At 65.3% G+C, this 57671-nt stretch carries 56 protein-coding genes (1 of these 56 running past the window's edge); 43 read left to right on the top strand and 13 right to left on the bottom strand.

Translation table 11 applies throughout. From position 1 onward, the window contains the following. Positions 1–7: the 5' end (the start) of a transcriptional repressor LexA gene (gene lexA, locus FJ887_RS17100; RefSeq protein ID WP_009378532.1), read on the bottom strand. The gene continues 749 nt to the left of window position 1, outside the view; 7 of the gene's 756 nt are visible here — the first part of the coding sequence; the start codon lies at positions 5–7; the stop codon falls past the left edge of the window. A 242-nt stretch (positions 8–249) separates the two neighbouring features. Between lexA and FJ887_RS17095 the strand changes: the two genes are divergently transcribed. The 9 genes from FJ887_RS17095 to FJ887_RS17055 all read left to right on the top strand — a co-directional run bounded on the left by FJ887_RS17095 (position 250) and on the right by FJ887_RS17055 (position 8336). Beyond that, positions 250–573 (top strand): LysM peptidoglycan-binding domain-containing protein, encoded by a 324-nt coding sequence (locus tag FJ887_RS17095; RefSeq protein ID WP_063250553.1) that lies wholly within the window; start codon positions 250–252, stop codon positions 571–573. Between the two features lie 9 nt (positions 574–582). Then, positions 583–1716, top strand: a complete 1134-nt coding sequence (locus FJ887_RS17090) for a histidinol-phosphate transaminase (protein ID WP_095376501.1) — start codon at positions 583–585, stop codon at positions 1714–1716. A gap of 107 nt (positions 1717–1823) precedes the next feature. After that, positions 1824–2420: an imidazoleglycerol-phosphate dehydratase HisB gene (hisB, locus tag FJ887_RS17085; RefSeq protein WP_140955771.1), complete on the top strand. Its 597-nt coding sequence runs from the start codon at positions 1824–1826 to the stop codon at positions 2418–2420. Then, positions 2417–3019, top strand: a complete 603-nt coding sequence (locus FJ887_RS17080) for a hypothetical protein (RefSeq protein WP_063250550.1) — start codon at positions 2417–2419, stop codon at positions 3017–3019. The genes hisB and FJ887_RS17080 overlap by 4 nt, the downstream gene beginning before the upstream one ends. Next, a complete protein-coding gene (gene hisH / locus FJ887_RS17075) occupies positions 3016–3669 on the top strand; it encodes an imidazole glycerol phosphate synthase subunit HisH (protein WP_101624770.1) in 654 nt (217 codons plus the stop codon). The genes FJ887_RS17080 and hisH overlap by 4 nt, the downstream gene beginning before the upstream one ends. Before the next feature lie 86 nt (positions 3670–3755). Beyond that, positions 3756–4484 (top strand): bifunctional 1-(5-phosphoribosyl)-5-((5-phosphoribosylamino)methylideneamino)imidazole-4-carboxamide isomerase/phosphoribosylanthranilate isomerase PriA, encoded by a 729-nt coding sequence (gene priA / locus FJ887_RS17070; protein WP_140955772.1) that lies wholly within the window; start codon positions 3756–3758, stop codon positions 4482–4484. A 5-nt stretch (positions 4485–4489) separates the two neighbouring features. Beyond that, on the top strand, positions 4490–5236 hold the full coding sequence (locus FJ887_RS17065; protein ID WP_063250547.1) for an SseB family protein: 747 nt from the start codon (positions 4490–4492) through the stop codon (positions 5234–5236). Between the two features lie 89 nt (positions 5237–5325). Continuing rightward, positions 5326–6672 (top strand): amidohydrolase, encoded by a 1347-nt coding sequence (locus FJ887_RS17060; protein WP_063250546.1) that lies wholly within the window; start codon positions 5326–5328, stop codon positions 6670–6672. Positions 6673–6692: 20 nt separating this feature from the next. Beyond that, positions 6693–8336: an AbgT family transporter gene (locus FJ887_RS17055; RefSeq protein WP_095376502.1), complete on the top strand. Its 1644-nt coding sequence runs from the start codon at positions 6693–6695 to the stop codon at positions 8334–8336. Positions 8337–8481: 145 nt separating this feature from the next. Here FJ887_RS17055 and FJ887_RS17050 read toward each other — a convergent pair whose 3' ends face one another. Next, complete coding sequence (locus FJ887_RS17050; RefSeq protein ID WP_101624773.1) at positions 8482–9525, bottom strand: Rossmann-fold NAD(P)-binding domain-containing protein; 1044 nt, start codon at positions 9523–9525, stop codon at positions 8482–8484. 144 nt (positions 9526–9669) lie between these two features. Here FJ887_RS17050 and FJ887_RS17045 point away from each other — a divergent pair, with 144 nt between their 5' ends. Beyond that, the gene (locus FJ887_RS17045; RefSeq protein ID WP_181365684.1) at positions 9670–10443 is read left to right on the top strand and encodes a TetR/AcrR family transcriptional regulator; all 774 of its coding nucleotides are present in this window, start codon (positions 9670–9672) and stop codon (positions 10441–10443) included. Between the two features lie 107 nt (positions 10444–10550). On the opposite strand, the gene FJ887_RS17040 is transcribed toward FJ887_RS17045, so the two are convergent. After that, positions 10551–10922, bottom strand: coding sequence for a DUF1844 domain-containing protein (locus tag FJ887_RS17040; RefSeq protein ID WP_009378551.1), 372 nt, complete (start codon positions 10920–10922; stop codon positions 10551–10553). Between the two features lie 272 nt (positions 10923–11194). On the opposite strand from FJ887_RS17040, the gene infC reads away from it, so the two are divergent. The 5 genes from infC to FJ887_RS17015 all read left to right on the top strand — a co-directional run bounded on the left by infC (position 11195) and on the right by FJ887_RS17015 (position 14662). Then, complete coding sequence (gene infC / locus FJ887_RS17035; RefSeq protein ID WP_140955790.1) at positions 11195–11875, top strand: translation initiation factor IF-3; 681 nt, start codon at positions 11195–11197, stop codon at positions 11873–11875. Positions 11876–11972: 97 nt separating this feature from the next. Beyond that, the gene (gene rpmI, locus FJ887_RS17030; RefSeq protein ID WP_063250542.1) at positions 11973–12179 is read left to right on the top strand and encodes a 50S ribosomal protein L35; all 207 of its coding nucleotides are present in this window, start codon (positions 11973–11975) and stop codon (positions 12177–12179) included. Positions 12180–12304: 125 nt separating this feature from the next. Continuing rightward, on the top strand, positions 12305–12694 hold the full coding sequence (gene rplT, locus FJ887_RS17025) for a 50S ribosomal protein L20 (protein ID WP_009378556.1): 390 nt from the start codon (positions 12305–12307) through the stop codon (positions 12692–12694). Positions 12695–12896: 202 nt separating this feature from the next. After that, the gene (locus tag FJ887_RS17020; protein ID WP_140955773.1) at positions 12897–13718 is read left to right on the top strand and encodes a TrmH family RNA methyltransferase; all 822 of its coding nucleotides are present in this window, start codon (positions 12897–12899) and stop codon (positions 13716–13718) included. Positions 13719–14002: 284 nt separating this feature from the next. Then, the gene (locus FJ887_RS17015; RefSeq protein ID WP_140955774.1) at positions 14003–14662 is read left to right on the top strand and encodes a pentapeptide repeat-containing protein; all 660 of its coding nucleotides are present in this window, start codon (positions 14003–14005) and stop codon (positions 14660–14662) included. Between the two features lie 66 nt (positions 14663–14728). Here FJ887_RS17015 and FJ887_RS17010 read toward each other — a convergent pair whose 3' ends face one another. Beyond that, positions 14729–16378, bottom strand: a complete 1650-nt coding sequence (locus tag FJ887_RS17010) for an acetolactate synthase large subunit (RefSeq protein ID WP_140955775.1) — start codon at positions 16376–16378, stop codon at positions 14729–14731. 241 nt (positions 16379–16619) lie between these two features. On the opposite strand from FJ887_RS17010, the gene pheS reads away from it, so the two are divergent. The 4 genes from pheS to pabB all read left to right on the top strand — a co-directional run bounded on the left by pheS (position 16620) and on the right by pabB (position 23446). Then, on the top strand, positions 16620–17663 hold the full coding sequence (gene pheS / locus FJ887_RS17005; protein ID WP_140955776.1) for a phenylalanine--tRNA ligase subunit alpha: 1044 nt from the start codon (positions 16620–16622) through the stop codon (positions 17661–17663). A gap of 3 nt (positions 17664–17666) precedes the next feature. Next, a complete protein-coding gene (gene pheT / locus FJ887_RS17000) occupies positions 17667–20243 on the top strand; it encodes a phenylalanine--tRNA ligase subunit beta (RefSeq protein ID WP_140955777.1) in 2577 nt (858 codons plus the stop codon). Positions 20244–20322: 79 nt separating this feature from the next. Continuing rightward, positions 20323–21204: an SDR family NAD(P)-dependent oxidoreductase gene (locus FJ887_RS16995; protein WP_140955778.1), complete on the top strand. Its 882-nt coding sequence runs from the start codon at positions 20323–20325 to the stop codon at positions 21202–21204. Between the two features lies 1 nt (position 21205). Beyond that, a complete protein-coding gene (gene pabB, locus FJ887_RS16990; RefSeq protein WP_140955779.1) occupies positions 21206–23446 on the top strand; it encodes an aminodeoxychorismate synthase component I in 2241 nt (746 codons plus the stop codon). Positions 23447–24177: 731 nt separating this feature from the next. Here pabB and FJ887_RS16985 read toward each other — a convergent pair. Together FJ887_RS16985 and FJ887_RS16980 are read right to left on the bottom strand one after the other, a co-directional pair. Continuing rightward, positions 24178–25737: a sodium:solute symporter family protein gene (locus FJ887_RS16985; protein WP_140955781.1), complete on the bottom strand. Its 1560-nt coding sequence runs from the start codon at positions 25735–25737 to the stop codon at positions 24178–24180. Positions 25738–25939: 202 nt separating this feature from the next. Beyond that, positions 25940–26662, bottom strand: a complete 723-nt coding sequence (locus tag FJ887_RS16980; protein ID WP_140955782.1) for an aspartate/glutamate racemase family protein — start codon at positions 26660–26662, stop codon at positions 25940–25942. A gap of 139 nt (positions 26663–26801) precedes the next feature. Here FJ887_RS16980 and FJ887_RS16975 point away from each other — a divergent pair, with 139 nt between their 5' ends. Together FJ887_RS16975 and FJ887_RS16970 are read left to right on the top strand one after the other, a co-directional pair. Next, entirely contained in the window at positions 26802–27761 is a 960-nt protein-coding gene (locus FJ887_RS16975) for a LysR family transcriptional regulator (protein WP_140955783.1), read from the top strand. Between the two features lie 92 nt (positions 27762–27853). Beyond that, positions 27854–29869, top strand: coding sequence for an ABC1 kinase family protein (locus FJ887_RS16970; protein ID WP_140955784.1), 2016 nt, complete (start codon positions 27854–27856; stop codon positions 29867–29869). Between the two features lie 50 nt (positions 29870–29919). On the opposite strand, the gene FJ887_RS16965 is transcribed toward FJ887_RS16970, so the two are convergent. Next, on the bottom strand, positions 29920–30768 hold the full coding sequence (locus tag FJ887_RS16965; protein WP_181365685.1) for a MurR/RpiR family transcriptional regulator: 849 nt from the start codon (positions 30766–30768) through the stop codon (positions 29920–29922). A gap of 251 nt (positions 30769–31019) precedes the next feature. On the opposite strand from FJ887_RS16965, the gene FJ887_RS18450 reads away from it, so the two are divergent. The 9 genes from FJ887_RS18450 (at position 31020) to FJ887_RS16930 (ending at position 38621) form a co-directional block, all read left to right on the top strand. Further along, positions 31020–31154: an ABC transporter ATP-binding protein gene (locus FJ887_RS18450; protein ID WP_095376515.1), complete on the top strand. Its 135-nt coding sequence runs from the start codon at positions 31020–31022 to the stop codon at positions 31152–31154. A 59-nt stretch (positions 31155–31213) separates the two neighbouring features. Next, entirely contained in the window at positions 31214–32731 is a 1518-nt protein-coding gene (locus FJ887_RS16960; RefSeq protein WP_095376516.1) for a S10 family peptidase, read from the top strand. Positions 32732–32812: 81 nt separating this feature from the next. After that, positions 32813–34525, top strand: a complete 1713-nt coding sequence (locus tag FJ887_RS16955; protein WP_095376517.1) for a DUF885 domain-containing protein — start codon at positions 32813–32815, stop codon at positions 34523–34525. Positions 34526–34611: 86 nt separating this feature from the next. After that, the gene (locus FJ887_RS16950; protein ID WP_232252597.1) at positions 34612–35226 is read left to right on the top strand and encodes a hypothetical protein; all 615 of its coding nucleotides are present in this window, start codon (positions 34612–34614) and stop codon (positions 35224–35226) included. A 142-nt stretch (positions 35227–35368) separates the two neighbouring features. Then, positions 35369–35887: an MFS transporter gene (locus tag FJ887_RS16945; RefSeq protein ID WP_232252596.1), complete on the top strand. Its 519-nt coding sequence runs from the start codon at positions 35369–35371 to the stop codon at positions 35885–35887. After that, positions 35850–36086, top strand: a complete 237-nt coding sequence (locus FJ887_RS18610; protein WP_095376910.1) for a helix-turn-helix domain-containing protein — start codon at positions 35850–35852, stop codon at positions 36084–36086. Before FJ887_RS16945 ends, FJ887_RS18610 begins: the two co-directional genes overlap by 38 nt. Further along, positions 36083–36250 carry a hypothetical protein gene (locus FJ887_RS16940; RefSeq protein ID WP_217987211.1) on the top strand — a complete coding sequence of 56 codons (168 nt, stop codon included), beginning with the start codon at positions 36083–36085 and terminating at the stop codon, positions 36248–36250. The genes FJ887_RS18610 and FJ887_RS16940 overlap by 4 nt, the downstream gene beginning before the upstream one ends. Then, positions 36220–36735 (top strand): MFS transporter, encoded by a 516-nt coding sequence (locus tag FJ887_RS16935; protein WP_197907875.1) that lies wholly within the window; start codon positions 36220–36222, stop codon positions 36733–36735. The genes FJ887_RS16940 and FJ887_RS16935 overlap by 31 nt, the downstream gene beginning before the upstream one ends. A 122-nt stretch (positions 36736–36857) precedes the next feature. Continuing rightward, entirely contained in the window at positions 36858–38621 is a 1764-nt protein-coding gene (locus FJ887_RS16930; protein ID WP_095376912.1) for a GmrSD restriction endonuclease domain-containing protein, read from the top strand. A 97-nt stretch (positions 38622–38718) separates the two neighbouring features. Here FJ887_RS16930 and FJ887_RS16925 read toward each other — a convergent pair whose 3' ends face one another. The 3 genes from FJ887_RS16925 to FJ887_RS16915 form a co-directional block, all read right to left on the bottom strand. Further along, positions 38719–40335 (bottom strand): DNA/RNA helicase domain-containing protein, encoded by a 1617-nt coding sequence (locus FJ887_RS16925; RefSeq protein WP_232252595.1) that lies wholly within the window; start codon positions 40333–40335, stop codon positions 38719–38721. An 88-nt stretch (positions 40336–40423) separates the two neighbouring features. Then, positions 40424–40741: a nucleotide pyrophosphohydrolase gene (locus FJ887_RS16920; protein ID WP_095376885.1), complete on the bottom strand. Its 318-nt coding sequence runs from the start codon at positions 40739–40741 to the stop codon at positions 40424–40426. A gap of 159 nt (positions 40742–40900) precedes the next feature. Further along, a complete protein-coding gene (locus FJ887_RS16915; protein WP_095376886.1) occupies positions 40901–41875 on the bottom strand; it encodes a quinone oxidoreductase family protein in 975 nt (324 codons plus the stop codon). Positions 41876–41919: 44 nt separating this feature from the next. Between FJ887_RS16915 and argC the strand changes: the two genes are divergently transcribed. From argC to FJ887_RS16865, 10 genes are all read left to right on the top strand, one after another. Then, positions 41920–43029 (top strand): N-acetyl-gamma-glutamyl-phosphate reductase, encoded by a 1110-nt coding sequence (gene argC / locus FJ887_RS16910; protein WP_095376887.1) that lies wholly within the window; start codon positions 41920–41922, stop codon positions 43027–43029. Then, on the top strand, positions 43026–44201 hold the full coding sequence (gene argJ / locus FJ887_RS16905; RefSeq protein WP_140955786.1) for a bifunctional glutamate N-acetyltransferase/amino-acid acetyltransferase ArgJ: 1176 nt from the start codon (positions 43026–43028) through the stop codon (positions 44199–44201). Before argC ends, argJ begins: the two co-directional genes overlap by 4 nt. Beyond that, complete coding sequence (gene argB, locus FJ887_RS16900; protein WP_249356717.1) at positions 44198–45265, top strand: acetylglutamate kinase; 1068 nt, start codon at positions 44198–44200, stop codon at positions 45263–45265. The genes argJ and argB overlap by 4 nt, the downstream gene beginning before the upstream one ends. Beyond that, complete coding sequence (locus tag FJ887_RS16895) at positions 45262–46497, top strand: acetylornithine transaminase (protein WP_137825226.1); 1236 nt, start codon at positions 45262–45264, stop codon at positions 46495–46497. The genes argB and FJ887_RS16895 overlap by 4 nt, the downstream gene beginning before the upstream one ends. Before the next feature lie 80 nt (positions 46498–46577). After that, complete coding sequence (gene argF, locus FJ887_RS16890) at positions 46578–47513, top strand: ornithine carbamoyltransferase (RefSeq protein ID WP_137825225.1); 936 nt, start codon at positions 46578–46580, stop codon at positions 47511–47513. After that, positions 47510–48028 carry an arginine repressor gene (locus tag FJ887_RS16885; RefSeq protein ID WP_137825224.1) on the top strand — a complete coding sequence of 173 codons (519 nt, stop codon included), beginning with the start codon at positions 47510–47512 and terminating at the stop codon, positions 48026–48028. Before argF ends, FJ887_RS16885 begins: the two co-directional genes overlap by 4 nt. 112 nt (positions 48029–48140) lie before the next feature. Continuing rightward, the gene (gene argH, locus FJ887_RS16880) at positions 48141–49577 is read left to right on the top strand and encodes an argininosuccinate lyase (protein WP_137825223.1); all 1437 of its coding nucleotides are present in this window, start codon (positions 48141–48143) and stop codon (positions 49575–49577) included. 143 nt (positions 49578–49720) lie between these two features. Further along, the gene (tyrS, locus tag FJ887_RS16875) at positions 49721–51007 is read left to right on the top strand and encodes a tyrosine--tRNA ligase (RefSeq protein WP_137825222.1); all 1287 of its coding nucleotides are present in this window, start codon (positions 49721–49723) and stop codon (positions 51005–51007) included. Positions 51008–51247: 240 nt separating this feature from the next. After that, on the top strand, positions 51248–51796 hold the full coding sequence (locus FJ887_RS16870; RefSeq protein ID WP_137825221.1) for a hypothetical protein: 549 nt from the start codon (positions 51248–51250) through the stop codon (positions 51794–51796). A gap of 161 nt (positions 51797–51957) precedes the next feature. Further along, entirely contained in the window at positions 51958–52365 is a 408-nt protein-coding gene (locus FJ887_RS16865; protein ID WP_137825220.1) for a YccF domain-containing protein, read from the top strand. Here FJ887_RS16865 and FJ887_RS16860 read toward each other — a convergent pair. Together FJ887_RS16860 and FJ887_RS16855 are read right to left on the bottom strand one after the other, a co-directional pair. After that, the gene (locus FJ887_RS16860; RefSeq protein WP_137825219.1) at positions 52362–53204 is read right to left on the bottom strand and encodes a formate/nitrite transporter family protein; all 843 of its coding nucleotides are present in this window, start codon (positions 53202–53204) and stop codon (positions 52362–52364) included. The genes FJ887_RS16865 and FJ887_RS16860 overlap by 4 nt on opposite strands. A gap of 149 nt (positions 53205–53353) precedes the next feature. Further along, entirely contained in the window at positions 53354–54103 is a 750-nt protein-coding gene (locus FJ887_RS16855; RefSeq protein ID WP_137825218.1) for an IclR family transcriptional regulator, read from the bottom strand. A 184-nt stretch (positions 54104–54287) separates the two neighbouring features. Here FJ887_RS16855 and FJ887_RS16850 point away from each other — a divergent pair, with 184 nt between their 5' ends. The 3 genes from FJ887_RS16850 to FJ887_RS16840 are packed head-to-tail and all read left to right on the top strand — an operon-like array spanning position 54288 to position 57267. After that, positions 54288–55637 (top strand): RraA family protein, encoded by a 1350-nt coding sequence (locus FJ887_RS16850; RefSeq protein WP_137825217.1) that lies wholly within the window; start codon positions 54288–54290, stop codon positions 55635–55637. 39 nt (positions 55638–55676) lie between these two features. Then, positions 55677–57029: a TRAP transporter large permease subunit gene (locus FJ887_RS16845; RefSeq protein ID WP_137825216.1), complete on the top strand. Its 1353-nt coding sequence runs from the start codon at positions 55677–55679 to the stop codon at positions 57027–57029. Between the two features lies 1 nt (position 57030). Next, on the top strand, positions 57031–57267 hold the full coding sequence (locus FJ887_RS16840) for a hypothetical protein (protein WP_140955787.1): 237 nt from the start codon (positions 57031–57033) through the stop codon (positions 57265–57267). 163 nt (positions 57268–57430) lie between these two features. Here the strand turns inward: FJ887_RS16840 and FJ887_RS16835 are convergent. Beyond that, on the bottom strand, positions 57431–57671 hold a 241-nt coding region (locus FJ887_RS16835; protein WP_250786276.1), incomplete at its 5' end, for a hypothetical protein.

Genomic DNA, 57671 nt, shown 5'->3' with positions numbered 1-57671 from the left:
GCACCATTGCTCTTTCCCCTTCGTTCTAATCCCGCCGTTTCCCACCGGTTGAACCGCCTCGAGAGACCTCGTGTCAGTGCCGCCTGGGATGGTTGTTCGATATCGATCAACAACGCTGGTTCTCTCTCATTGTCTCATAAATGTTCGAGATGGACTGGACATTTGTTCGAATGATGTGTTGAATAGAACAGACGTTCTACCCATTGCGGGTGGAATCGTACGAAGAAAGAGGTAAATGCGATGTCTGTGATGAATCAGGAACTGCATCTGACCAACCGCGGCCGCCGTGCCGTGCGTCTGCTCCGCACCGCCGTGTGCGCCCTCGCGATCGTCGGCGGCACGCTCTTCTTCTCGACCCAGACGTTCACCGCCGAGGCGGTCGGCGGTGACGAGGTCATCGGCGTGGCCGCGGACTCCGTCGTCGTCGGCGAGGGCGAGTCGCTGTGGACGGTGGCCTCGAACCTCGGCCTCGACCGCGACACCCGCGACGTCGTCGCCGACATCGTCGAGCTCAACCACCTGTCCTCGCCCGTCGTCCACCCCGGCCAGAGCCTCGACGTCCCCCAGCGCTAAAATCGCTGTGTGGGAAACATCGAGTCTCTGCCAGTCCGCTCCGACCTCGTCGGGCGTGAGCCCTACGGCGCCCCGCACCTCGACGTGCCGGTCCAGCTCAACGTCAACGAGAACGCCTATCCGATCCCGGACGTCGTCGTCGAGGCGATGCGCACGGCCGTCGACACTCATCTGGCCGGACTCAACCGCTACCCGGACCGTGAGTTCACGGCACTGCGCAAGCACCTCGTCGACTATCTGACCGGTGTCAACGAGCGCGCGGGCACGGCCGTCGAGCTGCATCCTGAGATGATCTGGGCCGCCAACGGCTCGAATGAGGTCCTCTCCCACATCGTCCAGGCCTTCGGCGGTCCCGGCCGCACCGCACTCGGCTTCACCCCGAGCTACTCGATGCACCCGCTCATCACGACGGGCACCGGTGCCGAATGGATCCATGCCGAGCGCGACGACGACTACGGACTCACCGCCGAGGCGGTCGCCGCCGAAGTCTCCCGCGTCGACCCGGACATCGTCTTCCTCTGCACCCCGAACAACCCGACGGGCACCTCGCTCGGCCTCGATGTCATCGAGGCCGCGTACGAGAACTGCTCGGGCATCGTCATCGTCGACGAGGCGTACGCCGAGTTCTCCCGCCCGGCGCTGCCTTCGGCGATGACCCTGCTGGCAGGCCGCCCTCGTCTCGTCGTCTCCCGGACGATGAGCAAGGCGTTCGCGTGCGCGGGTCTGCGGCTCGGCTACGCGATCGCCGCCCCCGAACTCATCGACACCCTCCGCCTCGTCCGCCTGCCCTACCACCTCTCCGACGTCACCCAGGTGCTCGCGTGCACCGCGCTCGAGCACGCCGATCTCCTCCTCGGCAACGTCGACCGGCTCATCGACTCCCGGAACGCGATCTCGGCCCGTCTGGCCGAACTCGGCTTCACCGTCCATCCGAGTGATTCGAACTTCGTCCTCTTCGGAGGCATCGCGAAACCGGCCGAACTGTGGCAGAAGCTGCTCGACCGTGGGATCCTCATCCGCGACATCGGCATCCCGCACCATGCCCGAGTCAATGCCGGGACAGAAGCTGAGACGACCGCGTTCCTCGCCGCGATGAACGATATTGTCGCTGACGATCCCTCCACCCTGCTCAGCGCCCACTGAGTCGCCGCTGGTCGCCCCGGTTCTCAGCCGGGCGGTGACCCTGGGACAATGGGAAGCGCAGCATCCGCGCCGCACATGACGGCGCGGCACACGACGAAAGGCTCACTATGAGGCAGGCCCAGCGCGAGCGGTCGACATCGGAATCGACCGTGTCCGTCGCCCTCGATCTCGACGGAACCGGCAAGGCGGACATCGCGACGACCGTGCCGTTCTTCGACCACATGCTCACGGCGCTCGCGAAGCACTCGCTCATCGACCTCGACGTCACTGCCAAGGGCGACACCGACATTGACGTCCACCACACCGTCGAGGACACCGCGATCGTCATCGGCCAGACCCTCGCCGAGGCGCTCGGGGACAAAGCCGGCATCCGCCGCTACGGTTCCGCGTTCGTTCCGCTCGACGAATCGCTGGCCCGCTGCGTCGTCGACATCTCCGGCCGCCCCTACTTCGTCCACGAGGGAGAACCCGAAGGGCAGCAGTACCACCTCATCGGCGGACACTTCACCGGGTCGATGACCTCGCACGCCCTCGAATCGATCGCGCTGCACGCGGGGCTGACCGTCCACCTCGACCTCATCCGCGGCCGCGACCCCCACCACATCGTCGAAGCCCAGTTCAAAGCGTTCGCCCGGGCCCTGCGCGAAGCCGTCGAACCCGATGGCCGCACCACCGCGGTCCCGAGCACCAAGGGAGTCCTATGAGCACCACCGTCGTCGTCACCCCGTTCGGGGTTCCCGACCAGCTCGCCGCCGCCTGCGTGCTCTCGAACATCACCGGCACGATCGTGCCCGTTGGCGACTTCACCGGCATCGTCCTCGCCGACACCGGAGTCGCAGCCGGCAACGAGGCGGCCGCGGCGATCTCGAAGCTCGCCGGCAAGCACGAGGTCCTCCTCCTCGTCCGCAGCGACGAGCAGATCGACGCCGGCCACTACCGCAACGGTGCCCGCGAATCCGATGTACCGGCCGGGCTCGCCCTGCGCAACCTTCCCGACGTCGTCGAACAGCTCCTGCTCGAGACGACGACGGCCGACCAGGTCGAAGGCAACATCCCCACCTCGTCGATGTCGAAGCTCCAGGCGAGTGCCGCGACGATGACACCGGGCCGGGCCGCCCTGGCGCGGACAGCGCTGCTGTGGATCATCGTCGCCGTCCTCGCCGGCATCGTCCTCGCCTTCGGCGTGAGCTTCGGGCTCAGCGGCAACGGTGTGGCGTGGGGCGTCGCCGTTCTCGGAGTCGTCGTCCTCGGATTCGCCCTCTGGCGGATCTCCCGGGTCCTGTCCGGAGGCCGGTCACGATGACGACGATCGCCGTTCTCGACTACGGAGCAGGCAACGTCCGCTCTGCCGTCCGCGCAGCTGAGGCCGCCGGCGCCGAGGTGAGACTGACTGCCGACCACGCTGACATCGAGGCCGCAGACGGGCTCCTCGTTCCCGGCGTCGGCGCGTTCTCCGCCGTCATGGCCGGGCTCGAAGGGGTCGATGCGCTCGACCTCATCAGAGCCCGCCACGAGGAGGGACGGCCGCTGCTCGGCATCTGCGTCGGCCTCCAGGTGTTCTTCTCGCAGGGTCGTGAACACGGTGTCGAGACGGCGGGCATCGGTCTGTGGCCCGGCGAGGTCACCGCGCTCGATGCTCCCGTCGTCCCGCACATGGGATGGTCGGACATCACCGCGGCCGAAGGGTCGAGGATGTTCTCTGGCATCGAGGACGAGAAGTTCTACTTCGTCCACTCGTACGCGGCGACCGATCACCCCGCGGGAACGCTTGTGACGACCGCCCGCCACGGTTCGGAGTTCATCGCCGCCGTCGAGGACGGGACCACGTGGGCAGCGCAGTTCCACCCGGAGAAATCCGCTCAGGCGGGTGCCGCCCTGCTGCGCAACTGGATCGCCTCGTTCCCCGACGAGGACCGCGTCTCTGACGGAGGCCGCTCACCTGACAGCCGCTAGCAGCCGTCAGGCCCCAGCGCCCCTCGAGCCGATCCCCGCACCCGTCGACCCCGTCGCAGCGCATGCGCGACAGAAGAAAGGCCACCATGACTGACAAGCTCGTCCTCCTTCCCGCCGTCGACGTCGCCGACGGCAAGGCCGTCCGCCTCGTCCAGGGCGAAGCCGGCACCGAGACCGACTACGGATCGCCCATCGACGCCGCCCACGACTTCGAGGAGCGCGGAGCCGAGTGGATCCACCTCGTCGACCTCGACGCCGCGTTCGGACGCGGATCGAACTCCGATCTCCTCAACCAGGTCGTCAAGGCCGTCGACATCAAGGTCGAGATCTCCGGGGGAATCCGCGACACCGAAAGCCTCGAACGGGCACTCGACACCGGAGCCGAGCGCGTCAACATCGGCACCGCCGCGCTCGAGAACCCGGAGTGGACGGCGGATATGATCGCCCGCTTCGGCGACCAGATCGCCGTCGGCCTCGACGTCCGCGGCCAGACGCTCTCGGCCAGGGGTTGGACGAAGGACGGGGGAGACCTCTTCGAGGTCCTCGCCGGTCTCGAAGCCGCGAACTGCGCCCGCTACGTCGTCACCGACGTCCGCAAGGACGGCACCCTCCAGGGACCCAACCTCGAGCTCCTCGAATCCCTGACGACGCGCACCGACAAGCCCATCACCGCCTCTGGTGGGGTCTCGAGCCTCGACGACCTCCGCAGTCTCCGCGCTCTCGTGCCCGCAGGGGTCGACTCCGCGATCGTCGGCAAGGCGCTCTACGCGGGCAAGTTCACCCTCGAAGAGGCGCTCGACGTCGCGGGACGCTGAACCCGATGCCCACCGATTCCGCCGGCCAGCCCTGGGAGGGCCGGAACCTCGCGCCCAACCCGTTCTCCGGTGACACCGGAGAGGCCGATGCGCCCCTCCTGGCCGCGCTCGAAACGGCCGCGGAGTCACCGCTCGACCCGGCTGCCCACCAGGGCGTCGTCGCCGCCCTGGCCGGCGTCCGCCTCTATGCCCCGATCGTCCCGATCGCCGTCGACCACGGCGTCGGGGAGAACGGCCTCATGGTCGACAACTCCTCGGACATGGCGATGGTCCGCCTCCAGGCCGAGGACGGACGCGAATGCACACCCGGATTCTCCGCGATCCCACCGCTGACGGCGTGGCATCCCGAGGCGAGGCCGGTGCCCATCGAGTCCGAACGCCTGGCGCTCGGGGCTATCGAGGCCGACTCCCAGCTCGTCGTCCTCGACCCCGGCACCGACCGGTCGTTCCTCCTCCGCCGCCCCGCCCTCTTCGCCTTTGCCCAGGGTCGACCGTGGACTCCCGCGTGGGCCGATCCCACCGTCGCCGAGGCGGCCGTGGCCCTGGCCGGACGGTTCCCCTGGCTCGCCCGGATCAGCCTCAGCCCCGGCAGCGCGCGCGTCCATGTCGAGGGACCGGAACTCGGCATCCGCCTCGGCGTCACGGGCCAGGTCCCCGCCGAGGAGGTCGAACGGTTCCAGCAGGCGCTGGCCGCCGATCCGATCGTCGTCGAACGCGCGGACTCGCTCGCCCTTCAGCTCACCGCGGTCTGAGTCCACCCCTCTGAGGCCGCCCCGGGAGACCATCCTCTGTGACGGGTCATGGGTGTGTCTGTGACCGGCGTCTCCTATGCTTGTGAGCCATGAGCGCACCCAGAGACCTCGGCCGTGCCACGGTCCCCGATGAGAGCTACCTCGACCACATCGCCGCGGAGACCCGGGCGCGAGCGGACAACGCCGCCGAGTGGACCTCGGAGTTCACCGGCGCCCCGACCACCAGCACAGATGCCATCGCCACCGCCCTCACCGGTGCTGGCGACGAGATCACCGGGCTCCTCCACCGCATCCACGAGCTCGCCGAGACCGCCTACGAGGAGGTCGAGTCCGTCGCAGCGATCGCCGCGGTGCTCGAATCCCGGGGCATCGCCGTCGAGACCGGGCTCTACGGCGTCGAGACTACGCTCCAGGCGACGACCGGCAACGGGAACGGCCGGACGATCGCGATCCTCGCCGAGTACGACGCCCTGCCGGAGATCGGCCACGCGTGCGGGCACAACCTCATCGCCGCAGCCGGAGTCGGGGCCTTCCTCGCCCTCGACGAGCTCTACCGGCAGAACCCCGAGGCGGTGCCGGGCACGGTCGTCCTCCTCGGCACCCCCGCCGAGGAGGGGCACTCGGGCAAGGAGGTCATGGCCCGGGCCGGTGCCTTCGACAGCATCGACGCGGCGATCATGGTCCACGGGTACGGTTACGACTGCGCCGACCAGGTGTGGTTGGGCAGGCGCCTGCTCGAGGTCACCTACTCCGGGGCCGCCGCGCACGCCTCGGCGCAGCCCTTCATGGGACGCAACGCGCTCGACGCCGCGACCCTCTTCTACCAGGGACTCGGGCTCATGCGCCAGCAGATGCCGCCGATCTCCCGCCTCCACGCCGTCATCGCCGACGGCGGCACCCGGCCGTCGATCATCACGGAGACGGCGACCGTCCAGTGCTATGTGCGCTCGAAGTACCCGGAGACGCTCAAGGAGCTTTCGCAGCGGGTCGAGGATGCGGCGAAGGGGGCGGCGCTCATGACCGGCACCGGCGTCGAGATCACCTGGGACGAACACCCGCCGTCGCTGCCGGTGCGGACGAACTCCGCGCTGACAAAGCGGTGGGCGCTCCACGAGATCGCGCAGGGGAGGACCCCGCTGCCCGGGGGCGTCCTCGACGAGTCGATCGCCGCCTCGACGGACTTCGGCAACGTCTCCTACCGGATCCCGGGCATCCACCCGCTCATCAGGACCGCGGACTCCGAGACCGCCCTGCACACCAGGGAATTCGCGGCCGCGGCGATCACCCCCGAAGCTGAGGCCGCGGCCCACGACGCCGCCTACGGGCTCGCGTGCACGGCGCTGGACTACCTCGTCGACGATGACCTCGCCGCCGAGGTCGACACCGAGTTCGCCCGCGCCGGCGGCGCCATCGACGTCGAGAACTACTTCGCCTAGCCACGAGAGAAAGCAGAGCCATGTCAGCGCAGACACCAGCCAAGGTCGGCTTCGGCCAGCGCCTCCTCGACGGGATCGAACGCATCGGCAACAAACTGCCCGAACCGTTCACCCTCTTCCTCGGACTCTTCCTCATCACCGGCGCGATCTCGACGGCGATGGCGATCGCAGGAGTCTCCGTCGCCATTCCCGGCAGCGACGAGATCGTCACCATCAAGGGTCTCTTCACCGGTGAGGGCATGGCCTGGCTGACGACGACGATGGGGGAGAACTACATCGGGTTCCCACCACTGGCCACGGTCCTGCCGATCCTGCTCGCCGTCGGGGTCGCCGAGAAGTCGGGTATGCTCGCCGCGGCCGTGCGGGTCGCGTTCGGATCGAGCCCGCGCTGGCTGCTGCCCTACGCTGTCGGGTTCGTCGGCGTCGTCGGGTCGATCATGGCCGACTCGGCGTTCATCATCATCCCGCCGCTCGCCGCCCTCGTCTTCAAGGCCGCCGGCCGGCACCCGATGGCCGGTCTCATCGGAGGGTTCGCAGCCACCGGTGCCGGTTACTCGACATCGATCGTGCCGACCAGCCTCGACGCGCTCTTCGCCGGCATCACCACCTCGGTGATGGAGACCCTGCCGGGCATCGAGTACCAGGCGGTCAACCCGGTCTCGAACTACTACTTCAACATCGTCGCCTCGATCATGCTCGCGATCATCGCCGGGTTCATCATCGACAAGCTCATCGAACCGAACATGGTCCGCAAGGGCGTGCCGCGTGACTACGTCGACGCGACGACGCAGGGCCTGGACAAGAAGTACCAGGCCACGGACGTCGACTACAGCGAGAACTCCGTGAGCGCCGAGGAGATCGAAGCCGCACAGAAGGAAGTCTCCCCGACGCTCGAACCCGCCGAGAAACGCGGCCTGCTCTGGGCGCTGCTCTCCGCGCTCGCCCTGACTGCGGTCATCCTCGTCTCCGTGCTCATCCCGGACTCGCCGTGGCGCAACGAGGAGGGCGGATTCCTCCCGAAGTCGCCGCTGCTGTCCTCGATCGTCTTCATCGTCTTCGCATACTTCATGCTCATGGGCGTCGTCTACGGCATCGTCGTCGGCACGATCCGGTCGATGAACGACGTCGTGCGGATGATGGCCCAGTCGATCATCGACATGATGTCCTTCCTCATCCTCGCGTTCATCCTCGGCCAGTTCATCGCCCTGTTCAACTGGACGGGAATCGGGTCGTGGATCGCCGTCGCCGGTGCCTCCGGACTCGAGGCGATCGGACTGACCGGGTTCGCCGCGATCATCGGCTTCATGCTGCTCGCGAGCGTGCTCAACCTCTTCATCGTCTCCGGCTCATCGATGTGGACGCTCATGGCCGCGGTCTTCGTCCCGCTCTTCGCACTCCTCGGCTACGAACCGGCGTTCATCCAGGCCGCGTTCCGCGTCGGCGACTCCGCGACGCAGGTGATCACCCCGCTCAACCCGTACATGATCGTCCTCCTCGGTCTCGTCCGCCGCTACGAGCCGAACGCGGGCCTCGGCACCGTGATCTCCCGGATGTTCCCGTTCGTCATCCCGTTCTGGCTCGCGTGGGCGGCGCTGCTCGCGCTCTGGTACTTCCTCGACCTGCCGCTCGGTCCCGGCAACGGGATCTTCCTCAACCAGAGCTGAGGACGATCAGGTTCCCTCGCCGAGGTGGGGGGACGGTTCCGTGTGTGCGCCCGCCGAGGTGGGGACGCGGTTCCGTGGGTACATCCGCCGAGGTGGTGGCCCATAACCGGGGCATGCCCGCCGAGGTGGGGCTGCGGTTCCGCGATCACCGGAGCATCGCGTCGATGCCGGCTCGCCAGTCGGCATCAGCGTCTCCTGAATCGATGAGGCACGGGCGGCGCCAGATCGGGGCGAGCTCGGCGAGTTCGAACATCGACCGGTCGAACCAGCCGGCTGCCCGAACGACGGCGTGGGGGAGAGCGATCGGCTTCCGGTAGGTCGAGCCGAGCACGTCATGGGCGTAGGCGGTGACCTCGGCGAGCGTCGGATTCGCGCTCGGGGCGATGACGAGCCGGTGGCTCCCCGCATGGCGCTGTTCGGCCGCGCTGAGATCGGTTGCTGCGTCGATCATCGTCGCCGCCATGTCGTCGATGACCGTGATCCCGTGGGGCACATCGGTGCGTGCCGGAACGACTGCCCAGCGGCCTGCGGTGATGCGACCGGTGATGCAGAGGCGGACCACCGAGCTCGTCGGTGAGGCCGTTGCGCCGATGAGGTCCCCGGCGAGCACACTCACCACCTGCGCGGGATGGGCAGAGCGAGCCACGAGCAGTTGCTGACGAATCCGCCCCTTCTCCTCGACGGGCGCGAACTCCGCATCTGCCGTGATCGGCGTGGTCAGACCGGCGAAGGCATAGACGGACTCGGGGAAGACGACAGCGATGCCGAGCTGGGCGGCAGCGTCGAGGATCGAGGCTTCGAGTCCTGGCAGGATTCTCGCCCAGACTCGCGAGTCATAGGCGGTGTGGACACACGCGAATATCGCCTCCGCGCCGACCTCCTCCGCGGCCTGGCGGACAGCTTCGGCTGATGACGCGTCACCTTGAGACCACGTGATCCCACCGCGGGCGGTCGCCACGGGGTCGGTGCCGGGCACCGTCTCGGAGCCAGCGGCTGGACGGGCGTGCTCGGTGCCATGCTGAGGCGCAAGTGAGTCGATTCCGGCGCGGTGAGCGATCGCTGTGTCGGTGACTGCTAATCCGTCGGGTCGCGACCGAGTCATGACGTGAACGTCGGTGCCGACGGCCGCGAGGTCAAGGGCGATCTGAGTGCCGATCTGACCGAAGCCGAGGACGAGTGCTGAGCGCATGAGTAAACCCCTTCGAGAATGAGCAGAGGAAAAGTGTGAGCACTGCTCTCTGTGTTGGCGCTTCGAGCGTAGCGCGGCCAGACCGCCGAAACAAGAGCAGTGCTCACTTTTACCTCGTATGCTCTCTCGATCTACGATGAGGGCATGAGCGACGAGGCGACGAAGACACCGCGACAGCGGGCGCGCGAGGAGACGGAGGCGCGGATCGTTGAGATCGGCAACCGGATGCTCGACGAATCCGGTGTCGAGGCGTTGTCGCTGCGGGCGGTCGCTCGTGAGCTCGGCATCGTCTCGAGTGCGGTCTACCGGTATGTGAAGACCCGTGACGAGCTGCTCACCATCCTCATCGCCGACGCCTTCAACTCCCTCGCCGATGCTGTCGATAAGGCGATCGCGCGGGACCGTTCAGTCGCAGCGCTTGGGCTGGCGATGCTCGGATGGTCGCGTGAGCATCCGCAGAGGTGGGCGCTCATCTACGGCACACCGGTTGCCGCCTATTCCGCTCCGCGCGAGGTCACCGTCGAACCTGGCACCCGCGTCATGGTCACGCTCATCCGCCTCGTCGCCGATCTGCGGGCGAGGGCGCTGGCTTTCGAAGATCGCGCGGCACAGGAAGAAGTCGACGGTGATGGCCGCAGGGCACCATGGGACGGGGTCTTTCCGCCGACGGCAGGCGATGGTGCGACCGCGCAGCCGGCGCCGCCTGAGGCGCAGGCGAATCCGGGCCTCGCCCGTCTTGCCGAGGAGATCCGCATGCTCAGCATCGACGTCGACCCGGAGGCCACCTCGGCGGCGATCACCGTCTGGGTCGCGATCATCGGTCTCATCAGCTCACTGCGCTTCGGGCAGTTCGGGCCCGGATTCGACGATGTCGAGGATGAGCTCATGACCTCGGTCGTCCGCCAGCTCGGGTGGTGAGGGAACCGTCGCCCTGAATTCTCACCATGAATGCCGAACGGCCCCTGCCGAACTGGCAGGGGCCGCACACACGCTGAGGACGTCAGCCCCCGAGCGACGCTGAGCGATCAGCGGACGGGGCCGGTGAACTTCTCTCCAGGGCCCTGACCGGGCTCGTCGGGGATCGTCGAGGCCTCGCGGAAGGCGAGCTGCAGGCTGCGCAGGCCGTCGCGCAACGGGCGCGCATGGTGGTCGCCGATGACGGTGGCGGCACCGGTGACGAGGCCGGCAAGGGCGGTGATGAGTTTGCGCGCCTCATCGAGGTCGATGAGGTCGGCGGCGGACTGCTCGGGAGTGTCCTCGGCGAGGCCGAGGTTGACGGCGGCGGCGGACATGAGATGGACGGCCGTGGAGGTGATGATCTCGACGGCGGGCACCTCGGCGATGTCGCGCGTGACGTCGGCGACCGCCTCGGCGGTGTTGGGGTCTTCTGAGGTCATGGGACTAGCTTCCCACAACTGCGGAGCCGGGACCGCGGGAAGGGGGCGCGATGTGCGAAGAGTCATGAACCGTAGTACACTGGATACGGTGCGAAGCGGAGTCTGACTCCCACCTGGATCGCGACGAGCGATCGGGTCCGAAGATCTACTGTACGTCTGACCTCGGCGGAAGCTGGGATCGATGGCAGAGGATCGAGGTGTATTCACGGAAGATCTCACGGTCTCGATGACCGCAGTGATCGTGTGTGCAGGCTCCCTTGGCATTCGTGTCGATGGGAGCCTTTTTCATTGCCACGACACCATTTGAGCTAAAAAGGAGTGAACACATCAGCGAGACGCGCATCAATGACCGGATTCGGGTTCCCGAGGTCCGGTTGGTCGGACCCAATGGTGAACAGGTCGGTATCGTTGCCATTCGCAAGGCACTCGATCTCGCCCGAGAGGCAGATCTCGACCTCGTCGAGGTTGCCCCGGAGGCGAAACCCCCCGTGGCCAAGCTCATGGACTACGGGAAGTACAAGTACGAATCTGCCCAGAAGGCCAGGGAAGCCCGGAAGAACCAGGCGAACACTGCGCTCAAGGAGATCCGCTTCCGTCTCAAGATCGACGAACACGATTACGAGACGAAGAAGGGCCACGTGACGCGGTTCCTGTCCGGCGGTGACAAGGTCAAGGTCATGATCATGTTCCGCGGACGCGAACAGTCGCGCCCCGAGATGGGCATCAAGCTGCTCAACCGTCTGGCCGAAGATGTGTCGGACCTCGGCACCGTCGAGTCCGCACCCAGGGTCGACGGACGCAACATGGTGATGGTCATCGCTCCTCACAAGTCCAAATCCGACGCCAAGGCGGAGGCTCGCAAGGCATCGTCCGATGCCAAGGGCCGCGGCGCCGAGGTGAAGTCCCGACGTGATCGAGTCGCTGCGGAGAAGAACGCAGCGCCCGAGGCGTGAGAAACAGGTAACGAATCGCCGGATCCGAGTGGTCCGGCGGGTGAAGTAGTTGTGGGCGCTCCGGCGCCTGCAACGAAATGCAAAGGAGAACGGCACGATGCCGAAGCAGAAGACGAACAGCGGCGCCAAGAAGCGCATGCGCGTGACTGGCAGTGGCAAGATCATGCGTGAAGGCGTGAACAACCAGCACAAGTTCGAGGGCAAGTCCTCGAGCCGCAAGCGTCGAGTTGGTACGGACCAGGTCCTCACCGGCGGCGATCGCGCCAAGGCCCGCAAGCTTCTGGGCAAGCTCAAGGGCAAGTGACCCGCAGGGGCCGCGCGACCGACCTGGTCGCAGCGACCCGCAGGTCCACGGCTCCCACGAGCCGATCCCCACAGCTTGAACCAGACTCCGGCTCAGCCGGACGAAACGAATCAAAGGAGTAACACGTGGCACGTGTGAAGAGGGCAGTCAACGCCCACAAGAAGCGCCGGGTCATCCTCGACCGGGCAAGCGGCTACCGCGGACAGCGCTCGCGCCTGTACCGCAAGGCCAAGGAACAGGTCATCCACTCGCTGGTCTACAGCTACCGTGACCGCCGCGCTCGCAAGGGTGACTTCCGTCGCCTCTGGATCCAGCGCATCAACGCCGGCGCCCGCGCCAACGGCATGACGTACAACCGCTTCATCCAGGGCCTCAAGGCCGCTGGCATCGAGGTCGACCGTCGCATGCTCGCCGAGCTCGCCGTCAACGACGCAGCGACCTTCGCCCACCTCGTCAAGGTGGCCAAGGACGCCCTCCCGACCGACGTCAACGCCGCGAAGACCCCGGCCGCCTGACGTCCGCCTCGGACGGACGCTTTGAAAGCGCCCCGTCGCTTTCGCCACGGCCCCGACCGCGATCGTTCATTCGATCCGTCGGGGCCGTTGGTCTGTCCTCGCGGTCCTGTCGCCGCCTGCCTGACCGCCTGCCTCACTTCCTCTACCCCCGTCAGTGTCACTGTCTCACTGACCGTCCGCCTCCCCGACCCGAAAGCGAGCCATGAAGCTTCCCGACGTCATCTCCTCCCCGCAGTCGAAGCGGATCAAGAACGCTGCGAAGCTGCTGGGCCGCCGAGGTCGTCGTGCCGCCGGCAAGTTCCTCGCCGAAGGTCCCCAGGCCGTCCGTGAGGCCTTGGCTTCCGACGGTGCCGTCGATGAGCTCTACCTCACCGAGGCGGCCGCCGAGTCCCATCCCGAGTTCGTCGCCGCCGCCCAGGACAGCAGGGTCTTCCTCTCGATCGTCACCGAGGAGGTGCTCACCGAGCTCGCCTCGACCGTGAACTCTCAAGGCGTCGTCGCCGTGTGCCGCACCCTCGACGTCGACCTCACCTCGGTCGTGACGAAGGACGCCCGGCTCATCGTCGTCCTCTCCCAAGTCCGCGACCCGGGCAACGCGGGCACGATCATCCGCCTCGCCGATGCCGCCGGTGCCGATGCCGTCGTGCTCACCTCTTCGTCAGTGGACGTGTACAACGACAAGACCGTCCGCTCGACCGCCGGCTCCCTCTTCCACATTCCCGTCGTCATCGGCGTCGGTCTGCCCGAGGTGACCGAACTCGCCCGGGCCCGTGGGCTCCAGGTCCTCGCCGCCGACGGCAACGACGCCGCCCACGACCTCCACCACCCGTGGGAGTCCGGTCTCGACCTCTCCGCCCGCACCGCGTGGGTCTTCGGCAATGAGGCCTGGGGCATGCGGCCCGAGGACCTCGAGGTCACCGATGCGTCCGTGGCCGTGCCGATCTACGGGCAGGCCGAGAGCCTCAACCTCGCCACCGCAGCCGGCATCTGCATCTTCGAATCCGCGCGCAACCAGCGGATGTAGCGGGGGAGCCGGGCCGAAGGGCTAGTCGCGGTGCTCGATCCACGTGGCGACGGTCCTCCGGGGCTGCGTGCGCGCAGCCGACCCGCGGGCCCTCGTCCCACGCAGCGACGGTCGTCCGACGCTCGATCCACGCGCAGCACGAATTCCGCGTCGCGGGCGACGCGGATTTCGAGCCCGGCGTTGATCGAGGAGTGGCTGTGATCGGCGGAGCGTCGATTCTTCGCCGAACCGTTGATCGAGAGGCGCTCACACGCCGCGTCACCGCTCGGCGATAGTGTGCAGACATGACGACCGCCGCACCGAAGCTGCCGACCATCGACCATGCGAACCTCGCGGAGGGCCTCCTCGGCGACATCGGTCCCGACGAGTTCCTCGAAGGGCTCGACTTCACCGACCTCGACCTCGCCGAGGTGGATGCGAGGGGCACGACGTTCCTCGACTCCGCGTTCACCAGGGTGAACTTCGGTGACGCCGAGGCGCACGCCGACTTCACCGGAGTGCGCCTGTCCGGTGTGCGCCTCGTCGACTCCCGCGCGGACACCCTGACGATGCCGCGAGCGAACCTGCTCAACACCGAGATCGCGGAGTGCCGAATCGGTGCCGGCGTCTGCTTCGACAGTGTCTGGGAGAAGGTCATCGTCGAGAACTGCCGGATCTCCTACCTCAACCTGCGCTCGGCGAAGCTCACCGACGTCGAGTTCCGCGGGTGCACGATCGACGAACTCGACCTCGGCATGGGCACCGCGAAGTGCATCGCCTTCCCGGACACGACGATCACCGACCTCCAGCTCGACGGATCGAGCCTCGGCGGCGTCGACCTGCGTGGACTCGCCCCGCGCAGGCTCTCGGGCATCCACTCGCTCAGGGGCACGACGATCGACGACCAGCAGCTCATGGTCTTCGCCGATCTCTTCGCCCGCGAACTCGGCATCACCGTCGAGTGAGGGACGCGACCGACAGCCGACAGCCTCGGCGGGGGACTGTCTGATTCCGGACCGACCCCCGGCGCCCTACCGGTTCTCGAGCTCCTCGATGAGGACGCGGACGTTCTCCGTGTAGTCGATCGGGGCGACGATGAGCTGGACCCCGCCCTCGGTGAAGGCCGACTCGAGCGCGTCGTGGAAGTCGTCGATGTCCTCGACGCGACGCCCCTTGGCACCGTAGGACTCGGCGTAGGTGACGAAGTCGGGGTTGCCGAATGTCATCCCGTAGTCCTCGAGCCCGTCGACGGCCTGCTTCCACCGGATCATCCCGTACGCGTTGTCCTCGAGGATGAGGACGACGAGGTCGAGGCCGAGCCGCACCGCGGTCTCCATCTCCTGGCTGTTCATCATGAACCCGCCGTCACCGCAGATCGCCATGACTCGGCACTCGGGGTGGGTGAGCTTCGCCCCGATCGCCGAGGGCAGGCCCGCCCCCATCGTCGCCAGCGCATTGTCGAGGAGGACGGTGTTTGCCCTGGTGGTGCGGTAGTTGCGGGCGAACCAGATCTTGTACATGCCGTTGTCGAGGGCGAGGATCCCGTCGACCGGCATGACGCGGCGCACCTCGTGGACGATCCGCTGCGGACTGAACCGGTCATCGTTCGACCCCTGTTCGATCTTCGTGAGGATCTCCTCGCGCATCGGCAGCAGCGCGCCTGCGTTGGGGACCTGCCCTTCGAGCATGTCGCCGAGGCGCATGAGCGTGGGTCCGAGATCGCCGACCGCCTCGTACTGGGGGAAGTAGACCTGCTCGACGACTGCGGCACGGAATCCGAGGTGGACGACCGTGGGTCCGTGCTCGTCCATCGTGAACGGCGGCTTCTCCGTCGTGTCGTGGCCGATCGTGACGATGACGTCTGCCTGCTCGATCGCGTCGTGGACGTAGTCACGGTCGGTCAGCGCCGCAGTGCCCATGTAGAGGCCGGTCGAGCCGGAGACCGTGCCCTTGCCCATCTGCGTCGTGAAGTAGGGGATGCCGACGCGGGGGACGAACTCGGCGAGCGGCCAGCTGCAGTCGGCTCGCGACGCATCGGCACCGAGCATGAGCAGGGGGCGCTTCGCATTGCGGATGACCTCGGCCGCGGCGAGGAGGGCCTCATTCGACGGGGTGGGCCGTTGGATCGGGTGCGGGGGAATGAGATCGTAGTGCTCGACGGGGGTGCCGGCGACATCCTCGGGGAGTTCGAGGTGAACGGGACCGGGACGCTCATCGACGGCGACGCGGAACGCCTCTCTCACCATCGTGGGGATCATCCTCGGGGAGATGATCTGGTGGGTCGACTTCGTCAGCGGTCCCATCGCGGCGACGGTGTTGACGATCTGGAAGCGGGCCTGCTCGGCGGTGAGGATGCCCTTCTGCCCGGTGATCATCACCATCGGCATCCCGCCGAGCTGCGCGTACGCGGCACCGGTCGCGAGATTGAGCGCACCCGGCCCCAGGGTCGTCAGACACACGCCGGGCTTGCCGGTGAGCCGACCGTAGGTGGCTGCCATGAACGCGGCGGCCTGTTCGTGGCGGGTGATGACGAGTTCGATGGTCGAGCGTCTGAGCGAATCGAGGAAGTCGAGGTTCTCCTCGCCGGGGATCCCGAAGATCCGCTCGACACCCTCGTTCTCGAGGGCACGGACCATGACATCGGACGCCGTGACTGGGACATCGCTTTCATTCGTCGTCATGTTCCGACAGTAGCGCGTGAAACCGTCAAGGGCACTGACTTCTCGATCACAGGGACTGAGCGGACGAACGCTCCGTACGGTCACCTCGGCGAGGTGGACCCGGAACTCCGCCATCGTCCCCGACCGCCACCCGGACGACCGCCCGACCACGAGTCCCCGAGGCGATAGACTGATCTGCGGCAGAGAGGCATTCGAATGACCAGTCGAATGCCGAGATCACAGCAGTCGACAAAGGACTTCGATGACAGACCAGCTGGACCCCTTGGACGAGTCAGCCGTGCAGGCTGCCGTGGATACGGCGCTGCAGGCGTTCGCGGACGCCCGCACACTTGATGACCTCAAGGCGGCGAAGATCGACTTCATGGGCGACAAGGCCCCGCTGGCACTGGCGAACCGGGCGATCGGCGGACTCGACAAGGCCGACAAGTCCGCCGCCGGCAAGATCGTCGGCAAGTCCCGCGGACTCGTCAAGAAGGCCCACGACGAACGCCTGGCCGAACTCGAAGCCGAACGCGACGCCGCCGTGCTCATCGAGGAGTCCATCGACGTCACCCTCCCGTCGAACCGTCGCGGCCTCGGCGCTCGCCACCCGCTCTCTCTCATCCAGGAGCAGGCGGCGGACTACTTCATCGGCCTCGGCTGGGAGGTCGCCGAAGGACCCGAGATCGAAGCCGAATGGCTCAACTTCGACGCCCTCAACTTCGGCCCCGACCATCCGGCCCGGCAGATGCAGGACACGTTCTTCGTCGACCCGCCCGAGGCCGGCCTCGTCCTGCGCACCCACACCTCGCCGGTGCAGTCGCGGTCCCTGCTCGAACGCGGCGTGCCGCTCTACGTCGTGTGCCCCGGCAAGACCTTCCGCACCGATGAGCTCGACGCCACGCACACCCCCGTCTTCCACCAGATCGAGGGCATCGCCATCGACAAGGGCCTGACGATGGCGAACCTCAAGGGCACCCTCGACGGCTTCGCCCGGGAGATGTTCGGCCCCGAGTCGACGACCCGTCTGCGCCCCAGCTTCTTCCCGTTCACCGAACCGAGCGCGGAGATGGACTTCTGGTTCCCGAACAAGGTCGGCGGCCCCGGCTGGATCGAGTGGGGCGGCTGCGGCATGGTCCACCCCAATGTTCTCCGCTCCGCCGGCATCGACCCCGACGTCTACCAGGGCTTCGCCTTCGGCATGGGCATCGAGCGCACGCTCATGCTCCGCGAGGGCATCAATGACATGCACGACATGGTCGAAGGCGATGTGCGCTTCTCGGCCCGTTTCGGAATGAAGGCTTGATACATGCGCGTCCCACTCTCCTGGCTGGCTGACTACGTCGACTACCCGGCCGACACAGACCCCCATGCCCTCGCCGCCGAGTTCGCTGCGATCGGGCTCGAGGAGGAGGACTACTTCGGCGCCGAGGTGACCGGACCCCTCGTCGTCGGTCGTGTCCTCGACCTCGTCAAGGAGGAGCACTCCAACGGCAAGACCGTCAACTGGTGCCGCGTCGACGTCGGCCCCGAGCACAACGAGGCCGCCGACGACCCGAAGGATCCGCAGCCGGGCGAGGAGCGTCCGAGCCGCGGCATCATCTGCGGTGCCCACAACTTCGAGCCCGACGACCTCGTCGTCGTCTCCCTGCCCGGGGTCGTCCTCCCCGGCGACTTCCGCATCGCCGCCCGCAAGACCTACGGTCACACCTCGGACGGGATGATCTGCTCGACCGCTGAGCTCGGCCTCGGCGACGATCACGGCGGCATCATCGTCCTCTCCGACTTCGGTCTCACGGGCGAGCCCGGCGATGACGCGATCGCCCTCCTCGGCCTCGACGACGTCACCCTCGACGTCAACGTCACCCCCGATCGGGGCTATCAGCTCTCGATGCGGGGCATCGCGCGCGAGTATGCGCAGATGAAGGGGCAGTCCTTCACCGACTTCGGCAGCGAATCCGTCGCCGAGGTGAACGCCCCCACCGCAGACGGGTTCCCTGTCGTGATCGACGACGTCCGCCCCATCGACGGTGTGCCCGGCGCTGATGTGTTCACCGCCCTCCAGGTCACCGGCATCGACCCGACGAGGGCGACGCCGTACTGGATGCGCCAACGCCTCCTCGAGGCCGGGATGCGCCCGATCAGCCTCACCGTCGACATCACGAACTACGTCATGCTCGAACTCGGCCAGCCGCTGCACGCGTACGACACTGCGCTGCTCGGTGAGGAGATCGTCGTCCGCCGCGCCGAGGCGGGAGAGAAGTTCACGACCCTCGACGACATCACACGCACCCTCGACGCCGAGGACCTCCTCATCACCGACCGCAGCGCGGACGGGACGTCGAAGATCATCGGCCTCGCCGGTGTCATGGGCGGTGCCGCCGTCGAGGTCAACGACGAGACGACCGACGTCGTCATCGAGGCCGCACACTTCGATCCGATCTCGATCGCCCGAACCTCGCGTCGCCACAAGCTCTCCTCGGAGGCCTCCCGGCGGTTCGAGCGTGGTGTCGACCCGAAGCTCGGACCGGTCGCGGCCCGGCGCTGCGCCGACCTCCTCGTCGAGCTCGCCGGCGGCACGCTCAGTGCCGCGACGACGCAGATCGGTGAGGCTCCGGCCCCCGTCGTCATCGACCTCGCCGTCGACCGGGTGTCCTCGGTCGTCGGTGTCGACTACAGCCTCGCCGAGGTGGTCAGCCTCCTCGAGGGCATCGGGGCCGGGGTCGAGGACCTCGGTGACGGCGTCCTGCGCGTGACCGTCCCGAGCTGGCGTCCCGACCTCACCGCGGACATCGATCTCGTCGAGGAGGTCGCCCGCACCGGCGGCTACGACCGGATCCCCTCGATCCAGCCCGCCGCCCGGACCGGGACCGGACTGACTGAGGCGCAGCGTGCGCGTAGGCGGATCTCGAACCTGCTCACCGCGGACGGGTACACGGAGGTCCTCAGCTATCCGTTCACCTCGGCGAAGCGGGATGACGAGCTCCGGCTCGAGGCCGACGATCCGCGGCGGAAGCACATCCGGTTGGCCAACCCGATGTCCGAGGATCTCCCGCTCATGCGCACGACCCTGCTCTCGACGCTGCTCGACGTCGCGGTCCGCAACTTCGGTCGCGGGGCCAAGGACGCCGCACTCTTCGAGGCCGGGCTCGTCTCGACCGCGGAGGGTCTGCCGACCAAGCCGGGACCGCGGTACCTGCCGGGCTACCACCCGACGGAGGCCGAGCTTGAGGAGATCTACGCATCGGTGCCGGCCCAGCCGTACCACTTCGCCGGTGTCGTCGCCGGTCACGCCGAGTTCCCCGGGATCTGGGGCAAGGGCCGCCGCGCCGAGGCGACCGACGTCATCGACACAGTCCGCCGGATCGCCGAGGTCAGCGGCGTCGACGTGAGCGTCGAGGCCGAACGGGGTGCCTCGTGGCATCCGGGACGGGCAGCGAAGTTCACGCTCGCCGACGGTCAGGTGCTCGGGTTTGCCGGTGAGCTCCACCCGAAGGTCATCGAGAACCTCGGTCTGCCGGCGCGCACGGTGGCCTTCGAGATCGACCTCGACGCTCTGCTCGCGCAGGATGACCTGCGGACCTGGGACGGTGCGCTCTCGACCTACCCGGTGTCCCGGCAGGACGTCGCGCTCGTCGTCGATGAGGATCTGCCCGCGCAGACGCTCGAGGCGACGCTCGTCGAGGGGGCAGGGGCCGACCTCGAAGGGATCGAGATCTTCGACCTCTACACCGGCGACCAGTTGCCCGAAGGGAAGAAGTCCCTCGCGTTCCGTCTGACCTTCCGGGCCCCGGATCGCACGCTCAAGGCCGATGAGGCCTCGGCGATGCGCGAGGCGGCGACGGCTCTGGCGACCGAACGCCACGGCGCGGTCGTCCGGAGCTGACCTGTCCGAACGCTTACTGACACTGTCCGATTGCTCGCTGACCGATCCGTCTGCTCGCTGTTACTGAGGAGTCCCGACCATGAGTGAGAAGCTGCCCTACGGCACCCGGATGCCCGCCGATTCCGCGAACGCTGAGGCGACCGCGGTGCCGGAGGAGACGATCGCGCTCATCACCGGTGGTGCGCGCGGCATCGGCCGCCACCTTGCCGAGGCGTTCGCCCGCGCCGGCTACCGCGTCGTTGTCACGGCGACCTCGGCGGTCAAGGCCCGTGAGGCCGCCGCTGAGATCGCGGGGGAGACCGGTGGGAAGGCGACCGGTTTCGGACTCACCGTCGACGACTCCGCCTCAGTCGCCGAGCTCAAGGCCGCGGTGACCGGGCTGGAGGCGGAGACCGGGCAACGCCTGCAGGTGCTCGTCAACAATGCCGGGCGCATCGAGTCGACCGAGGGCCCGCTCTGGGACGCCGATCCGGAGAGCCTCGCGGGGGTCGTCGGGGCGAACGTCCTCGGGGTTGCGCTCATGGTCAACGCGTTCGCGCCCGTCCTCATCGCCGCCGCCGAGGCGACCGGTCGTCCCAGCCGCATCATCGACCTCAACTCGGGGTCGGGGGCGAAGGGCACGCCCGCGTACGCGGTGTATTCGGCGTCGAAGGCGTCGCTGTTCCGGATCGCCGATTCCGTCGTCCACTTCGGGCACGACCAGGGTCTGCGGATCTTCGAGATGGCGCCCGGCGTCGTCGAGACGGCGATGACGAAGTCGATGCCCGTCCACGACTTCCGCACCGAGGGCGACTGGACGACCCCGGAGCAGGTCACCGACCTTGCGCTGGCGCTCGCGTCGGGGTCGCTCGATGCGTTCACCGGCCGGTACGTTCGTGCCGGTGCCGACACCGAGGAGTCGCTGCGCGCCGAGGCGGCTGCGGGACTCTCGGACTCGACCCGTCGGCTCGTCCTCGGGTGAGATGATCCGCACCCTGCTCATCGACAACGCGGACTCGTTCACGTTCAATCTCTTCCATCTCCTCGCCGAGGTGAACGGCTGCGAACCGGTCGTCGTGCCCAATGATTGGGCTGAGTATTCGTTGGCGGCACTCGAGGATTTCGACAATGTCGTCATCTCGCCGGGGCCGGGTACGCCGGAGGAACCCGCTGACATCGGGATCTGCGCCGATGTCATCGCCCATGCGGAGATTCCGATCCTCGGCGTGTGCCTCGGGCATCAGGGGATCGCGCACGTCCGCGGTGGCACGATCGCACACGCGCACGAGCCACGGCATGGCCGAGTGTCGGAGATCCGTCATTCAGGTACAGGGCTGTTCGAGGGGCTGCCCTCGCCGTTCGGGGCGGCCCGGTACCACTCGCTCGCGGTGGTTGAGCTGCCGGAGAGCATCGAAGCGACGGCGTGGTCGGATGACGGTGTGCTCATGGGGCTCGCGCACACGACGCGGCCGCAGTGGGGTGTGCAGTTCCATCCGGAGTCGATCGTGACGGAAGGCGCGGTCACGCTGCTGCGGAACTTTCGGCGCCTGACCGAGGAGTGGTGGGCAGAGCAGGGATCGTCGCGGACAACCGGCGTGGATAGCTCGCGTCGTGGCGATGTGGTGGGCTCTGGGGAGCGTTTCATTCGCAACGAAGCGGTCGAGAGCCTCGTCGGCACTGTGCCCCACCATAAACAGTGGACGTATACGCTGCACGTGCGTGAGATGCCGTTAGCGGTGTCGACCGCCGAGATCTTCAGCGCACTGTTCGCCGACGAACCAGAGGCTGTGTGGCTCGACGGCAACATGCCGGGTCATGCTGATTCGCGTTTCTCGATCATGGGTGCACCGACGGGCCCGTTGAGTCGCCGGGTGACTGCAGACGTCCCCGCGGGGACGCTCGAGGTGAGGTCGGTCGACGGGACTGAGACTGTACACTCCGGGTTCTTCGACTGGCTGAACGATGATCTGAAGTCGACAGAGCTCGTGCAGGCGCCTGAGGTCGCCGAACTGCCATTCACTTTCAGTCTCGGATGGGTGGGCTATCTCGGCTACGAGCTCAAGGCCGAAGTCGGCTCGCCGGGAAAGCACGCGTCCGAGCACCCGGACGCGCTGATAATGTTCCTCGACCGTGCGCTTGTCGTCGATCATGAACAGGGCAGTGTCTACCTCCTTGCCCTCAGCGGCGAAGACGTGACGGAGGATGACTGCGGAGCGTGGTTCGATGAGACCACTCACCGGATCGATGCGATCGAGCCAGATCTGGACAGAGTCGAGCCGGGACCCGCAGCGGCAACACATTCTCAACTCAGTCATGGATCGGACTCTCAAACGGATTTTCCTCCAGAGCTAGCGGCTCGGCATTCGCGAACTGAGTATCTTGACCTCATCGGTGAGGCGCAGCGGCTGATCAACGACGGTGAGACGTACGAGGTCTGTCTGACGAACATGCTGGAGATGCCGTGGACGCGGGATGCACTCGAGACGTACGGGGAACTGCGACGGGACAACCCCACACCATTCGGAGCCTTCCTCAAGTCGCCAGAGGTGAATGTTCTGAGCACGTCGCCGGAGCGGTTCGTGAGGATCTCGGCGAGCGGAGTCGCGGAGTCGAAGCCGATCAAGGGCACGCGACCGCGGGGGAGTACCCCAGAAGAGGACGAAGCACTGAAATCTGATCTTCGGACGTCGGTCAAAGATCGGTCGGAAAATCTCATGATCGTCGATCTCGTTCGCCATGATCTCGGAGTCACCGCCGAACTCGGTTCGGTCGAGGTCACGAAACTCTTCGACGTGGAGACCTACGCGACGGTTCACCAGCTGGTCTCGACGGTTCGCTCCCAAGTGCGAGACACTGCGACTCCGGTCGAGTGCATTCGCGCGGCGTTCCCACCGGGATCGATGACGGGTGCCCCCAAGCATCGCACCATGTCGATCATTGACGACCTCGAGGGCGGCCCGCGCGGGGTCTATAGCGCAGCGGTCGGATTCTTCTCACTAGACGGTGCCGTGGACCTCAGCGTTCTCATACGAGCATCGCTAATCGAAAGTGGTCGACTCCGATACGGAGTAGGTGGCGCACTCGTTGCCTTATCGTCCCCAATAGGAGAATACGAAGAGCTGGTGATCAAGGCGCAGGTTCTTTCGAAGTTGATCAAGTCGCGCTCATATTGGTCGATTGACGAATCACCGAGGATCGCAACAAGTGTGCCGGGAACAAGATAGCTCCCGGCACACTCGCGGAATGCTAGACCCTCTGCGAAATGGTTCCGCCTGGGTTTTCGTCACCCCACCGTTTTGTTACGAAGCGGCCCGATGATGTGGACCTAGTGACGGTGCGACGATTGCCGGTGCCACTTCCAACTCGCTCGGTCGTGGTAGTTCGCGGCGACCTCTTCGCGTGGGACTTGGTGACAAATCGTCCAGTGCGTGCACTCCGACTAACAGAGCGGCGACCTCTAGACATGTCTGTTCCTTCCCCCAGCTACAGGCAATTTACCTGATACTCTCTAAGTCACCCCCATTTGGTGACAGCGAGAGTTAGCCGGTATGTGTCCAAGTGATGTCGCACTTGGACACATACCAATTTTACGTCGCGCTGTCGCGCGCAAATCTATATATTGGGGTTGGCTGGGCAATCAACCACAACATATGGGCCCTGGCCAAGATTCTCCAGTGAGCGCTCTTAAGCCCGTGACCAGCGCAAACCCACCTAGTAAGGGGTAGTTTCGACTGACTGCGAGCGGTCTCGAAATTATTCGTACAAGTTTTCCGGCTCGGGTGTGTCCCGCTCTCGGAAGTCAGCGAAAAGCTACCACCGACTGCGTTCTGAGTTGATCGGCATTTTGGGATGGTGGGGTAGCAGAGCTAGTCGGCGTTGGACGTGAGCTAGTGGTCAACGATGCAGGCGATGAAGCGACTTGCCCCCGGGTGTGGAAGTTGCATCTTCCACGGTCCTATTGCCGTATGTTTGAGCCTACCTCGCTCCTTTTCTCGCGAGGCACGTACGCCTCCCGCTTCCCGTAGATCGTCAACGGCAGCACGTCGCGATCCGTGCGCAGGGTGAACGACTTCGTCAGCACTGAGAACACATACCCGAACACCACCGACGCCACGAACGCGACGATCGAGATCGCGAACGGGTTGAGCCCGACGACATTCTGCGCAAACCATGCAAGCCCTGCACCGAAGAGCAGGCCGCACAGTACTCCGAAGGTGTTGGCTCGCTTGGTGAAGATCCCCAGTGCGAAGACGCCGGCGAGCGGAACACCGAAGAGACCGGTGATGCTGAGGAACAGATCCCACGTCTCCGCCTGATCGGTTGCGACCAGGTAGAGCGCGACGGCGACCGACGCCGCGCCGACGGCGATGATGACGAATCGCGAGAAGCCCACGCCCGACCGCGCCTGCCCGTCCCGCGGCGGGAAGAACCGGTCGCGGATGTCGACCGTCACACACGCCGAGATCGAGTTGAGGCTCGACGAGATCGTCGACTGCGCCGCAGCGAAGATCGCAGCGATGAGCAGACCCGAGATCCCCGCCGGGAGCACATTCACCGCGAAGTACGGGACGATCGCCGAGGTGTTGAAATCAGCCGGCAGTGCGTCTGCATGCCGGTAGTAGCTGTAGAGCACCGTGCCGATCCCGTAGAAGAGGGGAATCGTCAGCAGCGCGAGGAACCCGTTGACCATGAGCGACCGTGCGGCACCACCCGGCGCATCGGTGGTCTGGTACCGCTGCACGACGTCCTGGCTGGCCGTGTACTGGTGGAGGTTGTTGAAGACCGACCCGAGGAAGATGATCGGAATCGCCGCCGCCGCTCCGCCGATCGTCCAGTTGTCAGCGGAGATGAGCTTGTCGTCGGCCGCGGCATCAGACGCTACGGTGGCAAAACCACCGTCGATGGCCGCGATGCCGAAGATGAGGATGACTGCCGCACCGACGAGGAGGATGATCGCCTGGGCGACATCCGACCAGATGACGCCTTCCATGCCGCCGAGGAACGTGTAGATCACCGAGAGGACTCCGACAGCACCGGCGATGAGCACCGGGCTGAGGTCGGTGACCGAACTGATCGCCAGCGTCGGCAGGTAGACGACGATAGCCACACGGCCGATGTGGAAGAGGACGAAGAGCACTGACCCGAGGACGCGGATGCTCGGCCCGAATCGCGCCTCAAGGTATTCGTACGCGGTCGTGACATCGAGCTTGCGGAAGAAGGGGATGTAGAACCAGACGAGTATGGGCACGAGGAGGAAGATCGCGATATTGCCCGCCGCATACGACCAGTCGTTGAGGAACGACTGCTCCGGAGTCGACATGAACGTGATCGCCGACAGCGTCGTCGCATAGATACTGAAGCCTGCCGCCCATGACGGGATTCGGCCACTGGCCCTGAAGAACTCCTCGGTGCTCTGTCCCGCTTTGCGGGTGAACCAGACACCGATGGCCAGGGTCGCAAGCAGATAGATGATGATTACGGCCCAGTTGAGCCCGCCAAGTCCTGGAGCGTCCATGCCCCTCCTCGAAAACCGGACGGGATCTCAGCAGACCTTGACCCCGAAACGTACAGACGTTGGTGTTTCCCTAGTCCGAGAAGTTACCGGAAGGTCGCATCGGAGACAACTGTGATTGTCGAATTGATCGATTCCGCGACCCTATCCGCCCCAGATCACAAGGGTGGCCCAACCACGCACGAGAGCGCGGTCGGCTCCACGATCAGACCGCAGCCAGCTCGTCTGCCATCATCCACTCGACGATCGCCGCCACGTGAGCATCGACCGAATCGATCGCCGGCAGGGGAGCGACCTCCGGAGGAACGAGCAGCCCGATTTCGGTGCACGACAGAGCCACAGCGTCGGCGCCTCGGTTGGCCAGTGACTGCATGATCTCGATGTAGCGAGCGCGCGAGGCATCGGTGAACCTGCCCTGGGTGAGCTCGTCCCAGATGATCCGGTCGACCTCGAGACACGTCGCCTCATCGGGGACGAGCGTCGTGATGCCCTGCGCTTCGAGACGCTCAGTGTAGAAGCCGTCGAGCATCGTCCACTTCGTCCCTAGCACGGCCAGCGTCGAATACCCGCGGTCCTTCGCCATCGCAGCGATCGAATCGACGATGTGGATGAGCGGAACGTCAACGGTCGCCTCGACCGTCGGTGCCGTCTTGTGCATGAGGTTCGTCGCGATCGCGACCGCCTCGGCGCCGCCGGCAGCGAGACGCTGACCCGTCGTCGCCAACGCCGCCGAGGCCCCGTCCCAGTCCTCGGCGATCTGGTAGTCACGGATTCCGGAGAAGTCGCACGAGTCGAGGAGGATCTGCGCGGAGTGATGCCCGCCGAGGCGCTCGGCGATCGCCGCATTGATCTTCGTGTAGTACTCGATGCTCGAGTGCCAGCTCATTCCACCCAGCAGTCCGATTCTCCGCACCGTCGTTCTCCTCATCGTTCCCACTGCGACTGCCATCCCGAACCGCAACAGTTCAGCCAGCGACAGTCGCCAATTTCTTATGCCCGTCTAGTCTGAACCACGCAGAACCCCGGCAGTAGACCCAGTTACGACTGACATGACATAAGCTGAACTTATGTCCGAGCACTTCGACCAGGCCCTCGCCACGGGCGACCCGAAACGCCTCCTCCTCTTCGGCGCCGTCGCCGCAGCCGGCAGCCTCGGCGCCGCCGCCCGGGAGATCGGCTGGTCCCAACCCGCGCTCTCTCAGCACATGTCAGCGCTCGAGAAGGATCTCGGCGTCACCCTCTTCGACCGCACCCCACGCGGCATCGTCCTCACGACCGCCGGCCAGCTCGCCCTCATCCGCGCATCCGAGGTCGCCGCCTCGGTGACGGGACTCCGCCGCGACCTTGCGACCGCGTTCGGCCTCGGCGGACGCAATGTCCGCCTCGCCGGCTTCCCGAGCTTCGTCATCGGACCCCTCGCCGCCGCCCTCGGCACGCTCGAGACGAGCGCCGCCGACCACCCGGACACGGCCACCCGGCACTCCTACGAAGTCGTCGAGGCCGAACCGCCCGAAGCACTCACCCTGCTCGACAACGGCGCGATCGACGTCGCCTTCGTCTTCCACCACGAAGACGAAGACCCACCGCGCCTGGAGGGCGCGACGACGATCGACCTCGGCGAGGACCGACTCGACCTCCTCGTCCCCGAACGATGGAACCGGGCCGGGCAGATCCACACGCTCACCGACGTCGCCGAACTGCCGTGGATCATGGGCTGCGAACGGTGCCGGTCGACCGCGGAACGGCTGTGCCGGCGGGCAGGGTTCGAACCGCGGACCCGGCACATCACCGACAATCCCGGGGCGATCCAGGCGTTGGTGTCGAACAGCCTCGGCGTGGCCCTGCTCCCGCAGAGCGCCCGACGCACCACCGCGGTCGACGGGATCGCGGCGATCTCGATCGCCGAAGTCGGCACCCGGCGCATCAGCGCCCTTGTCCCCGCCGAACTCGACACGGCACCGGAGATCACCGACCTCCTCGACGCACTGCGAACTCTGAGTCTTGGTCGCGGTGATCGGCAGGAGTGATCAATTAGGGTGGTGAGAGCGCGCAGCTGAGCCCGACGACCTCCGCAGGCGTCGGCCGGCCACGGACACGGACGACGAAAGGGGGAGTGCGGATGACGATCCTCTACTCCATCGGATTGGGTCTCATCAACGCTGTCATCGTCGGCTTCCTCGTCCGGCGGATGATGATCATCGGCACCGGCGCCGCCCGCAACACCGTCGTCTCCCTCATCATGGGCCTCTCGATCTGGCCCATCACCCTCCAGGCGTACAAGCTCCTCGGCATCTCCGAGGACAACACGTACCCGAGCCTCGACATGAGCTTCCCCGCGATCATGGTCTTCCTCCTCCTCTTCGCGTGGGCCATCGTCCTCCAGATGTTCGTCCTCCTCGCCATCGAACTCGTCCTGCCCACGGGTACCCTGTCCTCCGTGCTGCGCTCGGCGCCGAAGATCCCCACCTGGTACCGCCGCGTCAACCGGCTCGCCCAAGTCCAGAAGATCCTCATCCAGTTCGGACTCGCCCGCTACCTCAAACCCCGCATCCCGACCCTGCGGGTGTCACTGCGGGAGATCGCGGCGACGACCCGTGACGCGCTGGCTGCCGCCGGGGTGACGTTCGTCAAGCTCGGGCAGTTCATCGCGACCCGCGGGGACATGATCCCGCACGAGTTCGTCGAGGAGTTCTCCAAACTCCAGGCCGGCGTTCCGCCGGTTCCCTTCGCCGAGGTGAAGGAACAGTTGGAGAGCCAATGGGGCCGTCCCGTCGCCGAGGTGTTCGAAAGTTTCGACGAAGTGCCCTTCGCGGCCGCATCGGTGGCACAGGTCCATCGAGCGGTGACGTGGGAAGGGCAGGTCGTCGCGGTCAAGGTGCAACGGCCGAAGATCCGCAAGCAGGTGCGCGCGGATTCCGACATCGTCCTCACGCTCGCCGAGCGGCTCGAGCGGTCGACGGACTGGGCGAGGAAGGTCGGGGTCGTCAAGCTCGCGCAGAGCTTCGTCGAATCCCTCCAGGGCGAACTCGACTACCGTGGGGAGCTCGCGCACATCGAAGCGCTGCGCGATGCCGACGAGCAGGGCAAGGCGCGGACGGAGACGACGTCGGTCGTCGAGATCCCCAACGTCTACCCGGAACTGTCGGGGGAGTACGTCATCGTCATGGACCTCGTCGAGGGTGTGCCGCTCTCGCGGGCCGATGACGTGGTCAACGGGCTTTCGCAGATCGCGCGGGGTGAGATCGCGCAGGATCTCTTCCTCATGGTCGTCCGGCAGGTGCTGGGCAAGGGGATCTTCCACGCCGATCTCCACCCGGGCAACATCATCGTCTCCTCGTCGGGGCGTGCCGGGTTGGTCGACTTCGGGGCGATCGGGCTCATCGACAAGCGCGACCGACGGGCGATCGCCCTGCTGCTCATGGCCTTCGATTCGCAGAACTCGCATGCGGCGACCGCGGCGATCCTCGAGCTGCTCGGGACGCCGAGCGATGTCGACCTCCGGGAGCTGCAACGGGAGATCGGGCAGATCATGCTCAAGTACGGGGATGGTCGGCCAGGGTCGACGTCAGCGGCGCTCTTCGGTGAGCTCATCGACTTCGTCGTCGACTTCGGGTTCCCGATGCCGACCTCGGTGGCCACAGCCTTCCGGGCCATCAGCACGCTCGAGGGCTCGATCATGAAGCTCGATCCGAGACTCAATCTGCTCACGTTGGTGACGCGGAACGGGAAGGATCTGCTCCGTGAGGTCGGCGGACTCGGCGTCGACCGCAGTGAGATGACGCTCTACTTTGCAGCGACGGTGCCGCAGATGGCCGAGCTGCCGGCGCAGGTGTCACGCATCGCGGGGCATCTGCAGGACGGGACCTTGGATGTCGGGACGAGCGGGTTGAACATCTCGATGATCAAGAACCTCCTCAAGTCGACGGTCGAGCAGTTCATTCAGGTGATCGTCTCGACGGCGCTCATCCTTGGGGGAGTGATCCTTATGGCGGCGAACTTCGGGCCGCAGTTGGCGCCGGAGCTCAAGCTGTTCACGTACTTCGGGGCGTGGGTGTTGCTGGCGGGGAGTGTGCTGGCGGCGCTGGTGCTGGCGCCGGCACTGCGGCAGCGGATGGCGTGGGACAGTCTGGGGTAGGGGCGCTCAGCCGACACCGCATGTGCGGATGGGGCCGTGATTCGCTCCCCTCAGTCACTGACCACTGCCCCGGTCAGCGTCCAGAGGCGTTGCAGTTCTTCGAGCTTCGCTTCCGAGCGTTCCGGGTCGAGGTTCGCCAGCGCACTCACGACGCACTGGACCACGCTGACAGCACACGTCACCGAAGCCATCGGTCCTGCACCCTCGGACGGCACGAGAATCAGCCGATCAGCAAGCTCGGCGAGCTTCGACCGCTGATCGGCGATGACGACGATCCGAACCCCATGAGCCTTCGCATATTCGCACAGTGGGACGAGGTTCGCGTCGGTTCTCCAGATCGAGAAGGTGAGGAGGCAGTCGCCGGGTCCGAGCGCACGAACGTCGTTGATCATGCTGGTCGCCGAGCCGTCGCTGAGGACAATCCGGTATCCGAGCGCGAGTCCGTTGTGCGCCAGCACTGCTCCCGGAGCGACGTAGGCGCCGGTGGCCAAGACGACTGTCGACTGCGCATCCGAAATCACGGTGGCGACGTCGTCGATCGCCTCCTCGGTCAGTGTTTCCGCGAGGAGATGGATGAGTTCGACGTCCCTGGCCAGTGGTTCAAGTGAGGGCTTCTTCGTTGTTGTCGCGTTTCTGGCGAAGTGTTTGTCCGGATCCAGGGATGACAGGAACCGATTGCGTACCTCTGTCGACAGCTCGGGCCACCCGGAGAAGCCGATGGCTTGGGCCGCTCGGACAACGGTCGCGATATTGACCCCAGCCGCCTCAGCCAGCGCCGCGCCGCTGCAGTACGAGGCCCGTTCGGGATCCGCACCGATCGCGCGGAGCACAGCAACCGAGCCAGGAGACAGCTTTCGGCGGGATATCAGGCCTTCGAGCCACGTCGCGATGATATTCACGCTGTCCCCCCTTGCAACAGATACTGCAGTGATCTATATTCGACGTGTGACCGAGACAACACAGCGTACCGGATTCTGGCCACGGAAGTCGACCAAACTCCAGGACTACGGTCTCTCTGATTCTCAACTCTGTGCAGTGGGATCTGCAACAGTGTTTGCGGTCGCATGGAACCACGTGTCGTGACAGCACGGTCGAGGGAGCCTGCTTGGGAATCATCGCGTCGCCTGGGCGGCCGTATCACGTGGCGGTGATGACGACTGGCCGCAACGTCGAACAGGGCGCCAGTGATGAGGTGGTCGATCACCCTCAGCATGAATACACGCGGTCTCTGCTCGCAGCGGTGCCCACACTCGAACCTCGGCGGGAGAACGCGGAACCGTCGTGATCAGCTGTTCCCTCCGACGCCGAGGAGGGGACGACATCGAAAGGAGCGGCAAGACAGACATGCCGGACACACGTACACAGGACCCGGAGACGACTCGTGGGGCGGAGAAGCCCGTGCCGGTCGACGACTTCGTCGTCACCGACCATGAGCTCGATCTTCCTACGGGAACGCTGAAGTATCGCGCGCAGGCGGGCCGAATGGTCATCGGCTCCGAAGTGGTCGACGACGGCGTCTTCGAGGGACTGACCCCGAAAGCGCAGATCTTCACGACCTCGTACACGGCCGTCCCCGACGAGGGAGACCAGGACCCGAGCCGACCGGTGATCTTCGTGTTCAACGGCGGACCGGGCTCCTCCTCGGCGTGGCTGCACATCGGACTGTTCGGCCCCCGCCGCGTGGTGACCAACGACATCGGGCACCGCACGCCGCCTCCCTACGGTCTCGTCGACAACCTCGAAACCTCCCTGGCATACGCCGACCTCGTCTTCATCGATCCCGTGACGACGGGGTTCTCCCGCACCGCCGAAGGGGAGAAGCCGGCGGACTTCCACAGCTTCAGCGGTGACCGCGACGTCGTCGGCGAGGTGATCAGACTCTGGCTGAGCCGGAACAACCGATGGACCTCTCCGAAGTTCCTCGCCGGGGAGTCCTACGGCACGACCCGTGCGGCCGCGCTGGCCGGTCACCTGGCGACACGTCATGGCATCGCGTTCAACGGCATCATCCTCATCTCCGCGGTGCTCGACTTCGGCACGGTCGTCTTCACCGAGGGCAACGAAGCCCCCTACCTCCACTACCTGCCGACATTCGCCGCCGTCGCGCACTTCCACGGCAGGCATCCGGACCGCACTGTCGAAGACGTTGTCGCCGAAGCCACCGAGTTCGCCTACGGGGACTACGCTCGCGCGCTGGAACGCGGCCACCGCCTCGGCGAGACGGAGAGGAAGCAGGTCGGAAAGAGGCTGGCCCACCTCATCGGTCTCGACGAGGACTTCGTGCAGCTCGCCGATCTGCGCATCGACGAATTCACCTTCTTCAGCGAACTTCTGCGCGATGAACGTCTGCGCATCGGACGGCTCGATGCACGGTTCACCGCGCATCCGGGCAAAGTCGCGGCGGAGACCCTCGGGGACGATCCGTCCTACCCGATCATCCAGTACCCGTACACGGTGGGCATCAACGAGCTGCTGCGGGCGGAGCTGAAGTACGAAACGGATCTCACCTACGAGGTGCTCACCTCCCGCGTGCATCCGTGGTCGTACAAGGAGTTCGAGAACGCGCTCGTCAACACAGCTGAGGACCTCGCGTTCGCGATGCGGGCGAATCCCGACCTCAAGGTCTATGTGGGCTTCGGGTACCACGACTGTGCGACACCGTTCGCGGCGTCGGAGCATGTGCTCGCGCACCTGCGGATCTCCGATGAGGCGCACGAGCAGATCGTGCGCCGCTACTATCCCGCCGGACACATGATGTACGTCAACCAGGAGGTGCGCGTCGACCAACTGCGCGACATCGCCGACTTCGTCGCGTGGTCGACGCGGACAGGTGACAAACCGGAGTCGAACCAGCCCGTGTGAGGGAGGCGACCGAACGTCCGGCGCGGGTCGAAGCCTCGGCTGTGCTGCCGTTCGGTCGAGGCGAGGAGGAGAAAAGAGCCGATGAAGAAGGGACGAGCACAGGTGGGCGCACCAGATGTCGGCGGGGACACCTCGGCGACCGCGGCAGGAACGGCACTGGCGGAGATCATCGACGCCGAATGGGCGTGGCGGGAGGCGGAGTTCGGTTCGCTCTCGCACAAGGCGGCCATCGTCGATTTCCTCCCGGACGTCGGACTCGAGGCGCAGGAGCGCCGGCAGGCGACGTGGGAGGCGACTCTGGCTCGTCTCGACGGAATCGATGCTGCGACGCTGTCGGCGAGCGAGCGGATCGACTTCCAGGTCTACCGTGAGCAGCTGGTCACGCTCATCGCGGCGCAGCGGCATCGGATGTGGGAGCGCCCGGTCACCGCTGATTCCGCGTTCTGGCGGGGTCTGGCCTTCGATGCGTACCGGCTCGTGCTCGAGGACGAGGCGGCCGCGGAGGCGTATCTGCGGATGCTCCGTGACATTCCGCGGTACTTCTCACAGCAGATCGAGAACATGCGTGCCGGAGTCACGCGCGGTTTCGGTCCCGCGCGCATCTGCATGAGCGGTCGTGAGGAGCCGGTGCGGGCGATCGCCGAGGCGAACGAGGTCACAGAGGTTGCGTTCTTCGGTCCGTTTCGTCGGCTGCCGACGGTGATGCCCGCCGAGGTGCGTGATCGTCTGAGGGCCGAGGCCCTCACCGTCCTCACCGAGGAGGTCATCCCGGCGTATCGGAGGCTTCTGACCTTCCTCACCGGGGAGTATCTGCCGCAGCTGCCCGACTCGATCGCGGCCGTCGACCAACCCGGGGGGATGGACTTCTATCGTTCGCAGATCAGGGAGTACGCGACCATCGACCTCTCCCCGCGGGAGATCTTCGACCTCGGCCAATCAGAGGTCAGGAAGATCCGTGCGGAGATGGAGGAGATCGCCGCGGAGGTCGGATTCGCCGGTGATCTGCCGGGGCTGTTCGCGTACATGCGCTCCGATCCGCAGTTCTATGCCACGACGCCGCGTCAGCTCCTCGCCGAGGCGACCTACACGTGCAAGGCCTTCGACAGAGTCGTCCACGAGTACTTCGGACGGCTGCCGCAGCAGCGTTTCGCCGTCATGGAGACGCCAAAGGAACTCGCGGCCTTCGACACCTTCGGGCGCGGAGCACCGGATCGGTACCTGGTCAATACCTACAACCTGCCGGCTCGTCCCCTGTACTCCCTGCCGGCGCTCACACTCCACGAGTCCGCTCCTGGGCATTCCTTCCAGCTCTCGCTCGCGGAGGAACTCGAGGTCAAAGACTTCCGCAAGCGCTACATCTCCGCGTTCGGGGAGGGCTGGGGGCTCTACTGTGAGCGCCTCGGCGACGAGATGGGGATGTACGAGACGCCGTTCGAACGGCTCGGGATGCTCTCCTTCCAGATGTGGCGGGCTGTCCGCCTCGTCGTCGATCCGGGGATGCACGCGCTGGGGTGGAGTCGGGAGAAGGCGCAGGACTTCCTGCGGGAGAACACTGCGATCGCCGAGCATGAGATCGGCACGGAGATCGACCGGTACATCTCCTGGCCGGGGCAGGCGACGGCGTACTACCTCGGGCAGCTGACGATCGAGAAGCTGCGAGCAGAGGTCGAGGAGGCGTTGGGGGAGTCCTTCTCGATCCGGGACTTCCACGACTGTGTGCTGGGGATGGGCAGCGTGCCACTCTCCGTGCTGGAGACCGAAGTGCGGGAGTGGATCGCCGGCCAGGGCCGGTGAGCGTCGGTTGGGTCCGGGGGTCCGGCTGGGTCTGGTGATCCGGCTGGTTTCGCACAAGACTGCGCCGTCGACGCCGCCTAGCTGCGGTGGCGACGCGGTCGAGCTGGAGCTGGCCGCGGCCGGGGCCGACGTCAGCGGCGCTCTTCGGTGAGCTCATCGACTTCGTCGTCGATTTCGGGTTCCCGATGCCGACGTCGGTGGCGACAACCTTCCGGGCCATCAGCACGCTCGAGGGGTCGATCATGAAGCTCGACCCCAGACTCAATCTGCTCACGTTGGTGACGCGGAACGGGAAGGATCTGCTCCGCGAGGTTGGGGGACTCGGTGTCGATCGCAGTGAGATGACTCTCTACTTCGCGGCGACGGTGCCGCAGATGGCCGAGCTCCCGGCGCAGGTGTCGCGCATCGCCGGGCATCTGCAGGACGGGACCTTGGATGTCGGGACGAGTGGGTTGAATATCTCGATGATCAAGAACCTGCTCAAGTCGACGGTTGAGCAGTTCATTCAGGTGATCGTCTCGACGGCGTTGATCCTTGGGGGAGTGATCCTCATGGCGGCGAACTTCGGTCCGCAGTTGGCGCCGGAGCTCAAGCTGTTCACGTATTTCGGGGCGTGGGTTCTGTTGGCGGGGAGTGTGCTGGCGGCGTTGGTGTTGGCGCCGGCGCTGCGGCAATGGATGGCGTGGGACTCGTTGGGGTAGGCGGACCACCGGTCACACTGCACGGTTTGTGAGGGAGAGCCATGACGAAGAACCTCGTGACCTTACTAAAGGACTTTTGCAAGTCCGTGGAACCGTAAGCACTCACACCCGCCCCAAGCGGATCCGCTACATCGTCGCGGTTGTGCTTTTCATCACCGTCGTCATCAACTACATGGACCGGGCGAACCTGTCCATCGCGATGCCGGCACTGTCTCCGAAATTCGACCTCACCACTGACCAGCAAGGGTTGCTGTTGTCTGCCTTCGGATGGACCTACGCCGCGATGCAGCTGCCCGGAGGGTGGCTCGTCGACCGCGTGCGACCGCGCGTGCTCTATGCTTCGTGTCTCGTGCTGTGGTCCCTGGCAACGCTGTTCATGGGAATGTCCGGCGGGCTCGTCGCCCTCATCATCCTCAGGCTTATGGTCGGTGGTTTCGAGGCGCCTGCCTACCCAATCAACGACAAGGTTGCCACCGCGTGGTTCCCGGAACGTGAAAGAGGACGGGTCATCGCCTTCTATACCTCGAGCCAGTTCATCGGTTTGGCGCTGCTCACACCTGTTCTGCCCTGGCTGCAGATGGTACTCACCTGGCACTGGGTCCATACTGGAGTAATGGGCGAGGATTCCGGAACCATTTCCAGCCATACCATCCCCCTATAGCACCCAGACTCTGGCCAGGGGGCTGCGAATTGTCAGTGCCGTGGCACATGGCTCGACCACGCTGAAGTGGCTCGTCGATTCGACGGGAATCGATCGGTCGAGTGCACACAGGATGATCAATTCATCCTCACCGGTGTCGTCGAAATCATCTGGGCCGCGATCTGATGGCTTATCTACCGCGAGCCGCGCGACAAGATGAAAGTCAACCAGGCCGAGATCGATCTCATCGCCTTGGGCGGGGGATCGGTCGACGTTGAGAGTGACGCGAAGAAGGAGTTAAAGCCGAGCCTCAAGTGGTCCGACGTCAAGGTCTTACTAACTAGGCGGAAGCTCTGGGGCATCTGCCTAGTCAGTTCTGCCTGACCTCGACTCTGTGGTCTTTCCACACCTGGTTCCCGACCTACCTCGTCGACTGCCGGGGGATGGACTACATCGAAACCGGTTTAATGGCTTCGCTGCTGCTCATTGCCGCGCTCGTCGGTGAGCTGTTCTCCGGTTGGGTCTCTGACCTTATGGTGAAGAAATGTCTGTCCCTGGGTACAGCACGGAAGCTGCCGATCATCATTGGACTGGCGATGACCGTGTTCATGCTCGGCGCTAACTACACAGACTCGACTGCGTTGGTCATCGTGTTCATGTCGATCGCGTTCTTCGGCAACGTCTTCGCTGCGATCACTTGGTCGCTGGTTTCAGCATTGGCACCGAAACGACTGCTCGGTCTGACCGGAGGCATGTTCAACTTCATCGGAAACCACTCGTTGACCGCCTTGCCCGATCGTCATCGGCTTCCTCGCCACCGGTATCGACTTCGCCCCCGACGTTCGTCTGCACGGCTGCGGTCACCATAGTCGGCGTGCTTTCGTACGTGTTCCTCGTGGGAAAGGTTGAGCAGCTGAGGGACGGTAAAGAGCTGTCAGACTACTCCCATGATACATTGTGCGTAGCGCAAAGCGGAAAAATGAGGAGTGTCATGGCAGATGTAGATTCGCAGCCGAAAACCATTCAGTCGCTCTATACATGGTTCAGCGAAGGTAAGCTTACGGTGAACCGGCGTTACCAGAGGAAACTGGTCTGGACCCTAACTGAAAAACAAAAGTTAGTCGAATCAATTCTGAATCGATATCCAATACCAGCGGTACTGCTAGCCGAGAAAGGCGAAGGCAAGTACGAAATTATCGATGGACTTCAAAGACTTTTCACAATGATGTCCTTTATAGAAGGAAGCTTTCCCACTCTTCAAGGAGCAATTTTCGACATTGCCCAGTTTCCCACAGCGCAGACGCGTGCGAACGAAAATAAGTTCACGGTTCCAAACTCCAGCAATCTTCTTGAGCCTCGAGAAGTTAACGTTTTTCTCGACTACTCTATGGCGGTATCAGTAATGCGGGGTGCGAGCGAAAATGAGATTGATGACGTGTTTGCGCGCATCAATACCTACGGGCATCAATTGAGCAATCAGGAACGTCGGCAGGCTGGGATAAAGGACGAATTCAGCGATATGATTCGCCTGTCGGCCTGTTTTCATCGAGGCGACGTATCGTCGGATCATCTGGATTTGAGTGACATGCCATCCATAAGCGTCGACCTCCCCATGACTAAGCATGGGTATTTAGTTCAAGCCGACGAGATTTTTTGGGTTAAGTCTGGAATCTTACGGTCTACCGACCTTCGGGATAGCTTAGATGAAGAGTGCCTGGCTGATATCGCAGCGTCGATCGTAGGAGGGCAGATTTTGGAACGATCGAAAGGCGCGCTTGATGAGGTTTATGCCCGCGATAGTGAAGAGAATGAAAGAATAACTCGCGCTCTCGACACGTATGGTTCCGACAAACTATCTGATGAAATAAAATTCTCAATCAGCGAAGTAATGAAAGTTGCACAATCCGGGTCGCCGATAAAGCTTCGAGACCTCATCTTTTCATCTCGGACCACGACGAACGCGTTTCCCGCCACGTTTACGCTGTTAGTAATAGCTTTCCATGAAAAGCTCGTTAAGGAATCTAACTCGATTCGCGACTATGAAGCTCTTAAGGGGTCACTGACGGACTTGGCTTCCCGAATCCAAGGTCGAAAGACTAAGAAGGAGGACCGTCGGAAAAATGTCGACATGATCAAGGGTTTGCTGACCCCTTATGTTGTTCCAGCTACTTCGATGGACGCAGTCTATGGCGACCACACGATTATTGACGTCGATGCGGTGTTGCATAGGTCGGAGATTGAGTTGCCAAACTATGAGCTTAAGCAAGGACTTCTTCGACTTGACGGGTCGAGGGGCGTCGACGCGAATATGATCGACAAGGTCGTCAAAACTGTTGCTGCTATCGCGAATAATGGCCCAAATAGTAGCGGGAAAGTTCTCATTGGTGTGACTGACAAGACGTCAGATGCCGATCGCATTAGAGAGCTCGATGGCTTTCAGCCGATTCGGGTGGGACGCCGCCATGTGGTCGGCGTGCGGAGAGAGGCCGATGTCCTTGGCGAAACTGCGGAGGAGTATTTTGGCCGATGGAAGACGGGCATACGAAATTCTAATCTTAGTGATCCTTTAAAGAGTTCTGTACTCTCCAGCATGGATTATAATAACTATTATGGATTAGGAGTAATTATCATCAGCGTTCCAGGGCAAAACTCTCTTTCGACTGTGGGAGAAAAGATCTATTGGCGCGATGGCGATGAAACGCGTGAAGCGACAACTGTGGATCAAGGTATCAATCTTGGATCCAGGTTTTCCTAGTTCTGGTTAGACCTAAATGTGCCGTATCGCGATTTAATTGCCTTCAGGTGTGAACTCATGGCTTTTCTAAATGATTCCAAGAAAATTCTAGATGCATTTATAATAGTGCACGAACACTCTTTCTTAGATTGGAATCACAAATATACACGTAAGTGCCTCTGATTCCGCGAGTTAGTAATACTCTGTAAATGTTCTTCACATACTCGAGCAAGTCCTCGTCGGAGTAGGTGATTCCCAACTTCGGGTTGTTCTCGCGACCCTTCTTGTCGTAGTAGTGAGTTCGGTTGAACACCAGTTTCTTGGCTACTGGATCGAACTGGAGGTCGTTGCCGATGATGACCCCGGAGTAGTTGAGGTCGTATCCCTGAACCGTATGGATTGAACCGACTTCGTCGACGGACTTCGGTGAATTGATCCAGTCGGTCGTGGTCGAGTTCCAGCGCATCCGCTGACCATCGATCTCGATGTCGTACGCCTCGGGGTCGTTCTTGCTGCGCCAGGGCCAAGCGTATCCCGCGACCAATCTCGACAGTCCGTATTCCTCCTCGCGCTTACGGAGCTCTTCCCTCATCTCCCCGAGATCGGTGAATAGCCTGAGGTCGTAGTCGCCGAAATCCTCGGGTTCTAACGGCGGGTTGTCGCTGAGGAGGGCACGGATGTATCCGACGTAGTCCTTGTCTGCCGCGATTCGCATCTGCGTCTGAAGCGGGTAGTGTCGGCCGGCATTCTTGGCCTTACCAGCGAGGTTCCTCGTCAACGAGACCGGAAGATCGGCTGGTCGGACCGTTTGGCCGACGTCGAGCATGAGAATCGAGTGCCTGCTCTGCTTTTGGATCCAGTCGAGTTGCGTGAGCTGAGGATCGTCCCACGCGAACAGGCGTTCGTTGATCTCGCGGAACTTCTTGTTCAGTGGGCCCGCTGCCTGATTTGCGCGCTGGTTGAGTCGGTGGGCCTCGTCGACAATGAGCAGATCGAACGGTTCGAGGCTCTCGCCAACCTGGAACGGCGTGAGCACCTGATTCCTCTGCAAGCCCGGCGTCAACTTGAAGACCTTCGCGATCGAGTCACGCAGCGACTGCTGAGGGACGACGATTGCGAACCGCAGTTTCTTGAGCAGTTCGGCATGTTCCGGCGTGAAGTAGTCGCTGAAAATCGAGTCGATGTCCAGAGGCTCTTCGGGATCGTGATGCCGGATGTCCTCAAGCAGCTTGAGCATATAGATCGCGACCACTGTCTTGCCGGTGCCCGGATTGCCCTCCACCACGACGGTGTTGCTGACACCGCTCGCGAGATCCTCAAAGAAGCCCTCGAGGATGTCGTCGACCGCGATGGCCTGGTCGTGGTTGAGTGCCTTGAACGGTGACAGTTTGAACAGGTCGCTGTTGACGATCTGCGGAACAGTCCGCTGGAACAACTCTTCATGCGTTCGGAGTTCGTCGAAGATCTGGCGGAAAGTCTTGTTATACGCTTCACGGTCGTAGTACTCGGCGTCGGTGATGCCGGCATTGAGATTGAGCACCTCGAGACGTCCGTCGCCGTGGAACATGCGGATGAGGAATGACTCCAGGTCCAAGCACGCCGACTTGTTGAATGTGTCATCGAGAACGACCCGCACTGACTTGAGGCGTTGCTTGTGCTTCGACTCCAAATGTTGGCGCATCCGCCCCTCGACATTGAGGGATTCGCCGACGTAGACCTGCTTGTCGTTGTTCATGACGTAGACGACCGGCCAGTTCCGGTGACGAGGGTCGACTGCTCCCCACGCTCGGACTGCGTCAGGACCGAAAGGGAATCGTTCGAGCTTAAAGCTGGTCATATTTCTCGCTCCGGCCGCGCGATTTCTCGACGGGGTACTTCTCGCGAGTCTTCGCGAGTTTCTCAAGAACGATAGTGTCGGGATCCACGCCCAGACGCTCGGCGAGCAACAGGCAATAGGTCAGCACATCCGCCAGTTCGTCTTTCGCCGACAAGAGGTCGGCGTCACCCCATTGAAAGCACTCGAGCAATTCGCCGGCCTCGATGCTGATGCTCTTCGCCAGATTCTCCGGCGTATGGAACTGCTGCCACTCACGCTCAGCAACGAACTCGCGCAACTCCTCGCGAACCGACTCGTCATACATAGGCCCAAGATACCAACCACTCGGCCGGAATCTTTGGTTCTACCTGCACAGATGTTATCGACGTGACGGCTGGGGGCAACGTTCGTCCAGGAGGGTATGCCGGCCGCTGGGTGGATCTGCGTGTCACACGCAAGCCAACCCAGCGGCCGGCATCTCACCTCACACCGTCAGCACAACCTTCCCGGTCGTCTTCCGCCCCTCCAGAGCCCGGTGCGCCTCGGCGGCCTCTGCCAACGGGAATGTCTCGCCAATCCTGAAGTCGAGCCAGCCCTTCTCAACGCCGCTCGAGACCATCGCCCACCGCTTCGCTAGTGCCTCGGGCGTCGCAACCATCCACACGAGCGACGGGCGCGAGAGGAAGATTCCGCCCGAGGAGTTCAGCCGCTGGATGTCGAACGGCGGCACCTGACCCGACGCCCCACCGAAGAGCACCATCGACCCGAGCGGCTTGAGCGAGGCGAGCGAGGCATCGAACGTGTCCTTCCCAACCCCGTCATAGGCGACTTCGACGCCCTGACCGTCCGTGAGTTCCCGCACGGTCGCTGCGACATCGACGCCCGGTCCGTAGAGGAACACCTCATCGGCGCCAGCCTTCCGGGAGAGCTCTGCCTTCTCCTCGGTGCTCACCGTCGTGATGACATTGCCGCCCAGATGCTTGATGATCTGGGTGAGCACGAGGCCTACGCCGCCAGCCCCAGCGTGGACAAGCGCCGTGTCGCCCGGCTTGATCGCATGCGACGTCGTCGCCAGATATTGGGCCGTCAGCCCCTGCAGCGGCATCGCCGCAGCCACCTCGGCGCTCACCCCCTCGGGAACGGTGAGGAGATTGTCCGCCGACACGACGACCTGCGTCGCATACGACCCCGGACCCTCGTGCCACGCCACCCGATCACCGACCCGGTAGCTCTCGACACCCTCACCGACGGCGGCGATATGACCCGTGCCCTCGACCCCGACGACATGCGGATAATCCATCGGATAGACCCCTGAACGCCGATACGTATCGATGAAGTTCACGCCCGCCGCCTCGACGTCGACGAGCACCTCACCCGGCCCCGGCCTCGGCGTCTCGATCTCCGCGAACTCCAGCACCTCGGGTCCGCCGGCCTGCATTGCTCGAACCGCCTGGGTCATCACGCCTCCTGCATATAATTTAATGATGCTGTATGGTTATTCATATGAACGATCTGACGGTCGCCGTCTCCGGCGCCACCGGCTATGCCGGGGGAGAGGTCCTCCGACTGCTGAGCACCCACCCCCACTTGAACGTCACCACCGTGTGCGGTCATTCCAGCGTGGGCGAGAAGCTCGGCCGACACCAGCCCCACCTTCCCCGGTTCGCGGACTTCGTCATCGAAGACTCCACCGCCGAGGTGCTCGCCGGCCACGATGTCGTCGTCCTCGCCCTGCCCCACGGCAAGTCCGGAGCGATCGCCCGGGAACTGGCCGAAACCAGCCCCGATACCCTGATCGTAGACCTCGCCGCCGACCACCGGCTCATCAGTCCCGAAGCGTGGGAGACCTTCTACGGCTCACCCCACCAGGGCACATGGACCTACGGCCTGCCCGAACTCCTGCTCGCCGACGGGACGAAGCAGCGCAGCCAGCTCACCGACACCACCCGCATCGCCGTGCCCGGGTGCAACGTCACTGCCGTCACCCTCGGCCTCGCACCGCTGCTCGCCGCCGGGCTCATCATTCCCAAGGGCCTCAACGCGGTCCTCGCCAACGGCGTCTCCGGCGCGGGCAAAGCCCTCAAACCCCACCTCACCGCCGCCGAGATCCTCGGCGACGCGTCCCCCTACGGCACCGGCGGCACCCACCGGCACGTCCCCGAGATCGAACAGAACCTCAACGGCGTCCTCGGCGCCGACCCCGCGAACGGTCCCGTCCGGATCTCCTTCACCCCGACACTCGTCCCCATGACCCGCGGCATCCTCGCCACGATCACCGCCGACCCGGGGGAGAACGTCCCGCGCAGCGCCGACGGCACCCTCGACGCCGACGCGCTCACCGAGGCCTTGACCACCGCGCTCACCGAGGCCTACGCCGACGAACCCTTTGTCCGCGTCCTGCCCGAGGGCCAATGGCCGCGCACCTCGGCGACGACCGGATCGAACGTCGCCCAGATCCAAGCCACCTATGACGCCCGGGCTGAGAAGGTCCTCGTCGTCGTGGCGCTGGACAACCTCGTCCGCGGCACCGCCGGCCAAGCCCTCCAATCCATCCACCTCGCCCTCGGTCTCGACGAGACCACGGCGCTGCCGCAGACAGGAGTCGCCCCATGAGCGTGACCTCACCCCTCGGCTTCACCGCCGCCGGAGTCACCGCCGGCCTCAAACCCAGCGGCACAAAGGACCTCGCCCTTGTTATCAACCAGGGCCCTGCCACCGCCGTCGCCGCCGTCTACACGTCGAACCGCTGTAAGGCCAACCCCGTCATCTGGTCCGAACAGGTTTCGGCCACCGGCCACGCTCGCGCCGTCGTCCTCAACTCCGGAGGCGCGAACTGCTACACCGGCGACTATGGGTTCGCGACCACCCAGCTCACCGCCGAGGAGACCGCGACCCTCCTCACCGATGCGGGCACCCCGACGCAGGCCGATGAGATCCTCGTCTGCTCGACCGGGCTCATCGGCGTCGGGGGAGAGGAGTTCCGCGCCGGCATCCTCGACCACCTCCCGCAGCTCGTCGCCGCCGCCGAGGACTCCGTGACCGGAGGACAGGACGCCGCCGAGGCGATCATGACGACCGACACCGTCGCGAAGACCGCGACCCGGGAAGGCTCGGGCTACACGATCGGCGGGATGGCCAAGGGTGCGGGCATGCTCGCCCCGGGCCTGGCGACGATGCTCGTCGTCCTCACCACCGACGCCCCGCTCGACCAGCCCGCCCTCGATGCGGCCCTGCGCACCGCCACGCACGTCAGCTTCGACCGCCTCGACACCGACGGGTGCATGTCGACGAACGACACCGTCATCCTCATGAGCTCCGGTGCCGCGGACACGACCGTCGACACGGCCGAGTTCGGGGGCCTCCTCGGCGAGCTCTGCCTCGACCTCATGCGCCAGCTCCACGTCGACGCCGAAGGCGCCCACCACGACATCGCGATCACCACCCGGGGTGCCGCCTCCACCGACGACGCCGTCACCGTCTCCCGGGCGGTGGGCCGATCGAACCTCTTCAAGGCCGCGATCTTCGGGGAGGACCCCAACTGGGGTCGCGTCGTCGCTCAGGTGGGGACCACCTCGGCGGACTTCGACCCCACCGCCATCGACGTGGCGATCAACGGCACGGAAGTCTGCCGCGCCTCCGGACCCTACGCCGACCCCTCCGAGGTGACCTTCGGCCGTGAGGTCGACGTCGTCATCGACCTCCACGCCGGTGACAGCGAGGCCACCATCTGGACCTCCGACCTCACCCATGACTACGTCGAAGAGAACAGCGCCTACTCCACATGAGCACCCACCCCGACTTCTCCACGAAATCCACCGCCGCCCGGCTCGCCGCCGCCCAGGTCAAGGCCGAGGCGCTCACCGAGGCGCTGCCGTGGATCAAGACCTTCGCCGGGGCGACGATCGTCATCAAGTACGGCGGCAATGCGATGGTCTCCCCGGAGCTCCAGCAGTCCTTCGCCGACGACATCGCCTTCCTCCGCTTCGCCGGGATCCGCCCCGTCGTCGTCCACGGCGGCGGCCCGCAGATCACCTCGATGCTCGCCCGCCTCGGCATCGAGAGCGAGTTCAAGGCCGGGCAGCGGGTGACGAGCGAGGAGGCCGCCGAGGTCATCCGCATGGTGCTCGCCGGCCAGGTCAACCGGGAGATCGTCTCCCGCATCAACATGAACGGCAACGCCGCGATCGGCCTCTCCGGTGAGGACGCCGACCTCCTGCTTGCGCACAAGACCGTCGCCGAGGTGGACGGACAGACCATCGACCTCGGCCGGGTGGGCGAGATCGCCCAGGTCAACACGATCGTGCTCGGGGAACTCCTCGACGCCGGACGGGTGCCCGTCATCTGCTCGATCGCCTCCGAGATCGGGGGAGAGGCCGGCAAGCCGCTCAACATCAACGCCGACCTCGCCGCCTCCTCGGTGGCCAAGGCCCTCGGGGCGGAGAAGCTCATCATGCTCACCGACGTGCCCGGCCTCTACGCGAACTGGCCCGACACGTCGAGTCTGATCTCCCGGATCGGCCCCGACCGGCTCCGGGAGCTGCTGCCGAGCCTCGACGCGGGGATGATCCCGAAGATGACCGCCGCCCTCGAGGCGATCGAGCACGGCGTCAAGCAGGCCCACATCATCGACGGGCGGATGGCGCACTCTCTCCTCCTCGAGGTCTTCACCTCCGAAGGCATCGGGACGATGGTCGAAAACGGCGTCGTCGAACCCGCCCCGCTCGGCGACGGGCACCGCGGATTCGCCGGCGACGCTGACGGTGATGGTGCCGGTGACGGCGACGGCGACGGTGACGGTGGGGCCGCTAATGCCGCCGAGGTGGCTGATGACGAAGGAGCGGACGCATGACCGAACCGACAACCGCAGCCGGCACCAGCGACTCCGCCGCCACGTGGCGCGAGGACTTCTCCCGCGTCCTCTCACCCGTCTTCGGAACCCCGCAACTCGACCTCGTCCGCGGGCAGGGCTCCTACGTCTGGGACGCCGCCGGCAAGCAGTACCTCGACCTGCTCGCCGGCATCGCCGTCAACGCCCTCGGCCACTGCCACCCCGCGTGGGTCAAGGCCGTGAGCAAGCAGGCGGCGACGCTCGGCCACATCTCGAACTTCTTCACCTCACCCCCGCAGATCGCGCTCGCTGAGAAGATCCACGAGATCCTCGACCTGCCCGAAGGGTCCGCGGTGTTCCTCTCGAACTCCGGCGCCGAGGCGAACGAAGCGGCCCTGAAGATGGCCCGCCGGGCCGGCGGCGGAGGGCGGCCGATCATCATCGCCGTCGACGGTGCCTTCCACGGTCGGACGATGGGTGCGCTCGCCCTCACCGCGAAGGCCGCCTACCGTGAACCCTTCGCCCCCGGCGTCCCCGGTGTCGTCCACGTGCCCTACGGTGATGTCGACGCGCTCGCCGCCGCAGTCAACGACACGACCGCCGCCGTGTTCATCGAACCGATCCAGGGTGAGGTCGGGGTGCGCCGACACCCCGCCGGATACCTGCGCGCGGCCCGGGACCTGACGACGGCAGCCGGGGCGCTCCTCGTCCTCGACGAAGTCCAGACGGGCGTCGGCCGGACCGGGTCGTGGTTCGCCCACCAGGATCCGGAGATCGGCGAGGGCGTCGTCCCCGACATCATCACCTCGGCGAAGGGCTTGGGAGGCGGCATGCCGATCGGCGCGACGATCACCGTCGGCGAGGCCAACACCTCGCTGCTCAGTGCTGGCCAGCACGGGACGACGTTCGGCGGCAACCCTATCGCGTGCGCCGCCGCGCTCGCCGTTCTCACCACGATCGAGACCGAGGGACTGCTCGACCATGCCCGCCGCCTCGGCGATGAGCTGGCCACGGAACTCGAGGAGATTCCCGGGGTCAGCGCGGTGTCCGGTGCCGGGCTCCTCCTCGGCGTCGAACTCGCCGGCGAGCACCCCGACGCGAAGGCCGTCGCCGCCCGCGCGCTCGAGGCCGGGTTCATCGTCAACCCCGTCACGCCCGAGCGTCTGCGCCTGGCCCCGCCGCTGACGATCACGCACGAGGAGATCGCCCCGTTCCTCGCCGCCCTGCCCGGCCTCCTCCGACCCGAGGACTGAGCAGGCGACACCACCTCGGCGCTCTTGCCACCTGCCCGTCCCACCGACTCTGACTCCCACCGACTCTGACTAGGACCACGATGACCCGCCATTTCCTCAAGGACACCGACCTCAGCCCGGCAGAGCTCACGCAGGTCCTCGACCTCGCCGCCGAGCTCAAGGCCGCACCTTACTCGCGCACCCCGCTGGAAGGCCCCCAGACGGCCGCGGTGATCTTCGACAAGACCTCGACGCGGACCCGAGTGTCGTTCGCCGCCGGCATCGCAGCGCTCGGTGGGCAGCCGCTCATCATCAACCCCGGTGAGGCGCAGCTCGGACACAAGGAGTCGATCGCCGACACCGCGCAGGTCATGGCGCGGATGGTCTCGGCGATCATCTGGCGCACGTACGCCCAGGCCGGGCTCGAAGAGATGGCCGAACACTCGAGCGTGCCGGTCATCAACGCCCTCTCCGACGACTTCCACCCGTGCCAGATCCTCGCCGACCTCCTCACCATCCGCGAACGGCGGGGTCAGCTCGCCGGTCTGACCATGGCCTACTTCGGCGACGGCGCGAACAACATGGCGAACTCGTACGCCCTCGGCGGGGTCAGCGCCGGCATGCACGTGCGCATCGCCGCCCCCACCGGCCACCAGCCCGATGAGGCGATCATCGCCGAGGCGACCGCCCTGGCCGCACAGACCGGCGGATCGATCACCGTCACCGACGACCCCGTCGCCGCCGCCCATGGCACCGATGTCCTCATCACCGACACGTGGGTGTCGATGGGCCAGGATGCTACCGGCCGCGACGACGAGGACTCCCCGTTCGTCAAGTACCAGGTCACGCAGGAGCTCATGAACGCCGGCAACGACGCGCTGTTCCTCCACTGCCTGCCCGCCTACCGGGGCAAGGAGGTCACGGCCGAGGTCATCGACGGCCCCGCCTCGGCAGTCTTCGACGAAGCGGAGAACCGCCTTCACGCGCAGAAGGCCCTGCTGACGTTCCTCCTGGAATCCGGTTCGGAGTCCCGATGAGCGAGAACCCGACCGCGGCGCCGCTGACGAAGACCGCCCGGCAGCAGAAGATCATCGATCTCATCACCCGCCGGTCCGTGCACTCGCAGATCGAGCTCGCCGATGAGCTCGCGACGCAGGGCATCTCCGTGACCCAGGCGACGCTGTCGCGCGACCTCGCCGAGGTGGGGGCCGTGAAGATCCGATCGACCTCGGGATCCGTGTACGCCGTTCCCGGTGAGGGCGGTGACCGCAGCCTCCAGCAGTCAACGGGCGACAGCCTCGACGCGAAGCTGCCGAGGCTGCTCGAGGAGCTGCTCGTGTCTGCTGCGGCGCAGGACAATGCGGTCGTGCTGCGGACCCCGCCCGGGGCCGCGCAGTATCTCGCCTCGGCGATCGACCGGTCGTCGATGACGGGGATCTTCGGCACGATCGCCGGGGACGACACTGTCCTCGTCATCGCCGATGCCGCCGTCGGCGGGCAGGCACTGGCCGAGACGTTCCTCGAACTCGCCGCCGGCAGCGCGGGGGAGTAGAACCGACTGACCGCCTCGGCGGCGGTGAGACAATGACAACGAAGATGTGTCCTGCGGACGTGCGGGACGAAACGCCGTTGGACGGCACAGGACGAGCTGCCGCGACGACGGCATGAAAGGACTGCGAGTGAGTGAACGACTGAGCCTGTGGGGCGGACGGTTCTCCGATGGACCGGCCGATGCGCTGGCGGCGCTGAGCAAGTCGACGGACTTCGACTGGCGCCTGGCGAAGTACGACATCGCCGGGTCGAAGGCGCATGCGGCCGTCCTCCACCGTGCGGGACTGCTCACCGAGGACGAACTGTCCGGGATGCTGGCAGCGCTGGACGAACTCGGTCGCCGCGTCGAGTCGGGCGAGTACGTCGCCGCGGAGTCCGATGAGGACGTCCACTCCTCGCTCGAGCGGGGGCTCATCGAGATCGCTGGACCCGAGCTCGGCGGGAAGCTGCGGGCCGGACGGTCGCGCAATGACCAGATCGCGACGATGGGGCGGATGTACCTGCGCGATCACGCTCGTGAGATCGCCGGCCTCGTTCTCGACACCGTCGACGTCCTCATCGCCCAGGCGGAGGAGCACCCCGAGGCGCCGATGCCCGGGCGCACGCATCTCCAGCATGCGCAGCCGGTGCTCCTGGCCCACCACTTGCTCGCGCATGCGTGGCCGCTGCTGCGCGATGTCGAGCGACTCGTCGACTTCGATGATCGGGCCGGTGTCTCCGCGTACGGGTCGGGTGCCTTGGCCGGGTCGTCGCTGGGGCTCGACCCGCAGGCGGTGGCCGCGGACCTCGGGTTCGCCGATTCGGTGGAGAACTCGATCGACGGCACCGCCTCGCGTGACGTGTTCGCCGAATACCTCTTCATCACCGCGATGATCGGCATCGACCTCTCGCGGCTGAGTGAGGAGGTCATCGCGTGGGCGACGAAGGAGTTCTCGTTCGTCACCCTCCACGACGCGTATTCGACGGGGTCGTCGATCATGCCGCAGAAGAAGAACCCCGACGTCGCCGAGCTCACCCGCGGCAAGGCCGGGCGCCTCATCGGCGACCTCACGGGACTGCTCGCCACGCTCAAGGCGCTGCCGCTCGCGTACAACCGGGATCTGCAGGAGGACAAGGAGCCGGTATTCGATGCCACGGACACGCTCGAGCTCCTGCTGCCGGCGTTCACCGGGATGGTCGCGACGCTGACGTTCGACACCGAACGGATGGCCCACCTCGCTCCACGCGGGTTCGCGCTCGCCACCGACATCGCCGAATGGCTCGTCCGCCGCGGCGTGCCGTTCCGCGTCGCCCATGAGCTCTCCGGTGCGTGCGTGCAGCTCGCCGAATCCCGGGACCTCGAGCTCTGGGATCTCACCGATGAGGACTACGCCGGCATCTCCGAACACCTCACCGCCGAGGTCCGCGAGGTCCTCACGACACTCGGGTCGATCGACTCACGGGATGCGAAGGGCGGGACCGCACGCTCGGCCGTGGCCGCGCAGCTCGAGAACGCCCGCGCCGAGGTGGCCCGACTGCGGACCTTCGCGGACTCGCCCCGGAGCGTGTGAAGGGGCGGGGCTCGTACGGCACGGCGGACCGCCTCGGCGAGGTCATCGCGATCCGGACAGGAACTGAACGAGGTCGCGCACGCCGTAGAATTAACCCTGCCGGTTCGATGCCGGCAAGTCCAAACAGTTGCGAAAGGACCGAAGTGACCGACGTATTCAGTGACCTCAAAGCCCGCGGGCTCGTGGCGGTATCGACCGACGAGACCGTGCTCCAGACAGCTCTGGACCAGGAGTCGCTGACCTATTACGTCGGGTTCGATCCGACCGCGCCGAGCCTGCACATGGGCAACCTCGTCCAGCTCATCACCGCCTCCAGGCTCCAGCAGGCCGGCCACAATCCGCTCGCTCTCGTCGGCGGGGCCACCGGCCTCATCGGCGATCCGCGGATGTCGGGGGAGCGCACCCTCAACCCGCGCGAGATCGTCGAGGAATGGGTCGGCAAGATCCGCGCCCAGGTCGAGCGCTTCCTCGACTTCACCGGACCGAACGCCGCCCAAGTCGTCAACAACTACGACTGGACCTCGGAGATCTCAGCGATCGACTTCCTCCGCGACATCGGCAAGCACTTCCCGGTCAACCGGATGCTCGCCAAGGAGTCCGTGTCCGCGCGCCTGAAGAACGAGAGCGGTCTGTCGTTCACCGAGTTCTCCTACCAGGTCCTCCAGGGCAACGACTACCTCGAGCTCTACCGCCGCTACGGCTGCACCCTGCAGACCGGCGGGTCGGACCAGTGGGGCAACCTCACCTCGGGCGTCGACCTCATCCGACGAGTCGAGGCCGCCAACGTCCACGCGATGGCGACCCCGCTCATCACGAAGGCCGACGGCACGAAGTTCGGGAAGACCGAATCGGGCACGGTGTGGCTCGATGCGTCGCTGACCAGCCCGTACGCGTTCAGCCAGTTCTGGCTCAACGCCGACGACCGCGACGTCATGAAGTACCTCAAGGTGTTCTCGTTCCGTCCCCTCGAGGAGCTCGAAGCCATCGGTGCCGAGTTCGAAGCAGCCCCGCACACCCGTCTGGCGCAGAAGGTCCTCGCCGAGGATGTCACCACCCTCGTCCACGGGCGTGAACAGTACGACCAGGCGATCGCCGCAGCCGCCGCACTCTTCGGTGGGGGAGAGCTCACCGCTCTCGACCCGGCGACCTTGGGTGCGGCGACGGCCGAGCTGCCGCGCGGCGAGGTTCCCGAGGCGGCCCTGGGCGCCGGGCTGCCCGTCGCCGATGCCTTCGTCACCGCCGGCATCGTCAAGTCGAAGGGCGAGGCCCGCCGCGCGATCAAGGACGGCGGCGCCTACGTCAACAACGTCAAGGTGACCGGTGAGGATCAGACGCTGACCTCCGACGACGTCCTCGACACCGCCGGTGGGGGAGTCGTCCTGCTCCGCCGCGGCAAGAAGACCCTGGGAGCCGTCGACATCGTCGGCTGATCGACCGGCAGCCCTGACCGAGCGACAGCGCCGCACCGCGAATCCGTTCGCGGTGCGGCGCTGTCGTACCCCGGGAAGGGAGGCGCGATGCCACCTCGGCGTCGGAGCGGTCAGGTGGCGGTCGCCTCGGCGAGGGTGGGGTTATGCTGAGCCCACGATGACACTGCCGTCAGGGGTGATGTGACTGTGACCGAGGGTTCTGGGACCGGTGGCCCGATCGATGCGCGCGGTCGACCGGTGATGTCGTCGTCATCCGCCGAGGTGTTCGAACTTCGCCTGCGCGTCGAGCGCATCGAGCGCATCATCGTCACCGGCCACTGCCTGATCACCGCTGTGCTGCTCATCGTCGGAACGTTTGTGCCGATGTACCGCGACGACCAGACCAACGGCCCCGACCTCTCGTGGTCCGTGGCCACCACCGTCGGCTACGCGATGTCGCTCCCGTTCACCTCTGAGGGTCCCGTCGAGAACCCATCCGGTGTCGAGGTCGTCCTCCTCGTGGGGTTCATCGGTCTGGGGATCGTCATCGCTCTCATCCTGCTCGTCGTCCTCCCCACAGCGGTGACGGGACAGTCGAGCGCGCGGCTGCTGACCTTCTCGCGGATCGTCGTCATTCTCGGGGTCGTCGGTGCGGTGGTGCCGCTGCTGCTCACCGGGCTGGCGCTCAACGCCGACGGTGATGAAGGAGGGTGGGGTGGCGTGGTGCTCTTCGCCGGGATGCTCGGCGCACTGATCGTCATCCTCCCGTCGTTCCGGGACCTCGCCGGCCTGGGCGACGAACGCCTGTGAACTGACGCGGCGCGACGTGCGCTCCGGCGACGAGGTGCTGGTTCGCCGGCCTGGCGTTCTGAAGGGTTTCGTGCCCGGCGGGGAGCATTGGGGCTAACCGTATTGCGCGGCCGTGCACCGGTGAACGACGATGGAGACTCGCGACCGAGGAGACGTGCACCATGAAGACCCTGCTCAACATCATCTGGCTGATCTTCAGCGGACTGTGGCTGGCCATCGGCTACTACATCGCCGGCATCATCTGCTGCATCCTCATCGTCACGATCCCGTGGGGCATCGCGTCATTCCGGATCGGCAACTACGCGCTGTGGCCGTTCGGTCGTGAGGTCGTCGACACCGGTACGGCCGGCATCGCCGCGACCATCGGCAACATCATCTGGCTCGTCGTCGCCGGCATCTGGCTGGCCATCGGGCACGTCGTCACCTCGATCCCGCTGTTCCTCTCGATCATCGGCATCCCCTTGGGGTGGGCGAACCTCAAGCTCATCCCCGTCTCGCTCATGCCCTTGGGCAAGCAGATCGTCGATAGCAACTCGCTCGTTCCCGTCTACCGGGGAGCACATTCCTAAGCGGCCTGCTCCTGGAGCTCTTCGAGGCTGATCTCGCCCCGCCGGACTGCCCTGAGCACCCGATGCGTCCGCACGACCCTCGGCAGTGCGATGACGAGCAGCCCGCCGAGCATGTTGAAGACGATGACGATGACGAACCACTGCACCAACTGCAGGAGCGAGATGTCCGCGCCGGCGAGCATGGCCGCGACGATGATGATGACATTGATCGCTCCGTGAAGCATGCCCAGACCGATGACGAGGAGACCGGTGACCATGCAGACGATCGCCGTGACCACCTGGTTCGTCGCTCCCTGCTGCATGCGCGTGGCCAGAGTGATCGTCGCTCCCGCGAGCAGTGAGAGTGCGATCATGACGACGAGCGAGGACTGATTGATGTAGCCGAGCGCCGTGTCGACGAGCACAGAGTGGTAGTCGGGCAGGCCGGTGACGATCAGCCAGGCGAAAGCCACGCCGCCCACGAGGTTGGTCGCCAGGCTGACCACCCACAGTCGCACCATCTGAAGCCAGGTCGCCTGCCCGGCGAGGACAGCGTTGAGCGGCAGCAGGAACTCCTCGGTGAACAGTTCGGAATGCGCCAGCTTGAGTGCGAGCAGGCCGATGCCGAAGGCCATGCCGGCGAGGATGTCCGACCCTGTGGCCTGCTTGACGAGGATCATCGCCATGATCCCCAAGCCCACGTCGATACCACCGAAGAGGCCGGTGACGATCAGCTCGGGCAGTTTCCGATTGAGTCGCGCGGCCCCTTCGGTGACGGTGGCAGCCGCTTCTTCGACCAGACCGTCTTCGAGATCGAGGTCGTTATCGCCGAGGCGCTCGCGCTGTTCCTTCTGGGTCATGGCTCAAGTCTATGAGTTGGGATCGCTGCACAGTGGTATTTTGACGGCAAGTTGAATTGATGACTCGTCGACGCTGAGTCGGGTTGCGAGGGCAGGTGATCCTTGTGTGCGCAAGGCCGCCGGTTTGTATGCCGATGCGGCCGGCTCGGTCACATCTGCGCGGTGATCCGTCGGCTCGCTTGGAGAAGAGTGGACGTGTGCTCTTCGAGTTCGGCCCGTCCGACGTCGCCGGAGTTGGCGACGACGTTGATCGTCCCCAGCAGTCGGTCGTCGGGAGACCAGATGGGGGCGGTGGAGCTGAGGCTGTCGCGACTGCGCTCGGACTCCGCGAGGAAGTACCCTGCCTCGCGTACCTGTTCGAGATCGGCACGCAGCGCACCGAGATCCTGCACGCGACCGTTCGCCAAGGTCAAAGGTTCGTAGCTGCCGAGGAGCCGTTCGCGGTCGTCCTCATCGGCATGGGCGAGCATCACCTTCCCGCCGCCGACGAAAAGGCCGAGCACCTGTCCGACGGGAAACTGATAACTCAACGGGTTGGGCGCCTCAACGCGAGATACGAGCACGCGCCGATCGGCGACGCGGACGAACACTGACGACGTCAGCGAGGTGTGGTCGGTCAGCGCCGACAGCACGCTCGGACTGACGAGAGCAAGCCGGTCCTGCAGCACGAAGGAGTGCGACATCGGCAGCACCTGCGGGCCGAGGGTGTAGCCGCGAGGCGTGTTCCGGAGATAGTCGCGCTTGACGAGCTGCCCGATCACACGCTGCGCAGTCGCGAGATGTAGGCCGGTTGCACGCGAGATCTCCGTGAGGGTGATCGGCTCATGCGTGCTCGTCACGCACTCGAGAACATCGAGCGCACGATCAAGCGTGCGCCCCTGATTGTTCGTCGCTGCCATGGTGCGTCCTCCCCTTGTCGATGACGTTCTTCGGATGACCGGCCCTGCCGGATCCATCTTCGCAGAGGGAATCAGAACACTCGCATCGGCCCAAGGGTCTTGACGTGGCGCGTGAGGCCGAGCAGAATGATCATCACCTACTACACAATGATAGATACTATCACCAAATGATAGGAGCGCAAAGATGCGTGTTGCAGTTCTCGGTCTCGGCGAAGCCGGATCCCTGTACGCGAAGGCCTTCGCCCAGGAGGGGAATGACGTCGTCGGGTTCGATCCGCGCACGGTGGACGTCCCCGCGGGCGTGACGACGGCTGGCAGTGTCGCCGAGGCGGTCGCGGAGTCCGATCTCATCCTCAGTCTCACGACAGCGAAGCCATCGGTGGCCGTCGCCGAAGAAGCCGCCGAGGCGATTCGGGACGGCGCGGTCTACCTCGATCTCAATGCGGCATCGCCGCTGAGGAAACGGGACGTCGCCGAGGCAGTCGGCAGCCGGGCTCGATTCGCCGATGGTGCGGTCATCGGCTCAGTCCCGCGCTACGGTGCCCAGGTTCACGTTCTCCTCTCCGGGCCGCACTCCGACGAGGCCGCCGATCTCCTGCGGACGATCGGCGCCCACGCAGAGCCGATTCAGGGACGGATCGGAGACGCCTCCCAGCGGAAGCTCCTCCGCAGTGTCTTCATGAAGGGCCTCGGCGCTCTCATCACCGAAGCGATGCGCGCCGGTGAAGAGACGGGGGAGGTCGAATGGGTGCGTGCCCAGATCGCAGGCGAGCTGGCCCAGGGAGAGGACACGCTCGACCGATTGCTCAAGGGAACTCGGACCCATGCCCTTCGGCGCGCTGCCGAGCTGGGCGACAGCCTCGACCTCCTCGCTGATCGCGAACGGCCGTGGCCGATGGCGGAGGCGGCCCGTTCGGTCCACCTCGAGCTGACGCGGGAGGGAACGGGACACCTGGCGGACGCACTCGCGGCCGTGCCCACCTCGGCGCTCGGAGACGGTGGAGACCGTCTGGGATTCCTCGACTCCGATATCAAGCCGATGTGGACCAGTGCACCCATCGCAGGACCCGCCTTCACCGTCCTTACCCGCCCCGGGGACAACCAGGCCATCCATCGCGCGCTTCCGCTCACGCGTCCCGGGGACATCCTCGTCATTGCCGGTGGGGGAGAGACGAATCGAGCGCTCATCGGTGAGCTCATCGCCGAGCGCGCGCTGCTGCGCGGCATCGCAGGCATGATCATCGACGGAGCGATCCGCGACGTCAACGAGATCGCGCAGCTCGGCTTCCCCGTGTGGGCGAAGGGCGTCTCACCGGCCGGCCCGTTCAAATCGGGGCCCGGTCGCCTGCGCACGACGATCGCCGTCGCCGGTGCCGTTTGTCGACACGGTGACTACATCGTCGCCGATGCTGATGGAGTCCTCGTCGTGCCGGCCGACTCGGCCGAACAGGTGCTTGCGGCCGGCAGGGCTGTCATCGCCGATGAACAGCGCCGGCAGTCGGACATCCGCTCGTCGGCCGTCAGCCGGTCGTAGTCAGCGTCCCGTCATCTGATCAGAAAGGGGAGGACAACGATGCCTCTCGCCCTTATCGCTCTCGCAGTCTTCATCACCGTCATTGTCATCTGGAACGTCGTCGTCAAGCGCAATATGGCCGAAGCGATGCTGCTCGGCTTCATCGTCACACTGCTCTTCGCAGGGGCGAACGCTCCTCAGTACGCAGCCGACGCCTTCGTCGAGGCCTCTGAGAACGAAGTGCTCTTCGCCGCCGTCGCGTTCGTCTTCATGACCTACTTCGTCGAGCGGACCGGGGTGATGAACAAGCTCATCGCCATCCTGTCATCGCTCCTCGGGCGACTGCCCGGAGGCCCGGCCTACGTCGACACTGTCGCCTCAGCTGCCATGGGTGCCCTGGCCGGCGGTTCGAACACCGGCAATGCCGCCGCCTCGGGTTCGATCACCGGCCCTTGGATGGTGCGCACCGGGTGGAGGCGCGAACGAGCCGCCACTGTCATCGCCGGAAACGCCGGCCTCGGTGCCGCCCTGCCGCCCAGCGCATCGATGATCATCATGATCGGCTTCGCGGGGACCCTGGTCACGACCTCCCAGGTCTACCTGGCACTGCTCGTCGCTGGTTCGTACCAAGTGCTCCTGCGCATCGGTCTCACCGCGTGGTTCGTGCATCGCGACGGAATCCGCGCAGAGACCGGAGCGGACCACGTTCCCCTGGCATCATCACTGCGCCGAGGTTGGACCTCGGTGCTCGTCTTCGCGGGCGCGATCATCCCGATCCTCATCACCGTCGGACCACTGGCAGACCTTCTCTCATCCGTCCCCTCGATCGGACAATCCCTGGAGAACATCTCACTCATCATGTGGATTCCCATCCTGATCATCGCCATCAGCGCTGTGATCGCGTGGAAGGAGCTGCCGAAGACTCCACGGCAGTGGTGGGACTTCCTTGCCGGTTCGGTGCCGCGGTTCTACACGATCGGAGCGATTCTCTTCTTCGCCATCATGGCCTCCGAGGTGCTCGCAGCCTTAGGACTCGACTCTGATGTCACCGCGCTGCTCGAGATGCTGAACCTTCCGCTGTGGCTGCTCGTCACCCTCATCGGCGTCCTCGTCGTCGTGGTCGCCGGCCCCCTGTCGTCGTCGGCAACGCTCAGTGCCGTCGGACAGGTCGCGCTCTTCTCGATGGTGGCAGCCGGAATCGATCCGCTCCTCGCCGTCGTGGCGATCCTGGTCTTCGCCTCGACCGAAGGTGCCTCACCCCCGGCCTCGGGATCGATCTTCGTTGCGGCGGGCCTCACGGAAGCACAGCCGGAGAAGACCTTCATTCCGCTTGTCGTCTACTATGTTCTGCCCATCTTCGTCCTCGGTGTGCTCATTGCGTTGGGCATCATCCCCGTCCCCTTAGGAGGCTGACATGCGATCAGCACTGAAACCGATTCTCCTTCCGCTCTTCACGCTGGCGATGGCCGTGTTCCTCACCCTCGCGTTCGCGATCGTCATCCTGCAGATCATCGGGCTGGTAACCGGGCAGGGGGACTGGGTCGACACTGCGTACGCCGGGCTCGCACGGCCGAGCATCATCGCCGCGATTGCCGTCAGCCTCCTCGGCTACGCGTACTTCACGACGACGAGTGCGACAGCAGACGACTGACCCCACCGGTTCCCCCTCGCTGAGGCCCCTGGATCCCGCGTGTTTTCAGCGGTGACGGTTGTCACAGCCCGAATCCGGGCCAACGACTTGCCCGCACCCGCTGGGGTGGTCTAGAGTTATATCTCGTTCGCCTCACCGGGAACACCACGATCAAAGGGTGTTTCTACCGGGTGTGACCAGCACAAACAATAGTTTGATGCGGTGGATCACAATAATGGTTGAGATAGTGAGAGCGGACAACCTGTGGATGCCCCTGGTTGATCACGCGGATGATGGTTCGTGTGATGGTTGGGTGTGTGTTTGTGGTTTGAGAATCCAATAGCGTGTTTGTTTGAACAATGTGATGCCAGAAAATTTTTTCTGGTAAGACAACCACACCATGACCCATTGCCTGGGTTGTGGTG

Origin of the sequence: Brevibacterium sp. XM4083 (assembly GCF_006489205.2) — a bacterium.
In the GTDB taxonomy this organism is placed as follows: domain Bacteria; phylum Actinomycetota; class Actinomycetes; order Actinomycetales; family Brevibacteriaceae; genus Brevibacterium.
This window is presented reverse-complemented; position numbering and strand designations above follow the sequence as displayed.

Coding starts and splice junctions, on each gene's coding strand:
- FJ887_RS16845 (WP_137825216.1), top strand. CDS start 55,677: ATGCCTCTCGCCCTTATCGCTCTCGCAGTCTTCATCACCGTCATTGTC.
- FJ887_RS17010 (WP_140955775.1), bottom strand. CDS start 16,378: ATGACGACGAATGAAAGCGATGTCCCAGTCACGGCGTCCGATGTCATG.
- FJ887_RS17050 (WP_101624773.1), bottom strand. CDS start 9,525: ATGCGCTCAGCACTCGTCCTCGGCTTCGGTCAGATCGGCACTCAGATC.
- FJ887_RS16975 (WP_140955783.1), top strand. CDS start 26,802: ATGTCCGAGCACTTCGACCAGGCCCTCGCCACGGGCGACCCGAAACGC.
- FJ887_RS16840 (WP_140955787.1), top strand. CDS start 57,031: ATGCGATCAGCACTGAAACCGATTCTCCTTCCGCTCTTCACGCTGGCG.
- hisB (WP_140955771.1), top strand. CDS start 1,824: ATGAGGCAGGCCCAGCGCGAGCGGTCGACATCGGAATCGACCGTGTCC.
- FJ887_RS16995 (WP_140955778.1), top strand. CDS start 20,323: ATGAGTGAGAAGCTGCCCTACGGCACCCGGATGCCCGCCGATTCCGCG.
- FJ887_RS16865 (WP_137825220.1), top strand. CDS start 51,958: ATGAAGACCCTGCTCAACATCATCTGGCTGATCTTCAGCGGACTGTGG.
- FJ887_RS16855 (WP_137825218.1), bottom strand. CDS start 54,103: ATGGCAGCGACGAACAATCAGGGGCGCACGCTTGATCGTGCGCTCGAT.
- FJ887_RS17055 (WP_095376502.1), top strand. CDS start 6,693: ATGTCAGCGCAGACACCAGCCAAGGTCGGCTTCGGCCAGCGCCTCCTC.
- argH (WP_137825223.1), top strand. CDS start 48,141: ATGAAAGGACTGCGAGTGAGTGAACGACTGAGCCTGTGGGGCGGACGG.
- FJ887_RS17020 (WP_140955773.1), top strand. CDS start 12,897: ATGAAGCTTCCCGACGTCATCTCCTCCCCGCAGTCGAAGCGGATCAAG.
- rpmI (WP_063250542.1), top strand. CDS start 11,973: ATGCCGAAGCAGAAGACGAACAGCGGCGCCAAGAAGCGCATGCGCGTG.
- FJ887_RS16970 (WP_140955784.1), top strand. CDS start 27,854: ATGACGATCCTCTACTCCATCGGATTGGGTCTCATCAACGCTGTCATC.
- priA (WP_140955772.1), top strand. CDS start 3,756: ATGACTGACAAGCTCGTCCTCCTTCCCGCCGTCGACGTCGCCGACGGC.
- pabB (WP_140955779.1), top strand. CDS start 21,206: ATGATCCGCACCCTGCTCATCGACAACGCGGACTCGTTCACGTTCAAT.
- FJ887_RS16955 (WP_095376517.1), top strand. CDS start 32,813: ATGAAGAAGGGACGAGCACAGGTGGGCGCACCAGATGTCGGCGGGGAC.
- FJ887_RS16860 (WP_137825219.1), bottom strand. CDS start 53,204: ATGACCCAGAAGGAACAGCGCGAGCGCCTCGGCGATAACGACCTCGAT.
- FJ887_RS17015 (WP_140955774.1), top strand. CDS start 14,003: ATGACGACCGCCGCACCGAAGCTGCCGACCATCGACCATGCGAACCTC.
- FJ887_RS16985 (WP_140955781.1), bottom strand. CDS start 25,737: ATGGACGCTCCAGGACTTGGCGGGCTCAACTGGGCCGTAATCATCATC.
- FJ887_RS16920 (WP_095376885.1), bottom strand. CDS start 40,741: ATGTATGACGAGTCGGTTCGCGAGGAGTTGCGCGAGTTCGTTGCTGAG.
- FJ887_RS16885 (WP_137825224.1), top strand. CDS start 47,510: ATGAGCGAGAACCCGACCGCGGCGCCGCTGACGAAGACCGCCCGGCAG.
- FJ887_RS18450 (WP_095376515.1), top strand. CDS start 31,020: ATGACGACTGGCCGCAACGTCGAACAGGGCGCCAGTGATGAGGTGGTC.
- FJ887_RS16915 (WP_095376886.1), bottom strand. CDS start 41,875: ATGACCCAGGCGGTTCGAGCAATGCAGGCCGGCGGACCCGAGGTGCTG.
- FJ887_RS16930 (WP_095376912.1), top strand. CDS start 36,858: ATGGCAGATGTAGATTCGCAGCCGAAAACCATTCAGTCGCTCTATACA.
- FJ887_RS17040 (WP_009378551.1), bottom strand. CDS start 10,922: ATGACCTCAGAAGACCCCAACACCGCCGAGGCGGTCGCCGACGTCACG.
- FJ887_RS16940 (WP_217987211.1), top strand. CDS start 36,083: ATGAAAGTCAACCAGGCCGAGATCGATCTCATCGCCTTGGGCGGGGGA.
- FJ887_RS16925 (WP_232252595.1), bottom strand. CDS start 40,335: ATGAACAACGACAAGCAGGTCTACGTCGGCGAATCCCTCAATGTCGAG.
- hisH (WP_101624770.1), top strand. CDS start 3,016: ATGACGACGATCGCCGTTCTCGACTACGGAGCAGGCAACGTCCGCTCT.
- FJ887_RS17095 (WP_063250553.1), top strand. CDS start 250: ATGAATCAGGAACTGCATCTGACCAACCGCGGCCGCCGTGCCGTGCGT.
- FJ887_RS17060 (WP_063250546.1), top strand. CDS start 5,326: ATGAGCGCACCCAGAGACCTCGGCCGTGCCACGGTCCCCGATGAGAGC.
- FJ887_RS16980 (WP_140955782.1), bottom strand. CDS start 26,662: ATGAGGAGAACGACGGTGCGGAGAATCGGACTGCTGGGTGGAATGAGC.
- pheS (WP_140955776.1), top strand. CDS start 16,620: ATGACAGACCAGCTGGACCCCTTGGACGAGTCAGCCGTGCAGGCTGCC.
- FJ887_RS16895 (WP_137825226.1), top strand. CDS start 45,262: ATGACCGAACCGACAACCGCAGCCGGCACCAGCGACTCCGCCGCCACG.
- FJ887_RS16960 (WP_095376516.1), top strand. CDS start 31,214: ATGCCGGACACACGTACACAGGACCCGGAGACGACTCGTGGGGCGGAG.
- infC (WP_140955790.1), top strand. CDS start 11,195: ATGGGAGCCTTTTTCATTGCCACGACACCATTTGAGCTAAAAAGGAGT.
- argF (WP_137825225.1), top strand. CDS start 46,578: ATGACCCGCCATTTCCTCAAGGACACCGACCTCAGCCCGGCAGAGCTC.
- argJ (WP_140955786.1), top strand. CDS start 43,026: ATGAGCGTGACCTCACCCCTCGGCTTCACCGCCGCCGGAGTCACCGCC.
- FJ887_RS16870 (WP_137825221.1), top strand. CDS start 51,248: ATGTCGTCGTCATCCGCCGAGGTGTTCGAACTTCGCCTGCGCGTCGAG.
- FJ887_RS17080 (WP_063250550.1), top strand. CDS start 2,417: ATGAGCACCACCGTCGTCGTCACCCCGTTCGGGGTTCCCGACCAGCTC.
- FJ887_RS17045 (WP_181365684.1), top strand. CDS start 9,670: ATGAGCGACGAGGCGACGAAGACACCGCGACAGCGGGCGCGCGAGGAG.
- argB (WP_249356717.1), top strand. CDS start 44,198: ATGAGCACCCACCCCGACTTCTCCACGAAATCCACCGCCGCCCGGCTC.
- FJ887_RS16850 (WP_137825217.1), top strand. CDS start 54,288: ATGCGTGTTGCAGTTCTCGGTCTCGGCGAAGCCGGATCCCTGTACGCG.
- pheT (WP_140955777.1), top strand. CDS start 17,667: ATGCGCGTCCCACTCTCCTGGCTGGCTGACTACGTCGACTACCCGGCC.
- argC (WP_095376887.1), top strand. CDS start 41,920: ATGAACGATCTGACGGTCGCCGTCTCCGGCGCCACCGGCTATGCCGGG.
- FJ887_RS17065 (WP_063250547.1), top strand. CDS start 4,490: ATGCCCACCGATTCCGCCGGCCAGCCCTGGGAGGGCCGGAACCTCGCG.